Origin of the sequence: Myroides odoratus (assembly GCF_001549985.1) — a bacterium.
GTDB classification, from domain to species: domain Bacteria; phylum Bacteroidota; class Bacteroidia; order Flavobacteriales; family Flavobacteriaceae; genus Flavobacterium; species Flavobacterium odoratum_A.
Map to the genome: position 1 here is coordinate 403,700 of NZ_LROZ01000001.1, position 57,671 is coordinate 461,370.

At 35.9% G+C, this 57,671-nt stretch carries 60 protein-coding genes and 3 tRNA genes (2 of these 63 running past the window's edge); 32 read left to right on the forward strand and 31 right to left on the reverse strand.

Features of this window, described 5'->3' with window-relative positions:
• A protein-coding gene (locus tag AWV75_RS01770; RefSeq protein ID WP_060872729.1) for an ABC transporter permease crosses the window boundary here: on the reverse strand, positions 1-134 show its 5' portion. 1,072 nt of this gene lie to the left of the window's left edge; 134 of the gene's 1,206 nt are visible here — the first part of the coding sequence; it begins with the start codon at positions 132-134; its stop codon lies off the left edge, out of view.
• A 4-nt stretch (positions 135-138) separates the two neighbouring features.
• The gene (gene rbfA / locus AWV75_RS01775; protein ID WP_002989696.1) at positions 139-531 is read right to left on the reverse strand and encodes a 30S ribosome-binding factor RbfA; all 393 of its coding nucleotides are present in this window, start codon (positions 529-531) and stop codon (positions 139-141) included.
• Between the two features lie 721 nt (positions 532-1,252).
• On the opposite strand from rbfA, the gene AWV75_RS01780 reads away from it, so the two are divergent.
• Together AWV75_RS01780 and AWV75_RS01785 are read left to right on the forward strand one after the other, a co-directional pair.
• Positions 1,253-1,326, forward strand: a tRNA-Ile gene (locus tag AWV75_RS01780).
• 23 nt (positions 1,327-1,349) lie between these two features.
• Positions 1,350-1,423: transfer RNA gene (locus tag AWV75_RS01785), tRNA-Ile, on the forward strand.
• Between the two features lie 326 nt (positions 1,424-1,749).
• Here AWV75_RS01785 and AWV75_RS01790 read toward each other — a convergent pair.
• The 7 genes from AWV75_RS01790 to AWV75_RS01820 all read right to left on the reverse strand — a co-directional run bounded on the left by AWV75_RS01790 (position 1,750) and on the right by AWV75_RS01820 (position 7,630).
• The gene (locus AWV75_RS01790) at positions 1,750-2,274 is read right to left on the reverse strand and encodes a hypothetical protein (RefSeq protein ID WP_060872730.1); all 525 of its coding nucleotides are present in this window, start codon (positions 2,272-2,274) and stop codon (positions 1,750-1,752) included.
• Between the two features lie 9 nt (positions 2,275-2,283).
• Entirely contained in the window at positions 2,284-2,712 is a 429-nt protein-coding gene (locus AWV75_RS01795; protein WP_060872731.1) for an STAS-like domain-containing protein, read from the reverse strand.
• Positions 2,696-3,751, reverse strand: a complete 1,056-nt coding sequence (locus AWV75_RS01800; protein ID WP_060872732.1) for an ATP-binding protein — start codon at positions 3,749-3,751, stop codon at positions 2,696-2,698. Before AWV75_RS01800 ends, AWV75_RS01795 begins: the two co-directional genes overlap by 17 nt.
• A 789-nt stretch (positions 3,752-4,540) precedes the next feature.
• Complete coding sequence (locus AWV75_RS01805) at positions 4,541-4,975, reverse strand: hypothetical protein (protein ID WP_060872733.1); 435 nt, start codon at positions 4,973-4,975, stop codon at positions 4,541-4,543.
• An 89-nt stretch (positions 4,976-5,064) separates the two neighbouring features.
• Positions 5,065-6,156 carry a Fic family protein gene (locus AWV75_RS01810; protein WP_060872734.1) on the reverse strand — a complete coding sequence of 364 codons (1,092 nt, stop codon included), beginning with the start codon at positions 6,154-6,156 and terminating at the stop codon, positions 5,065-5,067.
• 205 nt (positions 6,157-6,361) lie between these two features.
• Entirely contained in the window at positions 6,362-7,138 is a 777-nt protein-coding gene (locus tag AWV75_RS01815; protein WP_060872735.1) for a hypothetical protein, read from the reverse strand.
• A 150-nt stretch (positions 7,139-7,288) separates the two neighbouring features.
• The gene (locus AWV75_RS01820; RefSeq protein WP_231737933.1) at positions 7,289-7,630 is read right to left on the reverse strand and encodes a hypothetical protein; all 342 of its coding nucleotides are present in this window, start codon (positions 7,628-7,630) and stop codon (positions 7,289-7,291) included.
• A 594-nt stretch (positions 7,631-8,224) separates the two neighbouring features.
• On the opposite strand from AWV75_RS01820, the gene AWV75_RS01825 reads away from it, so the two are divergent.
• The 3 genes from AWV75_RS01825 to AWV75_RS01835 all read left to right on the forward strand — a co-directional run bounded on the left by AWV75_RS01825 (position 8,225) and on the right by AWV75_RS01835 (position 9,680).
• The gene (locus AWV75_RS01825) at positions 8,225-8,950 is read left to right on the forward strand and encodes a hypothetical protein (RefSeq protein WP_060872737.1); all 726 of its coding nucleotides are present in this window, start codon (positions 8,225-8,227) and stop codon (positions 8,948-8,950) included.
• Positions 8,951-9,196: 246 nt separating this feature from the next.
• The gene (locus tag AWV75_RS01830; RefSeq protein ID WP_060872738.1) at positions 9,197-9,565 is read left to right on the forward strand and encodes a DUF983 domain-containing protein; all 369 of its coding nucleotides are present in this window, start codon (positions 9,197-9,199) and stop codon (positions 9,563-9,565) included.
• A gap of 44 nt (positions 9,566-9,609) precedes the next feature.
• Positions 9,610-9,680 (forward strand) — tRNA-Trp (locus AWV75_RS01835).
• A 32-nt stretch (positions 9,681-9,712) separates the two neighbouring features.
• Here AWV75_RS01835 and AWV75_RS01840 read toward each other — a convergent pair.
• Complete coding sequence (locus AWV75_RS01840; RefSeq protein WP_060872739.1) at positions 9,713-10,588, reverse strand: AraC family transcriptional regulator; 876 nt, start codon at positions 10,586-10,588, stop codon at positions 9,713-9,715.
• A 151-nt stretch (positions 10,589-10,739) separates the two neighbouring features.
• Between AWV75_RS01840 and AWV75_RS01845 the strand changes: the two genes are divergently transcribed.
• The 4 genes from AWV75_RS01845 to AWV75_RS01860 are packed head-to-tail and all read left to right on the forward strand — an operon-like array spanning position 10,740 to position 13,182.
• The gene (locus AWV75_RS01845; protein ID WP_060872740.1) at positions 10,740-11,036 is read left to right on the forward strand and encodes a hypothetical protein; all 297 of its coding nucleotides are present in this window, start codon (positions 10,740-10,742) and stop codon (positions 11,034-11,036) included.
• A gap of 1 nt (position 11,037) precedes the next feature.
• Positions 11,038-11,409 (forward strand): hypothetical protein, encoded by a 372-nt coding sequence (locus AWV75_RS01850; protein ID WP_060872741.1) that lies wholly within the window; start codon positions 11,038-11,040, stop codon positions 11,407-11,409.
• Between the two features lie 9 nt (positions 11,410-11,418).
• A complete protein-coding gene (locus AWV75_RS01855; protein WP_060872742.1) occupies positions 11,419-12,561 on the forward strand; it encodes a glutathionylspermidine synthase family protein in 1,143 nt (380 codons plus the stop codon).
• 48 nt (positions 12,562-12,609) lie between these two features.
• Positions 12,610-13,182, forward strand: a complete 573-nt coding sequence (locus tag AWV75_RS01860) for a pentapeptide repeat-containing protein (RefSeq protein WP_060872743.1) — start codon at positions 12,610-12,612, stop codon at positions 13,180-13,182.
• Between the two features lie 64 nt (positions 13,183-13,246).
• Here the strand turns inward: AWV75_RS01860 and AWV75_RS01865 are convergent, their stop codons facing one another.
• The 3 genes from AWV75_RS01865 to AWV75_RS01875 are packed head-to-tail and all read right to left on the reverse strand — an operon-like array spanning position 13,247 to position 17,325.
• Positions 13,247-13,681, reverse strand: a complete 435-nt coding sequence (locus AWV75_RS01865; RefSeq protein WP_060872744.1) for a DoxX family membrane protein — start codon at positions 13,679-13,681, stop codon at positions 13,247-13,249.
• A gap of 8 nt (positions 13,682-13,689) precedes the next feature.
• Positions 13,690-14,943, reverse strand: a complete 1,254-nt coding sequence (locus AWV75_RS01870) for a hypothetical protein (RefSeq protein WP_060872745.1) — start codon at positions 14,941-14,943, stop codon at positions 13,690-13,692.
• Between the two features lie 12 nt (positions 14,944-14,955).
• Positions 14,956-17,325: a TonB-dependent receptor plug domain-containing protein gene (locus AWV75_RS01875; RefSeq protein ID WP_060872746.1), complete on the reverse strand. Its 2,370-nt coding sequence runs from the start codon at positions 17,323-17,325 to the stop codon at positions 14,956-14,958.
• Between the two features lie 109 nt (positions 17,326-17,434).
• On the opposite strand from AWV75_RS01875, the gene AWV75_RS01880 reads away from it, so the two are divergent.
• The 4 genes from AWV75_RS01880 to AWV75_RS01895 all read left to right on the forward strand — a co-directional run bounded on the left by AWV75_RS01880 (position 17,435) and on the right by AWV75_RS01895 (position 22,294).
• Positions 17,435-18,442 (forward strand): helix-turn-helix transcriptional regulator, encoded by a 1,008-nt coding sequence (locus AWV75_RS01880; protein WP_060872747.1) that lies wholly within the window; start codon positions 17,435-17,437, stop codon positions 18,440-18,442.
• Between the two features lie 106 nt (positions 18,443-18,548).
• Positions 18,549-20,837: a hypothetical protein gene (locus tag AWV75_RS01885; protein WP_060872748.1), complete on the forward strand. Its 2,289-nt coding sequence runs from the start codon at positions 18,549-18,551 to the stop codon at positions 20,835-20,837.
• 11 nt (positions 20,838-20,848) lie between these two features.
• Entirely contained in the window at positions 20,849-21,604 is a 756-nt protein-coding gene (locus AWV75_RS01890) for an SDR family NAD(P)-dependent oxidoreductase (RefSeq protein ID WP_060872990.1), read from the forward strand.
• Positions 21,605-21,631: 27 nt separating this feature from the next.
• Positions 21,632-22,294 (forward strand): WG repeat-containing protein, encoded by a 663-nt coding sequence (locus AWV75_RS01895; protein ID WP_060872749.1) that lies wholly within the window; start codon positions 21,632-21,634, stop codon positions 22,292-22,294.
• A gap of 427 nt (positions 22,295-22,721) precedes the next feature.
• On the opposite strand, the gene AWV75_RS01900 is transcribed toward AWV75_RS01895, so the two are convergent.
• Complete coding sequence (locus tag AWV75_RS01900; RefSeq protein ID WP_060872750.1) at positions 22,722-24,605, reverse strand: TonB-dependent receptor plug domain-containing protein; 1,884 nt, start codon at positions 24,603-24,605, stop codon at positions 22,722-22,724.
• Between the two features lie 210 nt (positions 24,606-24,815).
• Between AWV75_RS01900 and AWV75_RS01905 the strand changes: the two genes are divergently transcribed.
• Entirely contained in the window at positions 24,816-26,408 is a 1,593-nt protein-coding gene (locus tag AWV75_RS01905) for a L,D-transpeptidase family protein (protein ID WP_060872751.1), read from the forward strand.
• Positions 26,409-26,462: 54 nt separating this feature from the next.
• On the opposite strand, the gene AWV75_RS01910 is transcribed toward AWV75_RS01905, so the two are convergent.
• Complete coding sequence (locus tag AWV75_RS01910; RefSeq protein WP_060872752.1) at positions 26,463-26,921, reverse strand: MoaF-related domain-containing protein; 459 nt, start codon at positions 26,919-26,921, stop codon at positions 26,463-26,465.
• Positions 26,922-27,106: 185 nt separating this feature from the next.
• Positions 27,107-27,862, reverse strand: coding sequence for a murein L,D-transpeptidase catalytic domain family protein (locus tag AWV75_RS01915; RefSeq protein ID WP_060872753.1), 756 nt, complete (start codon positions 27,860-27,862; stop codon positions 27,107-27,109).
• A 302-nt stretch (positions 27,863-28,164) separates the two neighbouring features.
• Between AWV75_RS01915 and gpmI the strand changes: the two genes are divergently transcribed.
• The 11 genes from gpmI to AWV75_RS01970 all read left to right on the forward strand — a co-directional run bounded on the left by gpmI (position 28,165) and on the right by AWV75_RS01970 (position 39,681).
• Positions 28,165-29,682: a 2,3-bisphosphoglycerate-independent phosphoglycerate mutase gene (gene gpmI / locus AWV75_RS01920; protein ID WP_060872754.1), complete on the forward strand. Its 1,518-nt coding sequence runs from the start codon at positions 28,165-28,167 to the stop codon at positions 29,680-29,682.
• A 110-nt stretch (positions 29,683-29,792) separates the two neighbouring features.
• A complete protein-coding gene (locus AWV75_RS01925) occupies positions 29,793-30,368 on the forward strand; it encodes a hypothetical protein (RefSeq protein ID WP_156424158.1) in 576 nt (191 codons plus the stop codon).
• A 134-nt stretch (positions 30,369-30,502) separates the two neighbouring features.
• Complete coding sequence (locus AWV75_RS01930; protein WP_060872756.1) at positions 30,503-31,168, forward strand: VOC family protein; 666 nt, start codon at positions 30,503-30,505, stop codon at positions 31,166-31,168.
• A 116-nt stretch (positions 31,169-31,284) separates the two neighbouring features.
• On the forward strand, positions 31,285-32,103 hold the full coding sequence (gene map / locus AWV75_RS01935) for a type I methionyl aminopeptidase (RefSeq protein WP_060872757.1): 819 nt from the start codon (positions 31,285-31,287) through the stop codon (positions 32,101-32,103).
• Between the two features lie 13 nt (positions 32,104-32,116).
• Complete coding sequence (locus AWV75_RS01940; protein ID WP_060872758.1) at positions 32,117-32,887, forward strand: class I SAM-dependent methyltransferase; 771 nt, start codon at positions 32,117-32,119, stop codon at positions 32,885-32,887.
• Positions 32,888-32,956: 69 nt separating this feature from the next.
• A complete protein-coding gene (gene hxpB, locus AWV75_RS01945) occupies positions 32,957-33,622 on the forward strand; it encodes a hexitol phosphatase HxpB (RefSeq protein WP_060872991.1) in 666 nt (221 codons plus the stop codon).
• A 13-nt stretch (positions 33,623-33,635) separates the two neighbouring features.
• The gene (locus tag AWV75_RS01950; RefSeq protein ID WP_060872759.1) at positions 33,636-34,880 is read left to right on the forward strand and encodes a DUF5103 domain-containing protein; all 1,245 of its coding nucleotides are present in this window, start codon (positions 33,636-33,638) and stop codon (positions 34,878-34,880) included.
• Between the two features lie 20 nt (positions 34,881-34,900).
• Positions 34,901-35,287, forward strand: a complete 387-nt coding sequence (gene apaG, locus AWV75_RS01955; RefSeq protein WP_060872760.1) for a Co2+/Mg2+ efflux protein ApaG — start codon at positions 34,901-34,903, stop codon at positions 35,285-35,287.
• Positions 35,288-35,385: 98 nt separating this feature from the next.
• Entirely contained in the window at positions 35,386-37,011 is a 1,626-nt protein-coding gene (pruA, locus tag AWV75_RS01960) for an L-glutamate gamma-semialdehyde dehydrogenase (RefSeq protein WP_060872761.1), read from the forward strand.
• Positions 37,012-37,215: 204 nt separating this feature from the next.
• Positions 37,216-38,802, forward strand: a complete 1,587-nt coding sequence (locus AWV75_RS01965; RefSeq protein WP_060872762.1) for a BCCT family transporter — start codon at positions 37,216-37,218, stop codon at positions 38,800-38,802.
• Positions 38,803-38,808: 6 nt separating this feature from the next.
• Positions 38,809-39,681, forward strand: coding sequence for a universal stress protein (locus AWV75_RS01970; RefSeq protein WP_060872763.1), 873 nt, complete (start codon positions 38,809-38,811; stop codon positions 39,679-39,681).
• A gap of 310 nt (positions 39,682-39,991) precedes the next feature.
• Here AWV75_RS01970 and rsmG read toward each other — a convergent pair whose 3' ends face one another.
• Positions 39,992-40,621, reverse strand: coding sequence for a 16S rRNA (guanine(527)-N(7))-methyltransferase RsmG (gene rsmG / locus AWV75_RS01975; RefSeq protein ID WP_060872764.1), 630 nt, complete (start codon positions 40,619-40,621; stop codon positions 39,992-39,994).
• A gap of 115 nt (positions 40,622-40,736) precedes the next feature.
• Here rsmG and AWV75_RS01980 point away from each other — a divergent pair, with 115 nt between their 5' ends.
• The 4 genes from AWV75_RS01980 to AWV75_RS01995 all read left to right on the forward strand — a co-directional run bounded on the left by AWV75_RS01980 (position 40,737) and on the right by AWV75_RS01995 (position 44,149).
• Positions 40,737-41,927, forward strand: a complete 1,191-nt coding sequence (locus tag AWV75_RS01980; RefSeq protein ID WP_060872765.1) for a pyridoxal phosphate-dependent aminotransferase — start codon at positions 40,737-40,739, stop codon at positions 41,925-41,927.
• 98 nt (positions 41,928-42,025) lie between these two features.
• Positions 42,026-42,604 (forward strand): Crp/Fnr family transcriptional regulator, encoded by a 579-nt coding sequence (locus AWV75_RS01985; RefSeq protein WP_060872766.1) that lies wholly within the window; start codon positions 42,026-42,028, stop codon positions 42,602-42,604.
• 256 nt (positions 42,605-42,860) lie between these two features.
• Complete coding sequence (locus AWV75_RS01990) at positions 42,861-43,592, forward strand: pirin family protein (protein WP_060872767.1); 732 nt, start codon at positions 42,861-42,863, stop codon at positions 43,590-43,592.
• A gap of 26 nt (positions 43,593-43,618) precedes the next feature.
• Entirely contained in the window at positions 43,619-44,149 is a 531-nt protein-coding gene (locus AWV75_RS01995) for a YceI family protein (protein WP_060872768.1), read from the forward strand.
• A gap of 66 nt (positions 44,150-44,215) precedes the next feature.
• Here AWV75_RS01995 and AWV75_RS02000 read toward each other — a convergent pair whose 3' ends face one another.
• The 8 genes from AWV75_RS02000 to AWV75_RS02035 all read right to left on the reverse strand — a co-directional run bounded on the left by AWV75_RS02000 (position 44,216) and on the right by AWV75_RS02035 (position 51,173).
• Positions 44,216-45,151 carry a pseudouridine synthase gene (locus tag AWV75_RS02000; protein ID WP_181816753.1) on the reverse strand — a complete coding sequence of 312 codons (936 nt, stop codon included), beginning with the start codon at positions 45,149-45,151 and terminating at the stop codon, positions 44,216-44,218.
• 70 nt (positions 45,152-45,221) lie between these two features.
• Positions 45,222-46,145, reverse strand: coding sequence for a geranylgeranylglycerol-phosphate geranylgeranyltransferase (locus AWV75_RS02005; RefSeq protein ID WP_060872770.1), 924 nt, complete (start codon positions 46,143-46,145; stop codon positions 45,222-45,224).
• 53 nt (positions 46,146-46,198) lie between these two features.
• Positions 46,199-47,137, reverse strand: coding sequence for a mevalonate kinase family protein (locus AWV75_RS02010; protein ID WP_002989588.1), 939 nt, complete (start codon positions 47,135-47,137; stop codon positions 46,199-46,201).
• 73 nt (positions 47,138-47,210) lie between these two features.
• Positions 47,211-47,564 carry a cysteine-rich CWC family protein gene (locus AWV75_RS02015; protein WP_060872771.1) on the reverse strand — a complete coding sequence of 118 codons (354 nt, stop codon included), beginning with the start codon at positions 47,562-47,564 and terminating at the stop codon, positions 47,211-47,213.
• 5 nt (positions 47,565-47,569) lie between these two features.
• Positions 47,570-48,994 (reverse strand): COG3014 family protein, encoded by a 1,425-nt coding sequence (locus AWV75_RS02020; RefSeq protein ID WP_060872772.1) that lies wholly within the window; start codon positions 48,992-48,994, stop codon positions 47,570-47,572.
• Between the two features lie 11 nt (positions 48,995-49,005).
• Positions 49,006-49,599: a penicillin-binding protein activator LpoB gene (locus tag AWV75_RS02025; protein ID WP_060872992.1), complete on the reverse strand. Its 594-nt coding sequence runs from the start codon at positions 49,597-49,599 to the stop codon at positions 49,006-49,008.
• Between the two features lie 29 nt (positions 49,600-49,628).
• Entirely contained in the window at positions 49,629-50,027 is a 399-nt protein-coding gene (locus AWV75_RS02030; protein WP_060872773.1) for a hypothetical protein, read from the reverse strand.
• Positions 50,028-50,081: 54 nt separating this feature from the next.
• On the reverse strand, positions 50,082-51,173 hold the full coding sequence (locus AWV75_RS02035) for a diphosphomevalonate/mevalonate 3,5-bisphosphate decarboxylase family protein (RefSeq protein WP_060872774.1): 1,092 nt from the start codon (positions 51,171-51,173) through the stop codon (positions 50,082-50,084).
• A gap of 219 nt (positions 51,174-51,392) precedes the next feature.
• On the opposite strand from AWV75_RS02035, the gene AWV75_RS02040 reads away from it, so the two are divergent.
• Positions 51,393-52,013 carry a hypothetical protein gene (locus tag AWV75_RS02040; RefSeq protein ID WP_060872775.1) on the forward strand — a complete coding sequence of 207 codons (621 nt, stop codon included), beginning with the start codon at positions 51,393-51,395 and terminating at the stop codon, positions 52,011-52,013.
• A 197-nt stretch (positions 52,014-52,210) separates the two neighbouring features.
• On the opposite strand, the gene AWV75_RS02045 is transcribed toward AWV75_RS02040, so the two are convergent.
• Together AWV75_RS02045 and AWV75_RS02050 are read right to left on the reverse strand one after the other, a co-directional pair.
• Positions 52,211-52,696, reverse strand: coding sequence for a PH domain-containing protein (locus AWV75_RS02045; RefSeq protein WP_060872776.1), 486 nt, complete (start codon positions 52,694-52,696; stop codon positions 52,211-52,213).
• A gap of 9 nt (positions 52,697-52,705) precedes the next feature.
• Positions 52,706-53,920, reverse strand: a complete 1,215-nt coding sequence (locus tag AWV75_RS02050; protein WP_060872777.1) for an NAD(P)/FAD-dependent oxidoreductase — start codon at positions 53,918-53,920, stop codon at positions 52,706-52,708.
• Positions 53,921-54,040: 120 nt separating this feature from the next.
• Between AWV75_RS02050 and AWV75_RS02055 the strand changes: the two genes are divergently transcribed.
• Positions 54,041-54,616 carry a hypothetical protein gene (locus AWV75_RS02055; protein WP_060872778.1) on the forward strand — a complete coding sequence of 192 codons (576 nt, stop codon included), beginning with the start codon at positions 54,041-54,043 and terminating at the stop codon, positions 54,614-54,616.
• Positions 54,616-55,017, forward strand: coding sequence for a hypothetical protein (locus AWV75_RS02060; RefSeq protein ID WP_060872779.1), 402 nt, complete (start codon positions 54,616-54,618; stop codon positions 55,015-55,017). Before AWV75_RS02055 ends, AWV75_RS02060 begins: the two co-directional genes overlap by 1 nt.
• Positions 55,018-55,030: 13 nt before the next feature.
• Here the strand turns inward: AWV75_RS02060 and AWV75_RS02065 are convergent, their stop codons facing one another.
• The 4 genes from AWV75_RS02065 to AWV75_RS02080 form a co-directional block, all read right to left on the reverse strand.
• Complete coding sequence (locus AWV75_RS02065; RefSeq protein WP_060872780.1) at positions 55,031-55,720, reverse strand: carboxypeptidase-like regulatory domain-containing protein; 690 nt, start codon at positions 55,718-55,720, stop codon at positions 55,031-55,033.
• A gap of 26 nt (positions 55,721-55,746) precedes the next feature.
• Entirely contained in the window at positions 55,747-56,163 is a 417-nt protein-coding gene (locus AWV75_RS02070) for a hypothetical protein (protein ID WP_060872781.1), read from the reverse strand.
• Between the two features lie 11 nt (positions 56,164-56,174).
• On the reverse strand, positions 56,175-56,903 hold the full coding sequence (locus AWV75_RS02075) for a YqjF family protein (protein ID WP_060872782.1): 729 nt from the start codon (positions 56,901-56,903) through the stop codon (positions 56,175-56,177).
• 494 nt (positions 56,904-57,397) lie between these two features.
• A protein-coding gene (locus AWV75_RS02080) for a GYDIA family GHMP kinase (protein WP_060872783.1) crosses the window boundary here: on the reverse strand, positions 57,398-57,671 show its final stretch. 638 nt of this gene lie beyond the right edge of the window; 274 of the gene's 912 nt are visible here — the last part of the coding sequence; its start codon lies off the right edge, out of view; the stop codon is at positions 57,398-57,400.

The following is a 57,671-nucleotide window of genomic DNA, read 5'->3' on the forward strand; positions in this document are numbered from 1 at the left end:
ACAGCTAATACAATTAACATCGCCATAGCACTCACTACGATTCCCATAGAGGCAATCGCCGTAATGACGTTAACTGCTTTGCTCTTGCTTTTACTAAAAGCATAGCGTTTGGCTATGTAAAATGCTATCTTCAACGGTTTACTTTTTCTTTCTCTTCGCTAATAAATCTGGGTTAGCAATTGGATTTTCGTCTCCTTTTAATGCTTTGTCAATTTGATCGATATACTCCAAACTATCATCTACGTAAAACATCAAATCAGGCACTTTACGCATTTGGTTTTTCACGCGTTGCGCTAAGTCGTGCTTAATTAGCGGTGCATTGGATTGAATTGCTTTCAATAATTCTTTTCCACGTTCCGCTGGGAAAATGCTCAAAAACACTTTCGCGATTGATAAATCTGAGGTAATATTTACTTTAGAAACTGAAATAATCAAATTGCTTATTCCGTTCTTGCGCACTTCTCCTTGTAATATATCTACTAGGTCACTTTGTAGAAGTGCTCCCATCTTCTTTTGTCTATTTGTCTCCATGGTGCAAAAATACAATTTTTTGCATCATATTTTTTTATATTTCACGCTTCAATTGCTTCTGTTCGATAAAATTACTTCTTCTCCCTTGAAAAAGAAAAGTTCCTCCGTCTGAATACCTCAACGCTTTGATTTTATCCTAAAGCCAAAACCGCTTTATCCAAAGAGAAAAGCAAAGACTTCATATCCCCTCTGCCCTCTTTGCTCCATCATGGAATTGAAACAATAGAAGCCTGATGAAGTAGTCCAGACCAAATTGGAGGTTGAGTCGAGATTCTTTTGAATCAGCTTGGAGATTCCTTCGAGTTCGCTTGGAGATTCCTTCGACAAAAAGGCCTTTTTTCGAGGCATAGTCCAAGGAAACTCCAAGGAAGGTCGAAGGAACCCTGCAGTATCTCTTTCTGAACAGTAAATCATATAGAAACAATGATCTCTCCTTCACCAAGCTATTGGATACTAAAAACGAAGGAATTACGACTTCCATTCCGGGAATTGTATTCACCTGAAATAAGCCAGATGAAGGGATCAAAAAAATAAAAAAAAGGCAATACGAAAAACAAATAAGTTGAGGGAGTAAAAAAAGGGACTGAGTACAAATTAGTTACCTCAAAACGAGGGAATCAAGGAGTAAATAAGGTTGGGGAAATAATTATTTTTTGGTTGTATTTCTTGCAAAAACCAATAATACGCAGTAATATTGCAACCGCTAATCGTCAATTTGACTGGTCCTATAACTCAGCTGGTTAGAGTAGCTGACTCATAATCAGCAAGTCCCTGGTTCGAGCCCAGGTGGGACCACAAATATTACAGTCAAATAGGCCGGTCCTATAACTCAGCTGGTTAGAGTAGCTGACTCATAATCAGCAAGTCCTTGGTTCGAGCCCAAGTGGGACCACAAAAGAACCCCTCATTACCTTGGTAGTGAGGGGTTTATTTTTTTTAGGGGGTTGGTTAGGGGAAATGATAATTGTACATTATCACAATCAATAAACTACCTTGAGACAACTAAACGAGGTATTATGTAGCACGATGTAGTATCTTATGAAATACAAAATATCATATACATTCACTAGGATACACTTTTCAAAATGCTCTGAAAAACCATCTGTTTTTCAAACTTTTCCTTCTGACCTCGTAGATTTCTTTAAATTAAATTATTAATAGAAGCTTCATAATGATTAATAATTTCATAGAGAAGTGAACTCAAACAGTAGTATTTTACTAATAAAAATTTGTGTTTCGTAATAAAACACCAATAGTTCCAACTAATTCTCTTTCATGTTTTGATATATTATTCACACTTGTTATTTCGTTGAAAGAAAACTCAGCCCCTGAATCAAAACTATTAACAAATTCCTGACTATCAGTAATTGACTGTTCTAAATTAGATAAAAACTCTTCAATACTTGTTATATCAATTTTTTTCTCACTGTCATTAATCAAATTATCATTAAGATCATTAATCAAATATTGAAAATGAGAACTCAAATATTTAATATCTTTCTTTAAACTAACACAAGTTAGTTCGTCGCTTCTATGACAGTTTTTGAAAAAATCAATATACATTTCTTTTACTCTGCGTATCTCTTCAATATAATAATCCTTTAAAGCTCGTTGATTACTTTGCTTATTTTGTAAATTATTAATAACCCAAACTGCTAAAATAAGATTAAAAATAATTGCGAAAATATCAACAATATTTCCAGATTCTAAATTTTGAAAAAACGTTTTAATAAAATTACACATAAGAATCGATTATTCTGAAACTTCTACAATCCACTTTTTTTTCTGAATTTCACCATCAATAAATCTATACCATGGACTATGCGAATTAGTCTTTTTAGGCACCTCACCTTTTATCCTTCTATCTTCCCATTCCTTATAAGTTTTCTTACTAAGCATAGTTATCCAATGCGGTTCATCTTTAGAGATAATTTTAACAAATTTCTCAACATTAACTAGTTCAAAATCATACACAAGATTACCAAAAGCTTCGTCTAAAAATGATGAAGCGTAACCATCAGTATCATCCAAATCAATAATCAATACTTCTCTTTTTTGAATAGCTTCAGCAAATTTATTATTTAAAAGAGTATGATAAAAATCCTCTCCAGACTTTTTACTAATATTACAATGTCTAAGACCTGTAAGTTCAGCATAATCTTCTTTAATCTTCAAATTCATCTTCTAGTTTACTAATATTATTTATACAATTTATATCTAATGTCCATTGAAAAAAAGTTCCTTCAAATTGAACATCATTTTGAAATGACTTACAATTATTTATTTCATCAAAATCTAAAAAAGCATCATTAGTTATAACAATCAAATTATTAATTAAGCCTTTTTCATTATAACTTTTAATCCCTGGTAATCCTTTATTTCTATTCACTTCTTTAGTTGAAGATCCATATTTCTTATTAAATGCATTTAACAAAACCGTATGTCGACTACTAAAAATATCCTTTATTTGTTGAAAAAACTTAATGTATAGTGATTTTAAAATACCTACACCTAAGTCTGTAAAAGTGAATATAACTTCATTGTCTTTAAATTCTAATCCTAAAAACCATAACCTATCGTTAGTTTTTCCATGCTCTATTGAATTACCACAAATCTCCAACAAAATAGTCTTTAATGGTGAAAATGGCTTATAATTTCCTGTTAAATGTTTATTAGCCATTTTAATTTTTTCACTTAATAATCTATTATCATTTATTGTTAATTCCCCTTTACCATATTTAAAAATAAACATATCTGAATCAGTATTTGATATCTTACCAAATTTATTTCCCTTACCATCGAACAAATTATTTAAAAAACCTGAACTAAGAAAAATTTTTTTAACATCATTATTTTCGGGTAAATCTCCATGGATAAAAATGTGTTTTAATCCAAAAGAATCCATAACAGATTTCATAAGGCTTAGTGCTCCATAATCAACTTCCACAACATTTTTATAAGAGATATTGATGTATTTTCGTCCTTTAAATCTACCAAACCTTTTATTTTTTCTAATTCGATTCAAGATTCTTAAAACACCTTCTAAATTAGATTTTATAGTTAAATTTGTGGGCATGTAGAAAATGTTCGGAACAGGAATATTAACGGTTCTTTTAATTTTAATACCATTCTTATTGTATATTTTTTTTTGCCTCTTCCTATTCTTACGAAGAATTTTATTCTGCTTTTTATGAATAAATTTAATCTCATTATATTTCATAAAGTATACATTATCTTTTTTAAATTCGTACTAATTCTATTCGCCCTAAGCTAAATAACAACTCATAAAAAAGGCTAAAATACTTATATTTAAAATAAGTTAAAAAAAATATCGCTATAATGACAAATTAAGACATTTATATTATTTTAAAAATTCCCTACATTTGTATTAGAAAATATTACGAACAAGCGTAATCTATCGTTATTGGTTTATCAGAAATTGCGACCTTCAGATGACAGCCAACATAGCGATAGACTTACGCCCGTGCCTTATATTGGCGTGGGCTGAGTCTGTCTGGCTGTTGGGTTGTCGCAAACCCCTGATAAGAACTAATCTTAGTTCCACACTTTTTATTAAGTACTACCCATTATCAATTACTTCAAGAACAAAGGAGAAAAATTAAACAGAAAAAGGCACCTTAAATAAAAATTTTACATTACAATTGCTTATACTGTAATTGTAGTTTCTCTAGTTAATTTAATTTCGATAGGGAGTAATCATAAAAAATGAATACATCAGGTCATCTAATAGATATTCAATAGGATAATACTTTCAAGCAAAGCAAATACTTTTACTAATGTGTTCATCAATTATTGAGAAGTAAAAAAACCTCTTTAATAGATAAACCTCACAAAGCACAAACCTTACTACTTCTTCCGCAGTTTATGCACTACATGACCCCCTAGTACCACTACAAGCATAAACCCCATCTGTATCAAATTGAGGACGAGGTTGGCTACGAGAGTCACAGCTACAAGGAGTTTATCTAACCACGATTTTTTCATTGTTCTACAAGAAATTAAACAATACAAATACCAGTATAAATATACTAGCAAATAAAAGTATAGCGGAAATCAAAGCCAATCCAACGGCGCGCCATATCGAATAAAAGGCATTATTTTCTTCCTGATGTTTTCGCAGTATATCCCCCTGCTTGACTTCTACAATCCAACTCACTATTCCGGTAAATAGCAGAGGAAAAATAAAATTGGGAATGCGATCTATAACCGTCGTAGGAACTAAAAAAAGTACACCAAAAAAAGCAACTGTTGAAACAAGCCCTAAGACTAGCGCTTGCTTGGCTTTTTTCTCCTCCTGCAAAGCAAGGTAGTTTTCGCGAATCAAATAGCCCGCGATTAAAGGCCCTCCTAAAAAAGTAGCCAACCGAATAGCATTCGGTGTATATAATTTTATATCTTGTGTTGGATTTTCTTGTGCTGTCATGATGTTTATCTTATTCAAGGAAGTATCCGTACTTATTTCCTTTTCGTTTTATTTTTAGAAAGGGGTGATTTTAAATATAGAACTAATATTTATTCTTTCAATACATAATGTGTATTTCGACCAGAACCTAACTTAACTAAAACCCCTTTATCCACTAAATCTGTGATATCGCGTAAAGCTGTATCTGAAGAGGACTTCGTTAATTTCGCCCATTTACTAGTTGTCAAATTACCTTCAAAATGATCGAGCAACTTAGTAAGAATATGATGTTGTCTCTCATTGCTAATATGCGCTCCATGGGTTATCCAAAATTGATGTTTTTGAATAACCTTACCTATCACAACATTTGAAGAATGAATCGCTTTTTTCAAACACTCCAAGAACCAAATAATCCAGGCAGTGATATCCAAATCTCCTCGTTGTGTCAGTTCTAATAATTGATAATAGGACTTTTTTTCTTGTTTAATTTGAGCAGACATGCTGTAAAAACGTTGATTTACTTCATCTGCTTTAGATAATTGCATATCTGTGATTGCTCGAGCAATACGACCATTACCATCACTAAAAGGATGTATAGTAACAAACCACAGATGAGCGATAGCAGCTTTTAATATAGGATCTAATAAATCTATCGCATTAAACCACTGCAAAAACAAGTTCATATCTTTGGATAGACGATCGGCATGAGGTGCTTCAAAATGTATAATTTCTCGACCTAATCCTCCAGAAACGACTTGCATGGGCTCCGTTCGCCATTGCCCAACTTCAATTTTATACCTCCCACTTCTACCCGTCGGAAATAAAGCCGCATGCCATCCAAACAACCGCTCTGCTGTCAATATCTTATCTGAGGTTTGCGTTGCATCTAACATCATGTCCACTACACCTTCAACTTGTCGATCGACCAAATCAACTCCAGATTGATCTAAGCCTAATCGCGTTGCAATAGAAGAACGAACCTGATCAGGATTTAATATTTCACCCTCTATTTCAGAGGATTGAATCACATCTTGGATAAGCATTTCAAGATTGGCTTCATCCTTTAATTTAAAACCCAACAATTCCACACGCCCCATCAATCTACCTTGTAGATTACTCACCTCACTCAATAAGGTGATAAAGTCTTCTTCTTTCCATTGGAAAGAAGGCCATTTACGCTGTTGATGGATATAACTTGACATGATTATTGGGTTTATGCGGGGATTAACTGGATTATTCACCGCAAATTATGCGGTAAATATACAACTTAATCCCCGCAAAATATGCGGTGATTAAACGATTTATTCACCGCATCCTTTTCTATCCCATTAAATATCAGCTAAAAAAAAGCCCAATGAATAATAGATTCATTGAGCTTAACATAATATAGTTTGATTGGTTTTTGTGCTATTTTACAAGTTCTCTTTCGCGTAAAAGCGTTTTTTCGCCATTTTCCACTTTGTATTTTTTAGTCCAAATACAATCACCATCATACTCATAGGCAAATTCTTCTTTTTCCATAACAGGGCGTACGGGTGGTGTTTTATCCTTTTTGCGTCTTTTCTGTTTGGTATAGTTCGGCGCAATGGTTGTACGCGTACTCACTTCACTAACATTCCCACAAGAATCATATTTGTATGTACTTGTGCGAATCTTCTTTTCTCCTTCATCAAAAAATGTAGTCTTTTCCAGGCGAATCGTCCCGCTCTCATTATAGGCACGAACTGTACTGAATCCACGTTCATACTCTTCCGAATATTCTCTAGAAGTAACAATCATGGGCCTTCCTTTTACGATTTTTGTATACGTATGTTCTCCATCATCAATCAACACTCCCTTATCATCATAGGTAAAAGAACTCTCAAAAACCACTTCACGCACTTGACCGCGATCCGCATCATACATCAATACCTCTTGATACACTTGACCTTGATCATTGTAAAACACATCAAATACTTTTCCAAGTTCATCATTATTATAATACAAACGATAGCTTTTAATTCGACCATCTTCTAATTCATATTCGATTCGATCATGAGGATATATACTGGATGCATCACGTTCATAAAAATGGTCATATTGTTTCCATTTTGGATTTGCGTCAATTCGATCTAGTGCCATTTGAGCAAATGCACCAGTACTCATCGTTAACAAAAGTAAAGTAAGAATAGCTGGCTTTTTCATTAATCATTGGAGTTTTTGTTGTACATTTTTCCCTTAGGAGTACGCAAAGTAGAAAAAAAACCAGCCATTACAAAAAATAAAGCCAACGAATACAAAAAATTAACTTAATACACCGCTCTTTTTTAGCAGGATAACATGCCCTTCAGCAAGTTACAATAAGTCCACGTGTAGCTGTTGCTTTTGATAAAGCAGTTCTACTTCAATCAATAAAGGGGCTCGACGCGACTGATCCAACCAAAATACTTGTTTACTTGCATTGGGATACGTAAGTGTTGTCTCAACGTGAAATTCAAGCAGTGCATGGGTATAAACATAGCGCACCACTAACTCTCCTTTTTTGTTGATTTCCTGTAGATACAATTGGGTAACACTCGCAGGTTTTTGGGGGCTATATTCTTCAAAATAACTTTTTACTTCCAAAAAGAGTCCTCCTATTTTAGCGGACTGTACCCGAATAGAATCTACTGTTGTTCCTTGCTGTAGCACTTTCATTTGTTGCTTCGATACCTGACTTCGTACTGGTACACACCAACCCAAAACCAAAAGGGCAAGAAAGATGACTCTCTTTACATCATAATTTTTCCTTAAAATTAAAAAAAGGCACACATCTTGCATATAACAATAATAAGATTAATTATCATAAAAGTTTAGAAAAGTACAACAATCTAAAAAAATAAGAGGAGGGCAACATCTAGAATTCAAAGAAATATTTTCACAAAATGCCACGAATAACAAAACAAAAATGGGGATTTAGCGTTTATTTTAAACAATGAACTTGACTATATCACACAATGAAAGCAGCAAAACAAATAAAAACAAAGATATGCGCTAGGAAAATTAATTTTTTAAAAAAATTTAACTATTTTTAATAAACATATGTTTAATTTTGTAGGTGATAAATAATCTCCTCATAACGAAAAGAAAATAGTAGGTTTAGGCTTCTAAAATAGCCTTGGAGTTGAACCGTTAATCAGAGTGTAATACGAAAAAAAAGCAGCGCTTTATCCTGCTCTTTTTTAGCTACACTTCGAAAGGAAAAAGATTATTTTATATTAAATTTGCAACTGAAAGAAATAAAGAAAAGAAATGAAAAAGATTATCTCACTATCCATTCTACTATTGGCTTTTTCGGTGTCCTATGGGCAAAAAAAACCAGTAATCCAAAGTAGCATTGATGTCATTGTTTATAAAGATATAGAGAACATCCTTCAGCACAAAGCCGAATTGGGATTAAGTCACAAACAAGAAGCTTCTTTTGTCGTAAAAAACGAATACATCAAAAGAGACCTGCAAGCGTTAAACGACAGAACAGATATGTTACCTGTCGAGAAAAAAGAAACGGAAAAAAAAGTAAAAAATTCCTATCAACTATTTATAGAACGCACATTAACCAAAGATCAAATGGCTATTTGGGCACAAAAGAAAGTGGAATTAGACTTAGCTAATATCAAAGATGACGGTTTAAAAGCGGATTTAAAAGCATTGGATGCTGTTTATAAAGCGGATCAAAAAGAGATTTACAGAAAATACGGTATGGATCGTGCAATTTATGGGGCTCAAAAAAATACCCTTCGCAAAAAATATGAGACAGATCGCCTTAGACTAATGGAATATTACAATGCTTCTGGAGAAGAAAGCGAAGTAATGTCTTTAGAGGAAATTGCGAACTTGGTCAAAGAATTTGATGATTACTACAGTGGAGAAGCACCATCTAATCCTTTAAAGTATTTGAACATTAGAGAAACTACAACAAATGAAGGTGAAGAAGCGGTAGAAGAATCAACCTATATCGAAGAACAATCAGCGGAATAATACTACTTTCCCAATCAACAGCAGTAAATCAAGGTTTACTGCTGTTTTTTTTATCCTGACTTTATTGTCCTGTATCAATGTCCTAATGTTTTATATCTTTTTCAAGACAATCAACGCGATAGCGATAAAATAAAACAACAACAAATACGAAAACAGGAACTAAAATGTCTGAATTATACCAAAATACAGCATTTTAAAACCTATACAATTCAGTATTTTTACTTTACTTTGCATAAAAATTATCTTATGTCATACATATCAAGAGTTTTAAGTGGAAAATGCCCAAACTGCGGCAAGGAAGATTTATTCTATGATAAGGGAAATCCCATTACAATGCGCATGCCTAAAATGACGAAAGAGTGTTCTCATTGTCATTATAATTTCCATAGAGAAACAGGTTTTTACTTCGGAGGGATGTATGTAAGCTATGGTCTTACAGTTGCAGAAATGTGTGTGGTAATGGTATTGAGATTAATCATCAATGCACTTTTTGATGTGCATATTACTCTCCTTCAAACCTTTATCGCCATTGTAGTGGTTCTACTTTTATGTTGGACTTTTAACTACCGATTATCCCGCATAATTTGGTTAAACATATTTTATAAAAAAGAATAGTTTCTTTCAAAAAGTTATTTATCTTTGCACCACTTGAAACAAAAACGGGTGTAGTTCAAGGGTAGAATAGCGGTCTCCAAAACCGTTGATGGGGGTTCGAATCCCTCCACCCGTGCAAAAAAGTCCTTACTCGTGTAAGGACTTTTTTTATTGGTATCGTTTAAAGAATTCTTTGGGCGTTTCTCCTTCTCTTTTCTTGAACAACTTAGAGAAATAAGAGTAATCATCATAGCCTAAACTAGACGCAATATCATTGAGCGGATAATCCGTATAAATCATCATGCGTTTTGCCTCTAAAACCACGCGATCTAGGATAACATCTGTCGTTGTTTGATTGACCATTGTTTTACACACGCGATTCAAGTGTTTTTGTGTCATATTCATCCAATTGGCATAAACAGCAGCTGACTTTTCTTCGGCAAAATGTTTTTCGATCAATTCCTCAAACAATTGCAAATGGCTCGCATACAAGTTATTGTTAATCGTTTTAAAGGTTTCTCCTTGCAACAAAATGCGATTGGTTTCAATGTAAAACAACAGCGTCAAGCTCACCAACTGCTGGTTGCGTTTCCACTGTTCTTGTCGAACCTCTTTCACCATGCGATTCAAAACAAAAGCCAATACTTGCGTGTCCGCCTCATCTAAACAGACATGATTGGGATAAAAAGCAGATCGAAATACCGGGTAATCACGTAATGTCTCCTTCAATAAATACAAATCCAAGAAATTCTGTGTATGAAAAAAGATATACCCTTCAATATCTTCTGATAATTCCCAACTGTGCGTTTGCCCAGGAGCTAACATAAAAACTGATCCTGGTTTTACTTCATAGCGATTAAAGTCAATTTCGTGAATGCCCTCCCCTTTGGTAAACAAAACACCTACATAGAAGTTATGCTTGTGAGGTCGTTCAATATGGCTATGATTATCAATAAGATGCTGAGATAGTGTATTTGCATAAAAATCAGTTTGTAAATTATTATGCGTTATATCATTAATTTGTAAAATAGCTATTTCATCCATACCCTCCTCTTTTGTAGCAAAAGTAAAAAGAAATCCCTCGCATCCCAATTTAATTAACTATCTTACAAGAACTTTCATTTTCTAAAATAAGCATTGCATAAGCAAATTTTATTTTCAAACTTTGTTACTCAATCTAAAAATAATTGCTCCAATGAAAAAAGCAATCGGAATAGCGAGTTTTATTGCTCTTTTAGCGACAGCTTGTACGCAACAACAAACAACACAAAATTTAGAATCTCTAGATAAAAAATCAGCCCGAGAGGTTACTTTAAAAACGGTAATTTCAGGTGATAGCATCTACCATATTACAGCGCAAACGATTTGGGTAAATGGTAAAATGGTGCAACAAAAAACAGACACCCTCACCACTGCTAAAAACTTTAGTGATTGGGGGGATAGTCAACCAACTAGTTTAGAAAAAATACCAATTTACGTAACAGTAGAATAATATGAAAAAAAGTAGTAAAGCCGTTTCATTAGTTTTAATCACAGCCACTTTAGCTTCTTGTTCTAAACCTACTGAAACGAAAGAAGAACAACAACGCGTTTTTATGCGTGCAGACAGCAGTGCGCCTTATACGGAAGTAACAGATCAATACCAACAACAACGCAGTAGCGGTGGAGGAATGGGTATGGGGAGTGCTTTATTATGGTATATGGCTTTCCGTCCTATGATGGGAGGAGGAATGGGCTATACTAGCCCTGGTATTTCCCCACAATCAAATGTTGGAACAAACACATCTAAAGCTGACGCTTATAAAAAGCAAACTGCACGTGGTGGTTTTGGCAACACAGCCAAAAACAATACTGTGTCTTCTTAATTGTAAAACATGCAAATAAAATATATCACACCGCAATCCAATTGGCAAGATCGATTGGAACAAAACGGTTTTGGTTATCATACAGACGAGCATAATACCCCGTATTGGGTCGAAGATTATTATTATAGTATCTCCGAATCTTTCGCAGATGAAATCTATGCGGCTACGGCTGATTTATGGGAGATGTGCCTCAAAGCAGTGGATCATGTCATCACCAATAAATTATATGATCAATTTCAAATTCCCCTGTTCTTCCACGAGCACATTGAGCGTTCTTGGGAAAATGATGAATTAAGTATTTACGGTCGTTTTGACTTTGTGTATGACACAGTTGAACGTCAACTAAAAGTACTCGAATTTAATGCTGATACGCCAACTTCTTTATATGAAACAGGCGTAGTACAGTGGCAGTGGATGAATACCTATTTTGGCAACTCAAAAGATCAGTTCAATTCTGTACACGATCGACTGATCGAAACGTGGAAAGAAGCAAAGGCTCATTTGAAAGGGAGTACATTACACTTCTCTTGCATGCGTGAAACCCTAGAGGACCTAACGAATATTGAGTATTTACGCGATTGCGCTATCCAAGCAGGTATTCAAACAAAACTCATCTACATTGATGACATTGGTTGGGATGGTGAAACATTTACCGATTTAGAAGATGAGATGATTACCGATATTTTCAAACTATATCCTTGGGAGTGGTTAATCTATGAACGATTTGCTTTACACATCCCTAATGATATGGCCCAAGCGCAATGGATTGAACCTTCTTGGAAGATGATCCTATCCAACAAGGCGATTCTACCCATTTTATGGGAACTATATCCGAATCATCCCTTGTTGTTAGAATCGTATTTTGACGAACCTAAAGGCATGCAAAACTTCGTTAAGAAACCCTTATTATCTCGCGAAGGAGCCAATGTAACCTTGTATATCAACAATCAGATTGTAGAGGCAACGAAAGGCGATTATGGAGATGAAGGTTATATTTGTCAAGCCTTAGCTAATTTACCTAATGAAGGGAAAGGTTATTTTATCCTAGGTAGTTGGCTTATTGGACAAGAACCTTGCGGAATTACCTTTAGAGAAAGTGATAAGCGAATTACCACAGACAAAAGTAGATTTGTACCCCATATTATTGAATAACATAGAAGCCTAATTCTTTTTCATTAGGCTTTTTAATTTTACTATCCTATGACCCCTGATTTTATATACGACCAAACCTTTGAAAATATTACTTTTGAACCGAATAGTATTTCGTTTAAAGAGTATGAAAATTGTAAGTTTATCAACTGTGATTTTAGGGCGTGTTCCTTTCTTTCGACACTATTTATTGATTGTGATTTCAAAAACTGCAACTTTAGAAATGCAGCCATTAATTACGTAGGATTGCGAAATTGTCATTTTCAAACGTGTAATTTCACACAGGTAAACTTCACCATGATGGATCAAACCATTTTTGAATTTTCATTTACTGATTGCAATTTAGAGCTATCTTTATTCTACGGTTTGAACTTAAAGAAAACAGCTTTTATCAATTGTAGTTTGATTAGTGCGGACTTTATGGAAGCGGATTTATCGCAAGCCATGTTCGACAATTGTAATTTGTATCGCGCTAATTTCACCAAAGCCAAAGCGGAGAAAGCCGATTTTTACACCAGCTACAATTTTGATATTGACCCAGATTCAACCAAGCTGAAAAACGCCATCTTTGCCAAAGAAGCTTTGGATGGATTATTGAAAAAACATCAATTGATTATACGATAAGCATAAAAAAAGAGAACCAATGGTTCTCTTTTTTTATGCTTATCGTAGCTTCGTTTACTCCCTTTTAAATCCACGTTTTCTGTGATTTGAAAAAAGCAGCCTGAATAGCAGCATAATTTTCAACAATGAGATACAGATTAAAAACTAAGACCAACAAGTCAAAATAAATAAAATCAAGTGCATGACTGATGTAAACATGAGTCAAGAACATCCCCACTGAAATAGGAAACAACCAAACTGCGCCAAAGAAATAAGTTCTTCGAAACAAGAGTAATAGTCCTCCAACCAATTGAGCAAAACCAATCACTTCAATAAAGTTTGTTCTTTCCCAAATCAAATAAAAATCCAAGAAATCTCCTCCTAATCCAAAGTCGATATACTCTTGTTGACTAATTGTTTCTGTCAATTTTTCATAGCCATGTGGAATAAATACATAGGCTAGAAAAGCACGAAAGAGATAGCTTATGAATAGGCCAATTCGCTGAACTACTTTTTCCATTATCCTATTTATTTTTTATCCATAATATGGAAGCCCATTAAACGTCCACTTCCTTTTAAACGAAATGTTTCTTTAACTTCTCCTGACTTCGGATTGTATTGATACGCTCCTGCAAAATTTTCTTCTGAATTATTTGAGATGAAGTAGATACTTCCGTTGTGGTAAAATGGATTTTGATACGAATAGAAATTATCCGGTAACATGTCTAAACGAGTTGCTTTTTTTGTATGTACATCAATTTCGTTCCAGTACCAAATATCTTTTCGATACGAAACACCATGTTGACCTCCGCCATAATACGAAGTTGGACGGCTTGAAATTGTTGTATACACCTTGTTGTTGTGTGCAAAAATTCTGTTGAAATCACTCGGATATTGATAATCCGAAATCTTCAATTCAAAAGTAGGGTCGAATTTAATTTCTCCTTTTTTAATACGCAGGATTTTCGATTCTGGTTTTTGAACAGTCATATCACCCACTGCAATCACGTATAAATCTTGTGTAACTTCATCTAAACTCCACAAAACATGGTCTGCAAATAAACCTAAGTTAGTTGCTCCTTCATAAGAAGTAACTCCTTCTATTTTATTTGTAGTCAAATCATATACTGCTATTTCTACTTGTTGAACATTCGGTTTCACTTGCCAAGCGGTACTACGTGTTCCGTGTTGAATATCCACATACAGTTTATTGTCTCGTTTCGCCAAAATCAACTGACCTGCTGCTTCATAAGAACTCCCATCAGAAAGAGAGGAGAAATCTACTTCACCTATACGCTGCATCGTTTGTGGATTAAATTTTTGTACTTTTAATCCTCCAGCTGCTGAATCCCAATAATATCCTTCTGTAGTACTCACAACTAGATAGTTGGTTTCATACGTATTATTTGGTGTACTAATGAATCCATCGGTACTAAATTTATTCCCTTCCATTTTATATTTTGATAGTCCTACTTCACTCGCTAAGGCTCCATCTTTTTTGTACAATACATTATCCACAACACGGCCTCCCGCTGAATATCCCAACTGATAAAAAGGAACTGCAGACAAATCAATCACGCGAGATTTTGCATCATCTAAAGCATAAATACCGCCTGCCCATTTTTCTGTTCCATTGAAGATAACCCATAACTCGTCTTTTGGTAACTCATCTGGATTAACAGGTGGTGTTGGTTCTTGTGAATTGTCATCGTTACTACACGAAAACAGCAAAAAAGTAGCCAAGAAAGCCGCAGCTATCCCGTTGAATGTAAGTTTTTTCATGATTTTGAATTATTAAATGATTTTGTAAACAATTTTAAATTGAACAGCACGTCCAGGTTTTTGTACATTGAAATTATCGTAGCGCTTTACATTTCCTACATTAAGTAGTTCTAAGGCTAGATTAATCTTTCGATGACCAAAGTGATAATACACCCCTATATCATGGGTAAACTGCCCTAATCTCCCATCATTGGGGATAATTAACTTCGAATCCACCATATCCGCTTTTCCAAAAAGACTAGGTTCTTGTTTTTTGGGAATATCAGTCAGATAAAAGCGATGTAAATAGTTGAGATTCCAGTTCACACTCACTTTATCTCGAGTGGAAAATAGGCTGTGAAAGTGACTGGTGAAAAATGCATTTCCAAAAAAGAAAGGAATGTTGGGCACACGAGCGCCTTCATACATCTTAAATTCTGCTCTTTCATTGATGCGTCTAATATCTTGATAGGTCATATTCATCCCCAAGTCAAACTGCTCTTTAATGTGATGGGTTACCTCTACCTCCACTCCCTTAATCGCTACTTGGTGAAAATTAATGTATCGGTTATACGGAATATCAGGTTGAAGAAAAATAGCATCTTTCACACGGCGATAAAAAAGAGTAAGCCCTACTGTACCCTTATGTGTAGATTTCCCATAGGCATAAGCAGCATTTACATTGATATTATGACTCGTCTCCGGAAGTAAATCTAAATTTTCCTTGATCAAAACTCCATCTCCAAACACCTCCATCTCATCGGGTAAACGAGTAGCATATTCATAGGACAACTTGAGTAAATACGGTTTTGCATCCCATTTCAAACCACCGAGATAGCCCCATTGGGTATTGGATTGAGAAGATTGCCAAGCGAAATTGAATTTATCTGTCGTAAATCCTTTCGATTGACTGTTGTACTGTTTTAGTGAAATCATACTTTCTAATTGATCACCCAACCAAAGTGAACGCAGGGCTAAAGCAGTAATACTTTTTTGATACGTTGCAGGAATCGTCAATACATCGACTTGTGCAACAGGAGAAACCGCTCCTAATGGATCACTCCCTTTTCTGCGTTGATAGTAGATCAATTTTCCAAACTCAAGAAAATGATTGGGATTGACTTGAAATGCAGCGTTAATTCTACCTGAAAGTAAATTGTAATGCAACTGCTGTTGACTTCCTCCTTTGTTTATTTCACCTATTACTTGATCGCTCAAGATAATCTCATTGTCCCAATTGTATCGAACTGTAGCTGTATCCGTGAGTTTGGTATTAAAATGGCTCCAGCTTAATACTGCATTTACCTGTAGTCGTTGATCCAAAAAACCTTTCTTATACGATAAAATAGCCGCATAATTTTGCTCGGAGCTATCTGCTTCTCCAAATACCTTTCCCATCTCACTATCATGCTGTATTTCTTTGTAAAAATCGGAAAATACAAATGTAAAACTCAAATCATCCACCCAGCCTTTATCTCGAACCCCAGCAACTAGTTCTCCATAATACGAAGAGGTTCCATCGTGAAATCGACGTACTTTTTTTGTGTATTGTTCTCCGGTAGTTGCATCAACAAAAGGAGCGTCAATCTTATAATTATTGGCAGAAGTATTATACATTGTATTCATTCCAAAATAATACGCTGGATTCTTCCCTACCAAAAACAAATTAGCCGTCGCTCGATGGGTGCGAAAGGACCCCATTTCATACGAGAGTTCGACCAAATTAGATTTGGGTTTTCGCGTTACTAAATTCACCCCACCACCTAGTGCATCTGAAGCTAAGTAAACAGGCATCGCGCCTTTGTAGATTTCAATGCGTTCTAACATATTGGTGGGAAGGGTGCTCAATGAAAAACCATGTCCAAATAACTCTATGGGAACGCCATCTTTAAACAAGCGAATTGCTTTACCTTGTAGTCCACCTAAATTCAACTGAGTTTCAGCCCCTAGACCACCATTAGATCGAACCTTAATTCCCGCTGAGCGATTCAATTGGCTACTGATATCTCCTCCCTTATTATGGACTTGTTTCATATCCAATACCTGAACTGAAAATGGCGTTCGCTCTATTTTTTGTTGTGCCGTTTGGGCATGAATCACGACCTCCTCTAATTGCTCATTCTTCTCCCTTAGTATCAAGGGATAATGTACGAGTTGACAATCAACCTCAACAGATTGGCTGTCAATAGGCCTTCCATTCTCATATACTTGTATGGTATAGGCTCCTGCGGGTAAATCTATACGTTCACTATATCCTTGTTCATTCAATCCATAGGTTTGTTGATTCACTACTAAGGTAAAAGCCGAAAATGATCGGGTTTGATTTCGTTGAACAGAAAAAGATACCTCACAAGCCAAAGCCGTAGAAGAGCAACATAACAAAAAGTATAAATATTTAACCATATTGTTATTTAGAATAGATTTAAATACTGTATTTTTACGCAAAAATAGAGGGAGGACGTGCAATACGCCTTACGAATTTGAGTGTAAGATTTACGTAAAAAGGTTTATTATGAGCTATAGAATGGATATTGTGGACTTTTTAGACCTGGTGGATTATCCATCGACTCACGAAACTAATTTTGCCCCTAAAAAAGAGAAAATTAAAGCCCTCCTACCAGAGAAAATAGCCGTTGAACAGGAAATCATCAACAAGCATTTACGAGTCGTTTCCCTTCAGTACACGACCAAACAAACCATAACCTTAGATTGTTTGGAAAATGATCCTTTTTTAGAACTGCATTTCAATTTATCTCCTCAAGCGATTCAATACAAAAACTCATTTTCTTCTTCCAAAGAAGTTCCTCCTATGACTGGAAATATGATTTATTTAGCTTCTAGTGGAGAGAAATCAGAACTATCTTTCCATCAAGGAGTAGACTATGAAACCTTTGATATCCATTTACCCTTAAGTATGATTAGTCAATATGCAGGAGAAAATCGTCAGTTGGATCATTTTCTCCAACAAATCATCCTTGCTAAAAGTGCTGGATTAACTGAAAATTGCATCTCAATCACTCCTTCTTTATATCATGCAATCCAACAGATTAAACAATGCACTTTTGAAGGATTGATGCGAAAAATCTACTTAGAATCCAAGATTTACGAGATATTAGCCTACTGTTTTGCAGATCAAGTAGCGGCTCAAACCGTTAAATTAACGACAAGAGATATAGAATCCATTCATTTTGTAGCGCATATTATTCAGTCGAATATAGGTCATCCTCTGACCATAGAGGAAATATCCAAAAAAGTAGGCATCAATCAAACCAAACTCAAGATAGGATTTAAGCAACTATATGGCACAACTATTTTCGGTTACTTACAAGAATTGCGAATGAATCAGGCTCAAAAGTACTTGCTGAATACAACCGATTCCATTGAAGAGATTAGTATAAAATGTGGATATATCAATACCTCCAATTTTAGCAATGCCTTTAAGAAACACTTTGGATATGCACCAAGTAGTTGTCGCCAAAACAGTCTGACTCCCCACTCCTATTCAAAACTTAATCCATAGAAAAACAAGTTCTTACCTGATGTAAGACCAAACAAAATTGAAACATCTTTACACAAATAAGTAACTAAAATGGTATCTTTGAGTAAACAGTTTTTAACACCTAACTATGCGATTGAAAAAGAAACATAAAATAATAGGGGGTATTTTCATCCTTATTGTGGTTGTATATTGTTCGGGTCAGTGGATAATCAATTATGTCCTGAATCAGTATTTACCTACAATCATAGCAGAAAAAAACGACTCTCCTTATGATTTAACTTATCAATCCGTTCACTATTCGATTGCCGAGCGAAAGTTAACTATCCAAGACATCGACATTCAACCCAAAGCCACAACTGTAACCGATACCCTGTCCTACCTCAAAGGTAAATTAAAGCAGATTGAAATCCAGCATGTAGCCCTATGGGATTTAATCAAAAGGCATCACCTCGCAGCACAGGGAATTACTATTATTCAACCTGATATTCAACTGTTCCAACACCAAACTGCAAAAGATACAACCCCCACGCCACCCCTTCAGTTTATTCAAGCCATTGATATCAAAACGATTGCGGTAAAACAAGCCCATGTTTTGATCCATGATGTGGAAAAAAATCTTCGTTTACATGAAGTACATAACTTTAGTGCGCAACTGAAAGGCATTCACTTCGGTGTTGAAACTCAAGATAAACCCATTCCCTTTACCTATAAGGATTATATTATTTCTTGTGATTCTGTCCGTAGTTTAGTGTCAGATTCGCAACAGCTAACGATTCATGGAATTCAAGTCAATCCTACTCAAATTAGCACTACGCGCCTTTTACTTCAACCGTTGACAACGGTTAAGGATAAAGCCGATTTACCCCATCGCCTCTTAACCATAGATACCCCTTCCTTGGTGCTAAAAGGAACCGATTGGGGATACAAAAATCAGGAGGATTTCTACTTGCATATTGATCAAATTCAGACACCTGCTGTGGATGTAGTGGTAGAAGAAAATACATTATCTACCCGTAAAAAAGAAATTAAAACTTCCGTCAATCCAAAACTTTTACCTTTTGATTTGACCATAGCAGCCATTGATATGGATAGTATTACTATTAATTCCCTCAATCAATGGTTAATTAAACGAGGAAGTCTACATCTCAAACGCGTAGTAAACAAAGCCAAAGAAGAGTTACACATTGGAGCCATTCAGGTATTACAGCCGGATATTCACTTGCATCAATCCCAACAAAAAGCAAAGCCTAAAACCCAAAAAGTCGACGTGTTTTTTGACGATTTAGTACAAATTGATACCCTATCCCTCCAACAGGGAAGCTTTACATCGACAAAAGGAAAGGATCGTACGGTTGTCTTGCAGACCAAAGGGGTGCAAGCTTCTATTGAGCAAATTCACCTCGATGCACAAACCTTAGCTTATAAGATTCCTGTACGCTACAAAGAAATCTCGTTTTCAGCTGAGGCAATTCAATGGAATACTGGGCGTTTTTACGATATCAAAATTGATAAAATACAAGGACATAATACAACATTAACTTGTAGTAATTTGGAACTAACTCCTAAATATAATCGCAAAACGATGGTGCGCATGTTCACCTATGCGGATGATATTTTTACAGTTAAAACCAAAGCCATTACTCTTTCCAATTATACTTGGGGATTTGACCCTCAAGACGTTCTATTCTTCAAAGCGGATCACGTTCGCTTAGACCATATTAATGCCAATATATTCCGCGATAAAACGCCTACATTTAATATGAGTATAAAACCGTTGTTTAGCAAAAAACTACGCGACATTCCGTTTACATTGGAGCTAAAAAAGGTAGATATTGTCAATTCTACTTTAGAATATGAAGAATACGATCAAAAGGCAGTTGCACCAGGAAAATTGACGTTTGGGAATTTCAATGCTTCCATTCAACATGTATACAGTGGTTATAAACAAACAAAATTACCAACCACCACATTGGCTATTCAGGCTAGTTTTATGAATGCTGCACCATTACAAGTCAATTGGTCTTTTAATGTTTTGAACCGTTCAGACGACTTTCGCATTAGTGGAACCATTAAAAATTTCCCTGCTACAGCCATGCAATCCTTCTTACAACCCTATGTAAAAGCCTCTACCGAGGGGAATTTAGATTTGGTTAAATTCAATTTTACAGGGAATAACAAAGTAGCAACGGGAACTTTTGGTATGAATTATAAGGATTTAAAGGTAACTTTATATCGAAAAAATGGAGAAAAGAAAAGGAAAATACTCTCTAAAATAGGTAATTGGTTCATTCACAAAAACTCAGCAGGGGAGTTCAAAGAAGTTGAGATAAAAAAGGTCAATCGCATAGAAGAAAAGTCTTTTTTCAATTACCTTTGGTTATGTATTTTACAAGGTCTAAAACAAACTATTTTATAACACAATCGCATATGAAAACAGTATTTATCACAGGAGCATCTTCAGGTATTGGACAAGCTACAGCCAAAGCACTAGCGCCCAATCATCGTTTAATACTTTGTGGAAGAAGAAAAGAGCGATTAGAAGCATTAGCCCAAGAATTAAATCAAACCACTGAAACACATATCTTAACCTTTGAAGTTCGTTCTAAAGAAGAAGTTTTTCAGGCTGTTGCTTCCTTACCTGATGCTTGGAAAGACATTGATATCCTTATCAACAATGCTGGAAATGCACATGGTTTATCTTCCTTTCAAGACGCCGCTATCGAAGATTTAGAAGCCATGATTGATATCAATGTAAAAGGGTTAATTTATGTAACTAAAGCTGTTTTACCCTTGCTATTACAACACAATCGAGGGGGACATATTGTAAATTTATCTTCGATTGCAGGTAAAGAGACCTATGCTAATGGATCCGTATATTGCGCTTCAAAAGCCGCTGTTGAGTCCATTTCAAAAGGCTTGCGCATTGATTTAAACACCAAGGGAATCAAAGTTACAAATGTTGCACCAGGTGCTGTTGAAACAGAGTTTTCTATGGTGCGCTTTAAAGGAGATCAAGCAAAAGCAGATCAAGTATACAAAGGATATGATCCATTAAGTGCAGATGATATTGCACAAGCAATTGCATACGCAATCAATCAACCCGATCACGTACAATTAGCAGATATGACCATTTTTCCGAAAGCACAGGCTAGTGGAACAACTTTTTACAGAAAACCTGAATAGGGTAAACGATTTAAAATCAATCATTTTATGAAATACCTTCTTGCAATTAGTCTCTTTGTTGGACTTCATTGCACCTTTAGTTCTCCGCTTCAAGCGAGTGAAGCTAAAAGCACTTGGAAAGAAAACCTTACCCCTTTACTCCAAGCGACTTCGGATACCGTTTTTATTGATTTAAAAAACGATCCTGATTTTAAATTTGCCAACAATTTACGTTGGTTTCAAGACCCAGAATTATCTCTTTTTGGGATTAAAACAAAAACAGGGGAACTGTTTATTGAACCTTTATTTCATCAAATCGAATCTTTTGTTGATAATGTTTCGATTGTAACCTTTGAAGGTTATCAAGGCGCCATCAACGACAAAGGTGAAATTGTAATTCCTTACATCTATGAAGAATTACAAACGAGTAGTGAAGAGCGAATTGCTTACTATGAAGGTGGTTTATGGGGATTCTTCTCCAACACCGGAGATAAAGTAATTCCCGCTTCGTATGAGTTTGTAGGTAATTTTTCAGAAGGCCTTGCTTTGGCCTCTAAAGACAATTTATTTGGCTATATCAATAACCAAGGGAAAGTTATGATTCCCTTTCAATACGAATATGCCAGCAATTTTGAAAATGGACAAGCACAAGTGGAGGTTAAATTCCGCGCTTTTACCATCAATAAAAAAGGAATAAAAATATCGAATTAGAGAGGGTGAGGCGATAAGAAGATGAACAAAAGAGCAAAACCTCACAAAGTACAAATCTCACAAAGCACAAACCTCACAAATAACAAAGCACAAAGAGCAAAGAGCAAAGTACACCCCTCACATCATTACAAACGTTGCGTGACGGATGCGACCCCTCCTTCGTCGGGGTGACATACTGGGGGGATTATGGGAAGGTGATAAGCAAACCTCACAAAAAAGCAAACCTCACAAAAAAGCAAACCTCACAAAAAAGCAAACCTCACAAAAAAACAAACCTCACAAAAAAACAAACCTCACAAAAAACAAATATCCCCCATAAACCTAAATAGAAAATGGGAGAAAGAAATAAGAAAAAAGTAGGACGTACTCTTTTCATATTGCTCTTCTCCCATCTTCAATAAACAACTAACTCAAACATTCGTATAGTTTACAGCCCATCAAACTTTATTCCTAAAGTGAACCATCTACCTGGCATTGGCACAGCGCCAGCCTCAATATAGGTTGTGTCAAATATATTCTGAGCATCTATATAGAACTTTAGCTTATCCAAGGCATAGTTCAGACGAATATCTGTAATCCAATAACTCTTATACGTCAATCGTTCATTGAATCGATTCGCTAAGGTTACACTAAACTTATCATAGGTATAGTTTACAGTTCCCACCACTTGGTGTTTCAAACTTTCTAAGGCATATTTAGAAAGCACCCCTGCATCTGCTGATTTGTTTTCAATAGTTGGAGACAGGTAGGTATATGAAATCCCTAAATTCCACATATTCAACTCATCACCCAAACGATAACGCAAGGCTGTATTGACTCCTTTTGTCTTATTTTTAGACGCATTATACGGTTGGTACGGTTGATTCATATCCACGCGAATCCAATCAACAAAATCATCAATATCGCGGTAGAATACAAAAGCTTCTGCTTGAAAGCGATCTGTTCTATACTTCCCTCCCACCTCAACTTGATAAGCTTTCTCTGGAGTTAAATCAGGATTTCCAATATTACCTGGACGTTGGTCTAAGTATAAATCCGTAAACGAGGGAATTCTACTCGCCGTACCAGCGTTAAAAGTAGCTTGCCAATGCGGATTGAAATTATAACTCGCATCAATTCCAGGAAAAACTTCCCATCCGTATTTTGTGTTATAATTGACATAAGCGCCAATATTCACATCTAACTGCTCCAACCAATTTCTTTGAAAGGCAGCAAAGAATCCGTAATTACTTTTGCTGTGATCGCCAATGTTGGTTGAATTAATTTCTTCGTAACGCATTTCACCGCCAAACGTGAATTTCCCATAATCAGCGGTATACTCTCCATTGACATTTGAGGTAATCGCATGAGTATAATGTCTACTTCTTGCTACATCTAAACGCTGGCGATAATAGCGGTAATCATCAAAATTATAGCGATACGCTACACTAGGCATAAACGTTAAACGATCGGATAAATAATGACGAGAACTCAAATTCAACATCGTCGTACTGACAATTTCTTTCGATTCTTTATCCCCTGGTGCAGCATAATAGCCATTGGCTCCAAAAGAACTATTGGCATGCCCTGCTAAAATCATGATGGTATTTTGATCATTGGGAACAATATTTCCTTGATAAAATACTTTATTGTTATGATAGGCTGTATTATAGCGATATCCATTTCCAGAATCATGACTGGCAAATAGCAAGTGATTATCTTTGGCACGTACTAGTGTTCCTCCTACTTGAACTCCTCGGTTGTTGTAGGTTTCATTGTGATCCTCTTCTTTGTCTTTTTTAAAGCTCGTACCTCCGTACACAGCCGCGAAGACTCCATCCTTCTTTGGATTTTTCGTCACAATATTCACTACCCCAGTCAAACTATTTATTCCATACAAGCGAGCCGAAGGTCCACGTACAATTTCAATGCGCTCTACAGCTTCTAATGGAATGGGAATATTCAGTGAATTATGTCCCGTTTGGGGATCCGAAATCTTTTGACCATTCAACAATAAAACATTCTGCTCAAAACTTCCTCCATCAATACTCAAATCGGCTTGCGTTCCATTAGGACCACGCTGTCTCAAATCCACTCCAGCTACAAAACTCAACAACTCATTAACTGAACTTACAGGTAACTGCTTGATTTGATCCTGCCCAACGACCGTAATATTTCTATTCTTTAAAGTACTTGGAAGCTGTAATCGCTGGTTGTAAATTACAATTTCTTCCATATTATCCTCAACTGTTGTCGTGCTTTTTTCTTGTGCATAACCTGATGCAGTTACAAAGCCACAAAGCGTTAAGGCTACATAAAATTGACGTTTCATAAGTATTCAATATTCATTTGTATGCTGCAAATGTAGGAGAGGATTTTTCTCCGTTTCTAGTCCGGTTTAAAGATAGAAAACAGTCCGGTTTGAAACTTTCTAAAAAAAATATTTTATTTCTTTCATTTTAGGACTTCTACTTAAACTCGCATGATTATCATATCTTAAATGTAAATTATTTTCATTATTTTTGGTCTATAATCTTGCTATATGATTAAGAAATTAGTACTTCCAACCGTATTGCTTACTTGTGTGCTCTCCTCTTGTGGTGAGCGAAGCAAACAAGCCATGCGAGTCGTCTATGGTGAAAATGAAGTGGTTGAGGCTTTGAATGAAGTCCCCAGCATCCAATTTGACTCTTTACAAACTAGTGCGCTTCAAGAAGAAGTTCGCCTTTTTTACAAAACCAATGACTACCATCTAGGCTGGTTCAATGCAGCGAATAGGCAGCAACTCTTAGAAAGTGTTCGCGATCTCCAAAATGATGGAATCAAAATTGCATCAAAAGAATTACACAAACTCATAGCGTTAGATGCTACCTATGAACAACTCCCTGAAGCAGATAAAATTCAAGCGGATTTTTTATTTTCTACAATGTATGTCAATACGTTAGATCATCTATTCAATGGTAGTGTTAGAGCGAAGCGTTTGTATGGAGATTGGGAAATAACGCCCAAACCATTAAATACCAGTGCCACAATGCTTTTGGCTTTAGAGCATGAGAGTATTACATTAAGCTATGACAGTATTCGAACCAAACAACCGGTATACACACAATTAAGAAAAAAGCTATCCTCTTATTATGCCTTAGAAAAAGACAGCCTAAAACCGTTTAAACAAGGTAAAATTAACGATACAATTCCAGAACTTGTTGCCCTCAAAAAGCACTTGATTTTCTTAAATCAATTGGCAGATAGTCTGCAGACAGATGCGATTTACAATCAAGCAACCGCTCAATCCATTAAGGCTTTTCAAAAAGAAAAGAAACTCAATGTTACGGGCTTTACCGATACAAAAACCATTGATGCTATTTTGCGAGATGAAAATGCTTTAAAGGAAAAAATAATTGTCAATTTAGAACGTTGGCGTTGGTTTCCGAGAGAATTTTCATCCCATTATATTTTGGTGAACATTCCCGCTTACAGCTTAGTTTCTGTGTCCAATCAGGATACCATTCGACAACACAAAGTTGTTGTGGGAACAGCAGCGCGTAAAACACCTATTTTAAGCTCGACCTTGACAACCGTTGTATTGAATCCTACTTGGACAGTACCACCAACCATCAAAAAAAATGATTTGGTGCCTAAGGCAAGTAACGATTTGTCTTATTTTTCAAGGTTGAATTTTACTATTTACAATAGTCAAGGAAAAGTGGTTTCCCCAGAAAATTGGGATGCAAGCAAAGGTACTTCCTACCGTTACGTACAAAAAGGAGGACCAGGGAATACGTTGGGACGTGTCAAATTTCTGTTTCAAAACAACCATGCGGTTTATCTACATGATACCCCAAGTCAATGGGGGTTTGCCCGTAACGACAGAAACCTAAGCTCAGGATGTGTACGCGTACAAGATCCTTTTGATTTGACGGCCTATATTTTTGAACTTGCGGCTCCAAATTTAACCAAAGAGGAAGTGGATAAGATTATCGCTTCTCAAGACACCAAAAGTATCAAAGTAAGTGAAAATCCAATTGATGTCCATTTGTTGTACTGGACGGTGCAAGTTGATACGCAAGGAAAATTCACCTATTTCAAAGATATCTATAAGTATGACGAAGAACTTTATAAGCGTTTAAGCAAATAAGAAATCGTAGTTCTACCATAAAAATAGCCTCTGATGCATCAGAGGCTATTTCTTTTATTTCATTAGCTGAAAAGTTCCTTGAATAAAACTTGCACTTCTCTTTCCTTGACTACTTGTTTCATCCGCATAGCTTAAAAAAGCATCGACACTTCCCTTCTGTGTATCAATAACTTGACTAACCGTTAACCCATCGCTTTCAATCCAGTTAATAAAAAACAGGTGATCCCCTATTTTTTTATAATACATGGTTTCCGTTCCTTCAGAAACCACTCCCTCTGCATTCGTGGTTTTCCAATGTAACTGATTTTCTGATACATACTCTACCTCCGCTTTAAAATCAGGATAGGTTAAAATTCCCTTGTGTCCAATTAGTGATTCCTGCTCTTGCGTTGATGCTGTATGAGTAGCTTCGGTTGTTTGATTGATATCTGCTTCTTTTACTGTTGAACCTCCTTGTTTGCAAGCCAAGAACAACAAAGGAGTTGCAAGTAAACATAGACTGATTTTTTTCATTGCTTCATTTTTTAAATTATAAGATTTACCCTACAAAGAATGGCATGGTATTCCAACTTGTATTCCACTTAAAAGTAACAAAAAGTAGGCCTAATTCCATCAAAAAATCATTTTTTTAAATAAAAATGTCCAACGCACCGTTGTACGTTGGACATTTTTAGCAACTACTAGTTGAATCTTATTTTTTAGATTAAATATTTCGATTGTTTTAAATAATCTTGTTGTGTAGAGTAAATAAACAAACAAGACTCCTCTTTAATTAATTCGATTAATTCTCTATTTACTTCATTTGGAACAGCAGGACAACCGTAGCTTCTACCTAAACGTCCTTGTTTTAAGGCTAATACAGGAGATGCATAATCTGCGCCATGTACAACAATCGCACGTGTACGTGCATTGTCATTGATTCCTTTTTCCAATCCATCTAAACGCATAGAAAAACCATTGCTTCCTTGATACGTTTCACCCGTTTTATAGAATCCTAAACTACTCATATGAGAATTGATTCGGTTTGAAAAAGCAGTAGCAAATTCATCCCCTGTTTTTTTCCCATGGGCCACTACAGATTCCAATAGCACCGTATTCTTCTCCATATCAATCACCCATAGGCGTTTTTGTGTAGAAGAAACACTAAAATCAACAATAGTCAATTTATTATTCTTGATTAAACCTTCTTCTTGCATCTTAAAATAGCCTTTCAACGCCATCGTAAATACTTTCTCTGAAGGAGCATTAAACGCTTTTAAATCTAACGTATGAAAAAGTGTATTTGCTTTTAATGCAAAACTTTCTTCTGCGGTTAGTTCTGTTTTTTCTACTTTCTCTGTTATATCAGCATCCAACTGAATGGATGAACTATCAAATTGAATTGAATTCTTGGCAATACCTGCACCAACTAATACCAAAGCCGCCGAAGCCACTATCCACTGCTTATAATTCATTGTAATATCTTTAAAAAAGGGGTTATTTTTAATTACGAAGTCGTAAAAATAAAAAAATATTTTTACCAAACAAATGATAATCACCAAAGTAAGGATATAATTATGTTTTTTTTGTACATTCTTTGCGAATTGAGCATTTTTCGTATCCTAAAATCACAATTTCCTTAAAACCTCAAAAGTCAGAAGCGAAAACTGTCTTTTTTTTAAATAAAGTGCAGGAATATCCCCTCAAAAAGTAGAACTTAGAAATACAATCTGTAAATTTGTCTAAGGAATAATTCAAACGACAAAAACACACAGCAATGAATAAGAAAGTAATTTTAATGATATTAGATGGTTGGGGAAAAACGCAAGATCCCAAAGTTTCAGCCATCGCATATGCTCAGACTCCCTTTATTGACAGCCTATATACACAATACCCGAATACCTATGTATTAACGGACGGATTAAATGTAGGATTGCCAGCAGGTCAAATGGGAAATTCTGAAGTTGGTCATATGAACTTAGGTGCAGGTCGAATTGTGTACCAAGATTTAGTCAAAATCAATATGGCGGTTGAAAACAAAACCATTGCTCATGAACCTGCCTTGCAAGCAGCCTTTGCTTATGCAAAAGAAAACCACAAGAACGTTCACTTTCTAGGTTTACTTTCTGATGGAGGTGTTCATTCACATGAAAAACACTTATATGGCTTACTTGATGCAGCAGTAGATTACGGTTTACAAAATTTATTTGTTCATGCTTTTACAGATGGACGAGACGTAGATCCGAAGTCGGGAGTAAAACACATTGCTAAATTAGAAGAGCACATTGCCTATTCTCCAGTTCAATTGGCTTCTGTTATCGGGCGCTATTACGCTATGGATCGCGACAAACGTTGGGAAAGAATTGCCAAAGCCTATCACTTATTAGTAGAGGGAAAAGGAATTCACTCAACCGATGCAGTAAAAAGCATCGAGGCGAGTTATGCAAATCAAATTACAGATGAATTCATTGATCCTATTGTTATGGTAGATAAAGACAATCATCCTGTTGGTAAAATTGCAGCCGATGATGTAGTGATCTTTTTTAACTTTCGTACCGATCGTGGGCGTGAATTAACCCATGTTCTATCACAAGATAATTTCCCAGAATACGAAATGAAAGCCTTGCCTTTGTATTTTGTAACCTTAACCAACTATGACGATACCTTTAGACGTGTGCATGTTGTATACGACAAAGAGAATTTACATCATACGCTTGGAGAAATTATCGCTCAACACGGAAAAAAACAAATCCGCATTGCCGAAACGGAAAAATATCCACACGTAACCTTTTTCTTTTCAGGTGGAAGAGAATTGCCTTTCGAAGGAGAACAACGCATTTTATGTCCTTCGCCTAAAGTGGCAACCTATGATTTAAAACCAGAAATGAGTGCCTATGATTTAAAAGATGCGTTAATTCCAGAATTGCAAAAAGGAGAAGTTGATTTTGTGTGTTTAAACTTTGCCAATGGAGATATGGTTGGGCACACTGGAGTCATGGAAGCAGCAATTAAAGCCTGTGAAGCAGTAGATCAATGCGTCAAAGAAGTAGTTGAAGCAGCTTTAGCAAATAATTATACCACCATTGTATTAGCCGATCACGGAAACTGTGAAACCATGCTAAACGAAGACGGTAGTCCGAATACCGCTCACACTACGAATCCCGTGCCAATTATTTTGGTTGACAAAGACATCAAAACCATCAATCACGGCGTTTTAGGAGATATTGCCCCAACGATTTTAAAATTAATGGGATTACCTCAACCGGAAGAAATGACGAGACACTCTTTGGTTTAATACTTAAATTAAATCACAACATAAAAACAGCGCTTTGTAAAAATACAAAGCGCTGTTTGTTTTTGATTAATTCGCTATATTCGTTTGGCTTAACACCAACGAACCAACCTATGAAATATAAACTACTTGCATTAGCAGGTCTTGCCCTATTATGCAGTTCTTGTATTCAAATTACTAGACTCACTAGCGATTACAAAAAATTAGACCCCGCATTCCGCCCCTATCTTGCTACTTATGAAGAAGGAAAAGATACCCTACCCAATCGCGTCTATTCCATAACAGGAGAACAGATTCGACACCAAATGGAACAGCATGATAAAATTCTGGTCTACACCTTTACAAATGGCTGTTCAGGACCAACTTGTTATCCCCTAGCAACTTTTAAACGCTGGGCAGAGGAGAATGGATATAAACTTTATTTAGTCACTACAGGATATGATCACTTAGGTCACACACTGAGTCAACAAATAAACCTACCACTTTATGTAATCAACTACAAAGCATACAATACCAATTGGAGAGGTAAATATTACGATCGTTTTCTCTTGGATTTACTTCAAAATGAAGCTAACTCAAAAGCTATCGTCAAAGATTCGTCTATCAATCTTTATACTTTTGAAAAGGGAAAACTCACACAAGTTTCTAGTGATTTACTACAACTTGAACCTAAATTCATTCACTTATAATAAAGAAAAAGAGGCTTTTTATCGCCTCTTTTTTATTGTTTTTATCTATACTTCTATTTTTTTATTCCATCGCAATTGTTTACAAAAAAGCGCAGTTCCACCTACCTTTACTTTAAACAAATACAAAATAGATCATGAAAATAACAACCTTAACCTTAGAAACAGCAAACCTAAATAATATCGTCCATTTTTATCAACATACCTTAGGTTTAACGCTTGTAGAACAAACACAAAACGAAGTTCACGTTCAAGCAGGTGATACCAAATTGATTTTTCAAGAGAAAAAAGACAGCCCTGCTTTTTATCACCTAGCGTTTAATATTGCTACCAATCACCTAGCGCAAGCTATTGCTTGGGCGGAGGCGCATAACCTTGAGCTACTTCCTTCTCCCAAAGCTGAAGTTATTACCTATTTCGATGCTTGGAAAGCACAATCGATTTACTTTTGGGACTTGAATGGTAATTTACTTGAATTCATCGCGAGAGAAGATATCCAAACAGTACTCAATCAACCTTTTTCACCCAAAGAAATGTTGAATATTAGCGAAATCGGTATTGTTACTGCTCAACCGATGCAAACAGCAGAAGGGATTATGCAACAAACGGGATTACAGTATTTCGACAAAGCGCAACCTCTACCAGAATTCTGTGCAATTGGTGATGATGAAGGATTACTTATTTTCGTTACCCCTGAAAGAAACTGGTATCCTACTGCAATAAAAGCCCAACCAGGCAATGCAACAATTCAGTTAGAAGTCAATGCTAACTCTTATACCATTCAGGCTTCAGATTGGAAATAAGCCAATTATTTTGCAGTTCAACAACATAGAACTTCTTTATTTCTAAAATTCCATTTTCATCCATTTTTTAGATTCAAAGGAATACCGTAATTTTGTAGTTCTTAAATCAATAAAGTATGATCATTCCAAAAACTCTAGAACAAATTGAGTTGATGAGACAAAGTGCCCTTTTAGTTTCTAAAACATTAGGGATGCTTGCAACAGAGCTAAAGCCAGGAGTAACGACTTTAGAATTAGATAAAAAAGCAGAAGAATTTATCAGAGATCACGGTGCAGTACCGGGATTCAAAGGATTATATGGATGTCCTTCTACTATTTTGACTAGTGTAAACGAGCAAATTGTACATGGACTACCAACAGATAAACCCATTGTAGAAGGTGATATCGTATCGATTGACTGTGGAACAGTCATGAATGGATACTATGGGGACCACGCCTATACCTTTGAAGTAGGTGAAGTTGCACCTGAAACAAAGCGTTTATTGCAGATCACAAAAGAATCACTTTACGTAGGAATTCGCGAATTCAAATTAGGTAACCGCGTAGAAGATGTAGGAAGTGCTATTCAGCGTTATTGCGAAAAAGAAGGCTATACTGTAGTACGTGAATTAGTAGGTCACGGACTAGGAACAAAAATGCACGAAGCTCCTGAGATGCCAAATTACGGTAAACCAGGAAGAGGGAAGAAATTCGTTGAAGGGATGGTTGTTGCGATTGAACCGATGATTAACTTAGGAACAAGAAACATCAAACAACTGAATGACGGATGGACCATCGTGACGCGTGATGGAAAACCATCGGCACACTTTGAGCACGATGTGGCTTTAGTGAATGGTAAGCCAGAATTGTTATCTACGTTCCAGTACATTTACCAAGCCTTGGGAATCCAAAGCAATGAAGAAGATGAGTTTAGAGCTAAACCTTTAGTTTTATAATTCATTTCCTCTAATGAAGAAACTTTTCAAAACAATACTGAACATTATACCTCGACCGATTTTAATTCGGTTGAGTTATCTTGTTCGACCTATTTTTGCCTGGTACCTCAAAGGAGATCGCTATACCGATCCTATTGATGGCAAAAGTTTTAAGAGTTTTTTACCTTATGGCTATGCTAAACAACGAAATAACGTGCTTTCTCCAAGTACTTTGTCTTTAGAAAGACATCGTTTGTTGTGGCTGTACTTACAAAGAGAAACTGATTTTTTCACGGCTCCTTATCAAGTCCTACACTTTGCTCCTGAACAAGCGTTTTATAAGCGTTTTAAAAAACAGGCTAATTTAACGTATACGACGACAGATTTAGAGTCGCCTTTAGCAGATGTCAAAGCAGATATCTGTAATTTACCTTTTGCGGATAATTCATTTGATATAATCTTGTGCAATCACGTATTGGAACACATTCCTGATGATACCAAAGCCATGCAAGAATTATATCGCATTCTCAAACCTGGTGGAATGGGCATTTTTCAAGTCCCTCAAGACTTGAATAGAGCAACTACTTTTCAAGATGACAGCATCACCGATCCCAAAGAGCGCACCTTGCTATTTGGTCAATATGATCACGTTCGCGTTTATGGAACAGATTATTTCGATAAACTGCGTCACATCGGTTTTACGGTTATTGAAGAGGATTACACCCATCGACTTACTCCAAAAGAAGTGGAAAAATATTGTTTAGCAGCAGGAGAAATTATTCCTGTTTGTTTCAAACCCCTATAAACCTTCCTTTCTCATTCTATCGCTTTTGCGTATCTTCGTACAACTATTATTCGTTTACGTATGTTAACTATGATTACGACCGTACTTTTTGATATGGATGGCGTTTTAATTGATTCTGAAAAATTTTGGCAACAAGCAGAAAGAGAAGTTTTTACTGCTGTAGGTTGCCAATGGAGTGAAGCAATAGCCCATCAAACTACTGGACAAACTACAAGAGCAGTCACTGAACTTTGGTATCGTTTATTCCCTTGGACTGGCCATTCACTCGAAGAAGTAGAACAAGCCGTTATCGACCGCGTAGATGAATTAATTCGCCAAGAAGGGGAAATCAAAAGAGGCGTTTTAGCCACCTTAACCTTTTTACAAGCACAAGGAATCAAAATTGGTTTAGCAACTAACTCTACGCCTTCGTTGATTCAAACGGTTTTAACGCGATTGGACATTCATTCTTTTTTTCAAACTACCGTATCTGCCTTGGATGTTCCTCAGGGTAAACCCGCTCCTGATGTGTATCTACAAGCAGCGCAAAATCTAGACAGCCAACCGGAGCATTGCCTTGTTGTTGAGGATTCTTTTACTGGGGCTACAGCAGGTAAAAATGCAGGAATGACCGTCTTTGTAGTTCCTGAATTGGAGTTTTACGAAGATCCTAAATTTAATTTAGCAGATAGAAAACTATTTAATTTAGAGGAATTTGAAGAAAATTTCTTAGCTTTAAATTGCGTAACCCCCTAATAGACCATTACTCATGTTGAACGTACAATGGCTTTTTATATTCTTTTTTTGCACTTTGCTTACCCAAGCACAGTCCACACAGGATTATACCGCCAATTACATCAAAATGGCTGCTTTCATGAATAATGATCAAGCCGTCACTCCTTTCTTTCCATTAAATGAAAGCTTTGCACTCGAATTTGACGATTTGTATGGAGATGAAGGAAATTACTACTACCGAATACAAGCCTATAATTACGATTGGACACCTTCACAATTGAGACCGATTGAATACATCAAAGGAATGGACAATCAACGTATTCAGCAATATAGTACCTCTTTCAATACGTTGCAAATGTACACCCACTACAAGTTAACAATCCCTAACTCTCAGTATCGCATCACGAAAAGTGGGAACTACATCTTAGAGATTTACGATGAAGACAATCAAGTGGTCATTCGACGCAAATTTGTATTGTATGAAAATACGGTTGCTGTAGGAGCTCAAGTTAAAAGAACAAGAGATTTAACCTATATTGATACGAAACAATCCTTGGAGCTGACGATTAAATTAGGGGATCAAACCTATCAAAATCCAACAACCAATATCAAAGTCGCTTTGTTCCAAAATGGCCGTTGGGATTCTTATATTACCAAGGTTCCACCTCAATATACGATTGGTACAGATTTGATTTACAAATATGACAAAGAAACTAGTTTCTGGGGAGGCAATCAATTTCGCTATTTTGATAACAGCGACTTAAAACAAGCCAACAACATGATTTACTTCAATGGGAAGGAAAATGATATGTATAAAACGACGCTTTACCCAATTACAGGATGGTTAGATAAGAAATATTCGTATTATCCTGATATCAACGGTTCATTTAGAGTGCGCAACATCTATGGAAAAAAAGCGACAATTGAAGCAGAATACAGCTGGGTATACTTCACGTTTCGCCCTGTAGCTGAGGATAAAAACGAAGCTTATTTTGTTACGGGGATGTTTAACAATTATGAATTAACCCCTGAGCATCAGTTGACCTACAATCCGGAAACGGATCGTTTTGAAAAAGCAATTCTCATCAAGCAAGGATTCACCAATTACAATATTACAACCGTGGTAAAAGGTAAAGTTAGCACAGAACACAATCCCGATGGGAATCATGCTTTAACCACAAATAAATATCAAGTTTTAGTATATTATAAAGGAAATACTGATTTATATGATCGTGTTATCGGTTTTGCAGAAGCAAATGCAGAACAGATTACGTACTAAAAATAAAAAGGAACAGCATTATGGTATCAAAACAAACCAAAGGAGTAAATGTAAGAGTAGAAACACTATATGAAGGTTTTTTTCAACGAAGTAATAGCATGCAATTTGCTTTTAGTTATGAAATTACCATCGAAAACCAAAGTGATTCTACCATTCAAATCCACTCGCGTCATTGGGAAATTTACGATTCACTCAATGCCAAAGAAATTGTAGAAGGATTAGGTGTTGTAGGAGAACAACCCCTTATCTTACCCAATGAAACCTACACCTATAGTAGTGGTTGTGTATTGACGTCCACTTCTGGTGCAATGCAAGGCTATTACAATGTCATTCGCACAGAAAATCAAGAAATGATTACAGTTGAAATTCCCTTTTTTAAGCTCGTAGCGCCCTTTATTTTAAATTAGACGCTTTAAGTTAAACTAGTGTGTAATAACCTGTAATTCGAGTAAAATTAATTACCTTTGTAGTTATATATTTTAATAAACCCGAAAAAAAGTACATTATGTCAAAAGGATTCTACAAAGTTCCGAGTGCTATTAATGAGCCTGTAAAATCATACGCGCCTGGGACGCAAGAGAGAGAATTGACTTTGAACTCTTTCAAAGAGCAATATAGCCAATTAGTTGATATTCCATTATTTATTGGTGGAGAAGAAATCAGAACTGGAAATACAAAAGATTTATTCCCACCTTTTGATCACAAACATAAATTAGGTGTTTACCACCAAGCAGACAAAGCTTTAGTTGAAAAAGCAATTTCAACTGCCTTAGAAGCAAAAACAAAATGGGCAGCCATGCCATGGGAACACAGAGCAGCTATCTTCTTAAAAGCGGCTGAATTATTAGCGGGTCCTTACCGTGCTAAAATCAATGCGGCTACAATGATTGCTCAGGCAAAAACGTTACACCAAGCAGAGATTGATGCAGCTTGTGAGTTCATCGACTTCTTGAGATTTAACGTAGAATATATGTCTCAAATTTATTCAGAACAACCACTATCTGTTGATGGTGTTTGGAATAGATTAGAGCACAGACCTTTAGAAGGTTTCGTATACGCAATTACTCCATTTAACTTTACTGCTATTTCTGGAAACTTACCGTCTTCAGTTGCTATGATGGGGAACGTTGTCGTTTGGAAACCATCTGCTACACAAATTTACTCAGCGAGAGTCATTGTTGAAGTATTCAAATTAGCAGGTTTACCTGACGGTGTAATCAACGTAGTATACGGTGATTCTGCCATGATTACAGATACACTTTTAGCTAGTCCTGACTTCGCTGGTATCCACTTTACAGGATCAACAGGCGTTTTCAACAGCATGTGGACAAAAATCGGACAAAACATCAACAACTATAAAACATACCCTAGAATTGTTGGGGAAACAGGAGGAAAAGATTATGTATTAGCACATCCATCTTCTTGTCCAAAAGAAGTTGCTGTTGCCTTAACAAGAGGAGCTTTCGAATACCAAGGACAAAAATGTTCTGCTGCTTCAAGAGCTTATATCCCTGCTTCATTATGGCCAGAAGTAAAAGATTTTATGGCTGCTGATTTAGCAACAATCAAAATGGGTTCTCCTGAAAATCCTTCAAACTTCGTATCTTCTGTAATTTCTGAAAGTTCTTTCGACAAATTGGCGAAAGCAATCGAAGAAGCAAAAGCAGCGAAAGATGCAGAAGTAGTTTTAGGAGGTAAATACGATAAATCTGTTGGATACTTTGTTGAGCCAACTGTTATCTTAACTTCAAATCCAAAATACGATACAATGGAAACAGAATTATTCGGTCCTGTTTTAACTATTTACGTATACGAGGATGCAAAATGGTCTGAAACATTGAAATTAGTAGATGAGACTTCAGCTTATGCCTTAACTGGAGCAATCTTCTCTCAATGTCGTTATGCTATTGCAGAAGCTACTGAAGCGTTAGTAAACTCAGCAGGTAACTTCTACATCAATGACAAACCAACAGGAGCTGTTGTAGGTCAACAACCATTTGGTGGAGCAAGAGCTTCTGGTACAAACGACAAAGCAGGTTCTATCTTGAACTTATTGCGTTGGGTATCGCCAAGAACAATTAAAGAAACCTTTGTTCCTGCAAAAGATTACAGATATCCTTTCTTAGGATAAGAACATACTAAAAGGCGGTTTCAAAGACCGCCTTTTTTCATTCACAATTCAGTGCTTTTTATTGGGATCGTTTCCTCTTTTTTGATCAAACGATTAAGTAAAAATTACTTTTATATTTTGCTTTTATTCTTTTTCAGTAGAAAAAGATCCTTATTTTATTTCTAAAGTACTGGGTTATAATTATTAACAAATAGTATATAACTCATGTTTAAAAAATTACTAGACAAAAGACAATTGGTGATAAATCCACCTGTTTTTACCACCTCAATTTTACTCATCATTTTACTTATTGCCGTCTGTATCCTCTTTCCTAGTAAAGTAGGTGATTGGTTTCACATTGGTCAATTAGCAGTAACAGAAAATTTTGGTTGGTTCTTCATTCTAACTGTCAATATCATTCTCATTTTTGCCCTCTTTTTAGCTTTTGGTAAATATGGAAATATCCGTTTAGGAGGGGATGATGCAGAACCTGAATTCTCTAAACCTTCTTGGTTTGCCATGCTCTTTAGTACAGGAATGGGAATCGGAATCATGTTCTTTAGTATTGGAGAGCCTGTTTCCCACTTCTTTAACCCTCCCCGACCTACCGATAGCGATATTGATTCCGCTATCCAAGCCATGGAATTCACTAGTTTGCACTGGGGACTACACGCTTGGGCTATTTACGCCATCGTTGGATTGGCTTTGGCCTTTTTCAGCTTCAACAAAAAATTACCCATGACCTTCCGGTCTTTATTATATCCTTTTTTAAAGGAAAAGATTCATGGTTGGTGGGGACATACCATTGATATTTTATCCACCTTAGCCACCGTATTTGGTTTATCTACTTCTTTGGGATTGGGGGTAACCCAAATCACAGCGGGACTTGAATACCTTTATGGATGGGAGATTTCTCCCTTAATGCAAGCGGGAATTATTATTGGTGTAATTGGTGTTGCAACCATCTCTGTTTTCTCAGGATTGGATAAAGGAGTAAAACTATTGAGTAATGTCAATATGTATATAGCCTCTGGTTTTATGGTTCTAATCTTCGTTTTGGGTCCTACCTTATTTATTCTCAAAGGGTATGTTCAGAACACCGGTTCTTACTTGGCAAACTTCATTGATATTAGTACGTGGAACGATACGTACAAAGGATCGGGATGGCAAAACGTTTGGACCATATTTTACTGGGCCTGGTGGATTGCTTGGTCTCCTTTTGTGGGTAGTTTTATCGCTCGAATTTCAAAAGGACGAACTATTAAAGAATTTGTATTAGGAGTTTTAATTGTACCTGGTTTGATTACCCTACTTTGGATGAATGTTTTCGGAGGAAGTGCCTTACACACCATCTTACAAGGTGATATGACGATGGTACTCGCAGTTAAGGAAGATATTTCAACGGCACTATTCGTTTTCTTGGAAAACTTCCCGTTCACGAATTTCCTGTCTATTGTAGCCATTATTCTTATTTTTTCGTTCTTTATTACATCTTCAGATTCGGGATCGCTAGTAATTGATAATATTACCTCCGGTAGTGAAGGAGAGTCACCCGTTTGGCAACGTGTATTCTGGTCTTTTGCACAAGGATTTATTGCCATCGTATTGTTGTGGGGTGGAGGTTTAGATGCCCTTCAGACTGCTGTAATTATAACCGGACTTCCGTTCGCGGTTATCTTGTTATTGATGTGTTACAGCTTGCAAAAAGGACTACAAGATGAATTGAACAAAAAAGCGAAACAATTGAAATCGAAACAAGAAAAGAGTTACAAGGATATTATCTCTGATTTAATCGAAGAACAGCAAAAATAACGCATGATGGAAACAAACAAAGCACTCAATATATTAGTTGGCTTAGATCTCTCTGAGATGGATCAATACTTGATTCAATATGCCAAAATACTCGACCATATTCTAAACGTAGAACAAATCACCTTTATTCACAATTTAAAATTAGGTGAACTTCCCAAAGAATTAATTCAAAAAGATCAATTGGCGTTGATTCAAAAAAGAATCACCAAACGTGTAGAAGAACAAATCACCGCCACTGAAATTACCTATAAGTACGAAATTATCATCACCCTTGAAAACTATTCTGAAATTGCTTTTGCTAGCATTTCAAAACAAAAAAATTACGATTTACTCGTATTGGGAAATAAACAACAGTTAACGGGTAACGGCGCTTTGGCAAATAAATTGGTTCGCCTTTTACCTTCTGCCACGCTTCTCGTGCCCGAAACATTCCATATTCCCATTGAAACGGTGATTGATGCAATTGATTTCTCTCGTTATACTAATGCGATTATGCTTTGGGCAGCTCGTTTCAAAAACAATTCCAAAGGACAGCTCATTAAACACTCAGCCGTGCATATTTCTAAATCATACTGGAGCTATTTACCTATGATGACGGATAAAGAACTGGATAAAATATCACGTGAGGACATCAAAGAGAAAGAAGAAAAATGGAATAAACAATATGCTCAATATACCGATATTGACATCGTCCCTGCAAAAAATCAAAATGTTGCTGCTGCCTTAATCCAATATGCCAAAACAAAAAAGGCAGATCTCATGATTCTAGGGGTCAAAGGTTCAGCAGGCATCAAAGAGATTATCTTAGGAAGTGTTGCCAATCATGTGCTACATCGACCTACGGATACCTGTTTGCTGTTTGTCAAGCCGCTTCGTTAACTATTGGAGTGGAGTTATGGGTGATGGGTTATGGGACGTTCATCGAATACTAAAATAAATATAACCCCATGAGATAAATGGGGGATGATCTGAAATCTCATACAAACCTATTATTATCTTGAATCACCTTGTGAAAAATAATTATGATATATAAAAAAGGATGAATTGCAGTTGCAATTCATCCTTTTTTCGTTTTATATGATACTGTTTTTTTATCTTATAGGTTTGATTCTCGTAGTAATTTTAGATACTCATCCATTCATCTCATAACTCATAACTCATAACTCATAACTCATAACCAACAACCCATTTACCCTTTATATTTCAACGGCAAGTACACTACTTTTTTCGTTTCAAAAAATTCATTATCGAAAATATTACTCAAATCAAACTGAACGGCTTTTGGGAAGTCTTGCAATTCTTCTGTCAAATCTCCACCTTTCAAGTACAGAATTCCATTTTCAAATTCATGATTATTTTCCTTCTTCGTCTTATGGCGAATCCATTTCACAAAATCAGGCATATTGGTTACGGCACGACTCACAATGAAATCGAACTTTTCCTCTACGGTTTCTGCTCTTTTTTGTTCTGCAACTACATTGGTTAACCCTAAGGCTTGTACCACCTCATTCACCACGCGTATTTTTTTTGCAATGATATCGATCAAGTAGAATTTTGTTTCTGGATACAGAATAGCTAATGGAATACCCGGAAAACCACCTCCCGTTCCAACATCCATAACACTACTCCCAGGAACAAATTCCATCACTTTAGCAATCCCTAAAGAATGCAGTACATGCTTCACGTACAATTCTTGTATATCTTTTCTAGAAATAACGTTAATTTTCGCATTCCAATCTTGGTATACAACTTCTAATTGTTCAAATTGAGCGATCTGTTCTGGGGTAAGATTAGGGAAATATTTTAAAATTTCTTCCATTTCAAAAGTTTTGACAAAAATAGCTTTTTTTTATCGGTAAATAAATACCCCTTAACTATAATATAGATTTATTATACTTACCTTTGATTGATACTATTTAAAAGAATGAATACCTATGAAAACCCAAGTTCTATCAGATAGAATCAACAATCTTACAACTTCACAGACTTTAGCGATGGCCGCAAAAGCACGCGAGCTAAAAGAACAAGGAATAGACATTATCAGTTTGAGTCTTGGTGAGCCCGATTTTAACACCCCTGACTTTATCAAAGAAGCAGCCATTCAGGCAATCAAAGATAACTATAGTAAATATCCGCCTGTTGAAGGATATGCAGAGCTAAGACAGGCAATTAGCAACAAATTTAAAAGAGATAATAACTTACACTATACAGCAAACCAAATCGTTGTATCTACAGGGGCTAAACAAGCGTTATTCAATGTAGCACAAGCGATGATTAACCCAGGAGATGAGGTAATCATTCCTGCTCCTTTTTGGGTGAGTTATGCTGAAATCGTTAAAATTGCTGAAGGTATTCCAGTAGAAGTTTCCACAACTATTGATACTGATTTCAAAATCACAGCACAACAATTAGAAGACGCTATTACTCCACAAACCAAAATGGTTTGGTTTAGTTCGCCATGTAATCCAAGTGGTTCTGTTTACAGTAAAACAGAATTAGAAGCGATTGCTGCCGTATTAGAGCGATACCCTTCTATTTATATCCTTTCGGATGAAATCTACGAACACATCAACTTCGGTAGTGCTTACTGCAGTATTGGTTCTATTGGAAATCTAATTGATCGTACGATTACCGTAAACGGAATTTCAAAAGCATTTGCGATGACAGGATACCGTATTGGATATATTGGTGCTCCTGAATTTATTGCAAAGGCATGTGCAAAAATGCAAGGACAGGTAACCTCTGGAGCAAATACCATTGCTCAACGTGCAACCATCACAGCAGTTAATGCTGATCCAAGTGTTTTAAAAGACATGGTACACGCATTCAAAAACAGAAGAGACTTAGTCGTAAACTTGTTGAGAGAAATCCCAGGCGTAAAAGTAAACGTACCTGATGGTGCTTTCTACTTATTTCCTGATGTATCTTCTTTTTTCGGTAAAACCCTTCAAGGCGTAACCATCAACAATGCCAATGATTTATCCATGTATTTATTAGATAAAGCCTATGTGGCAACTGTTACAGGAGATGCCTTTGGAAATCCAAATTGCATTCGCCTTTCTTACGCAACAAGCGAAGATCAATTAATCGAAGCTTTAAAACGAATGAAAGAAGCGTTGAAATAAAACGCAACAATATCAATATTAAAAGCGCTCAATACTTCGGTATTAGCGCTTTTTTTGTATGAATAAAAATTGTATTTTTATGAGATAAACTGATTGCTGTGGATATAGTATTAGAAAGCATTGCGAAGCATGTAACTTTAACAGAACTAGAACAAAAAATAGTATTGGATTCTTTTGAATCTCATCGTTATAGTGCGAAAGAGAAACTCTTAGTGGAAGGAGAAATCTGCTATGATTCAACTTTTGTAATCTCAGGTATCTTGAGAAATTATTTTGTAGATGATCAAATTGTTGAGCATACCGTTAGTTTTGCAACCAATGGATGGTGGATTGCAGACATGTATAGTTTTCTTTCCCAAAAGCCAGGAAATTCCTACATCGAAGTTGTAGAAGACGCAATGGTACTAACCATGACTCGTGATCAACAACTCAACCTATTTGACCAGGTTCCAAAAATGGAACGTTATTTCCGCATCTTACTAGAGCGATCACTAATCGCCAATCAACAACGCTTGATGGATAACCTATCACTAACCGCTGAAGAACGCTATGAGCGATTCTGTGAGCGCTTTCCAGAAATCAAACACTGCCTACCACAAAAGCAAATTGCGTCTTATTTAGGTATTACCCCTGAGTTCTTTAGCAAATTGAAAAAGAGAATCCTTACCGCGAAATAAATAGTGGTTAACGGCGGACAGTTGACAGTGAACAGTTGACTGTTAACGGTTGACTGGACGTATGTATTTCACCCTTTTCCCTTTACATTCAGCTTAATGGGCAAATTGCTATTTGCCCCTACGTATCTCATCGCCTCACCCTCTAACCACCTCACCCTCTCTTCGCCTCACCTTCCCACTATGTCATTTCTTAACCTACATTAAGCGACTAAACCTCTGACTATCTGTATCTTTGTATAACAAAATCGATACAACTATGGAAAATTTTATTTTATACAAATCTGATACAAGAGGATATGCTGACCATGGTTGGTTAAAATCCAACCACACCTTCAGCTTTGCTAATTACAGAAACAATGATCGGGTACACTTTGGTGTTTTACGCGTACTCAATGATGATTACGTAGCACCGGGTATGGGATTTGGAACGCATCCACATGAAAATATGGAGATTATCTCAATTCCATTGAAAGGAAGTCTAGCGCATAAAGATAGCATGGGACATGGTGAAACCATTCATGTCAATGAAATTCAAGTAATGAGTGCTGGTACAGGTGTACAACACAGTGAATTCAACCCAAGTGAAACAGAGGCTAGTGAGTTCTTGCAAATCTGGGTATTTCCCAATCAGCTTCATGTGACACCGCGATACCAACAATTGCAATTAGACGTTACTAAACGCCATAACCATTGGGATCAAATCTTATCACCTAATCCTGAAGATGCAGGCGCATGGATTCACCAAAATGCTTGGTTTCATTTAGCCAACTTGGATCAAGGCAAAGAACTAAACTACGAGTTGAAAGATAAAACCAATGGAGTTTATCTCTTTGTATTAGAAGGTAGTATCTCGGTAAATAACCAAACGTTAGATCGCAGAGATGCCATCGGAATTTGGGATATTGATTCACTTCAAGTACAAGCAACAACTGATGCACAGCTTTTATTAATGGAAATTCCAATGGAATTACCAAGCTACTTACAATAATTACTAACAGTAAAAAAATAAACAAGATGAAAACTAAAATTTGGAACATTGACAAAACACACTCTTCAATTGGATTTAAAATTAAACACATGATGTTTACCAATGTAAGAGGGAATTTCGCTGATTATGAAGCAACAATCAACTTATTAAATGATAATCTAGAAGAAAGCACGCTACATTTTGAAACACAAGTTGCTTCAATTGATACCAACAACGCAGACCGTGATAATCACTTAAAAAGTGCAGATTTCTTTGATGCAGAACAATACCCTACTATAACTTTTACCTCAACTAAAATTGAGAAAAAAGGAGAAGCTCATTATGTAGTAGAAGGTACTTTAACCATGCATGGGGTAAGTAAACCTGTAAAATTAAATGCAGAATACAGCGGTATCATTCAAGATCCATGGGGGAATTCAAAGATTGCTTTAGCCCTAAATGGTAAAGTGAATAGAAAAGACTGGGATTTAAACTGGAACACCACACTAGAAACAGGGGGTCTATTGGTAAGTGAGGAAGTAAACTTCGATATCGAAACACAGTTTGTTTTAGCTTAACAGCTGACCGTTAACTGAATACAGTAAAATAAAAAAATGCTCAACTTTTCAGTTGAGCATTTTTTTTTATCCTTGTTGTAAACTGCGAACTTCATCGTCCGTTAAAAATCTCCAGCTTCCTCTTGGTAGATTCCACTTGGTAATATTTCCGTACATCACGCGATCTACTTTCAAAACATTATAATCCATTGATTCAAATAAAGCACGTACTAATTTTACGTTTGATGCTTTTAATTTGATTCCAATTTCAGTTTTCGGTTGATTCTCAACATAAGCGACATCTTCAACAAATACGCGCTTTTCATCAATGTAGATTCCCTTTTGTACACGTTCCAAATCTTCATATTTCAAATTTCGATCTAACGAAACTTGGTACATTTTTGAAGAGCGTTGTTCCGGTGAACTTAACTTCTGAATTAAATTAGTATCATTGGTGAAAATCATAAGTCCCAATGTACTTTTATCCATACGTCCTACAGGTGCTACTGCTGATTTCGTTGCATTTTTAATCAAGCTCAATACATTCTCTTGACTAATAACATCTTCATTAATTGTAGAGAATCCTTTAGGCTTATTTAACAAGATATACACCTTTTTTTCTGGTACTAATACCATACCATCAAAATTTACTACATCTGTTATATTTACTTTGTATCCTAATTCCGTCACTACTTCTCCGTTAACCTTTACGTTACCCGAAGTAATATATAAATCTGCGTCTCTTCTAGAACATACTCCAGAATTACTAATATACTTGTTTAAGCGCATTACTCCATTATCTTCTTTTGGAGTAGCTACTACTTTTGGTTTTTTATCGAATGTTCTAGCAGAAGGATTAGGTTTTTGTGCTCCTTGTCCTTGACTAGCTCGCTTCTGGAAAGGTTTTGCACCTCCAACTTTTGATCCTCCAGCTTTAGATTTACCAGCTTTTGGCCCTCCAGCTTTTGGTTTACCACTGCGATTAGATTGGGGTTTTCTAGAACCTGATTTACCGTTATTCATATTAAATATTTTTGCAAAGATAGACAAACTCCTTCTTTTATTTCAAAATACAAAAAAATATAGCTTTTTATTATAAATTCTCCTCTAAAAGATACTTCCCGCTTGCCAAAACATCGGGTTTAATTAACACAATAGATAGGACCCCCAACAGAATCAAAAGCTTAAGTAAGAAATGCAATTGATGATACTCTTGCGTTGTATTTGATTTCCATAGCCTCAATAAGAAGAATAGCAAAATGACAATACTGAAATAGAAATAGTAAATCATATAGCCGACATCAAAGCGAACCGTCATAAAATAAATAGGAATCAAAGCCAAGACGAAAACGCCTGTAATCACTTCTTTGGCTTTTCGCTCACCAAAACGCACTGGAATAGTCTGGTAATTATTAGCAAAGTCTCCCCGAATATTTTCTAAATCTTTCATGATTTCTCGAATCAAAATAATCAGATACAGGAAAAAGGCATGAACAAAAATAGAAATATGAAATGACCTAAAGTACATGAGAATAGCAAAAAAAGGCAGCATAGCCAACAATGAGGCTAATAAATTCCCAATGATTGGATATTTTTTCAACTTATGAGAATAAAACCACAAGAGGAAAATGTAAATGGCAAAGAAAATAGCCCCGTGTATAGATACAGGCAGTACAATACAAACAGATAGAAAATTGAGAAAGAAATAGACTCTCAATTTTGTTGTTTGACTCACCAAACGATCCAACATTGATTTAGTGGGACGATTGATTAAATCCTTTTCTGCGTCATAAAAATTGTTGATGATGTAGCCTGAAGCGATTGCTAAGGCTGAAGCCAATATAATAAGAAATAACTGCCAATCTAAAATAACATCTAAAGCTCTTTTTTCTGGAGCGAAGATAAAAATGGAAGCTAAATATTGGGCTAAAATAATAACAAAAATGTTATAACCTCTCACCACAGAAAACAGACTGAATATTTTAGCTAAGAGGATTTTATTTTTCCTAGATAACATATTTATTTTTTCTTGTGATTAAAAAAGGTTATAACATTCTCTATATTTCTTGCTTAAAATTGATATACTACTTCTAATTTGTAATCTTTAAGCGTTTCTTTTGCTTTGTCGATATCTGGAGTAAATCCTAAGATATAACCACCTCCACCAGAACCACATAATTTCAAATAGTAATCATTGGTTTCGATTCCCTTTTGCCACACATTGTGAAACTGTTCTGGAATCATGGGTTTAAAGTGATTAAACACCACAGATGAAAGTTCTTTCGTATTGTTAAACAAGGCTTTCAGATCTCCTTTCAAGAAGTTTTCAACACAAGCATCTGTATGCTTAATAAATTCTTCTTTCAATACCTTTCTAAATCCTTGTTCTTTCAATTTCTCCATAAAAATAGTAATCATAGGTGCAGTTTCACCTACAATTCCTGAATCGATTAAAAACACAGCACCTTTTCCGTCTAAACTTTGAGAAGGTATTCCTGTTGGTTCGATATTATCTTTGGAGTTGATTAAAATTGGTAAACTCAAATAGCTATTCAACGGATCTAACCCTGAGCTTGTTCCGTGGAAAAACGCTTCCATTTTACCAAAAATCCCTTTTAATTTCAGTAATTTATCTTTGCTTAGATTCTCTAAAACGGTGATTTTTTCTAGTGCATATTGATCGTAGATTGCAGCAACTAAAGCACCACTACTACCAACACCATATCCTTGTGGAATACTAGAATCAAAGTACAATCCATTTTCAATCTCTGCTTGTAAGCGATCGAGATCAAATTGTACTAAAGCAGGCTCAGCCTCTTGCATATCTTCTAGATACGCAGCGAAGTTTCGTAAGCTTTCGTTTGATTTTTTAGCGAATCCCTCTAGGTTATCTTCCATTTTTAAGGCTCCCTTATAAAAATTATAAGGAATAGATAACCCTTTTGAGTCTTTTATAATTCCATATTCTCCGAATAATAGAATTTTTGAATAAAATAAAGGTCCTTTCATAGCTGATAAAAGTAATTTACCCTGCAAAGGTACGTATAATATTCACGCTTAGGTGATTTTGTTTTATTTTTTTCTATAAGTAACGGTTCTTAAAACCATACACGCAATGTCTACATCCATTTTGACAACATTGTCCTTTCAGAAAGTGATACAATTCAGTAAAAACAAAATAGCCATTCTCCATGTAATAATGCTTTCCTTCTACCATTTCACTTCTTGTGCGTGGAAACTCATTCGTTTGGCCCTCTTGTACCAACTGTTCCATTTTTTCTAGACAGCTTGGACACAAGCATTTATGAAAGGAGCTTCGCAAGAAGTTTCGAGTAGCTGAACTGACCTGAACTTGAGTGCAAGCACATTGATCAATTGCTTCTGGTTGACAATCAATAGGAGTTTTACAGTGTGTACACACTTTATTCTTCGTCATAATTTCTACTTCATGGTAGCAAAATTGTAGAACTTCATGTTTCCCGTTGCTTCAATTTCGACCTGTTGTTTTACCATTTCGCCTTGCGGTCTTTGCAACTCCAAGCTCAACTGATTCTTTCCTTTTGTCAAGGGTACACGAGCATACCTGATCTCAGCAGGCAAGGTTTGCCAGTTACGCGTATCAGCTTTCTCCGAAAACAAATTATACAGCTGCAATCCCAAACCAACACCTTCCAATACTGCATTATTATCATTGGATCTAGCTACAGATTTTACGGCGTATTCAGCCGCTTTCTTTACAGCCAATCGCGTTAAGATTTTTCCTAACTCTTTTCCGGCTCTTTCTTTTAAAGTAGAAACTGCAACAACATCTATATCCTGTACTTTCTCTAAGACAAAAGTTGCTGCACCATTCACTTGCACTTGTGCTTTTACATACGGTACGGGAATACTAATGTACTTAGGGAAAGCGATATTTACACTGTGGACATCACTTAAATCAGTATGGCCTGCAATACCAAAATCCAAAGGAATCATCACTCCTAAAGCGTTGGTAAAAACTAAAGCTCCACTATCTCCTTTAATTAACGAGAAGACAATATTTTCTTCCTCTTTAATTGGGGCAGTTCCATTTTCCCAGAAGACCACTAATTCTCCTCCATCAGCCGTTTGATATGCTTTAAAAGGCATTGAAAATTCCTTCTCGAATTTCTTTAATTCATTCGTAAAGCCCAATTTATTTGCCATATTCATGACATCATATTTCAGGTTTTCAGGAATACTTACTCCATAATACAGACCACCTGTTGCACTTTGATACGTTTCTACGGCATTTCTATATGAAATAAACGCATCGTTGTAATTTCCGGTGGATTCGTAAATAAGTCCTTGTAAATTTAGAGAAAAAGCATCTTTCGAATAACGCGTCGTCTTGTTATTGTATTTATCTCCTTGCTCATAGTTTTGAAGGGAAATACGACGTGCTTCTACTAAAGCTTCTTGAGATTGTCCTAAGTATAAATAGTTTAATGCTTTGTAGTAGTGAATCATGAAAATCTCGAATTCCTCACCCTTATAACTTTGAGACATGGAGTTCAAGAAAAGTCCTACCATTACATCCCCAACTTTCGTCACTTGATCTTCAATTAAAAGATCCGCCTTATTTAAGTATTGATTACTCAAGGCATAGTTCCCTTTAAGGTGTTCCACTCGCCCCTTTTCCATATAGAAGAGAAGTAAGTTTCTTGTTTTTTGTAGTAGTTTATTCTTATCCAAGGCATTATCGGCTCCTGCGTAATCTTGTTGGGTCATACGCTGGTAGTAATCCGTAATCCGATCGTGATAAGTGGCGCATCCAAATACGAAAAACATTAGCGCTAAAGGCACTAATGTTTTTAATATTGAAGATATGGTTCGATTGAAAACCATCAATTATAAATTTAGTTTTTTACGTATTTCGCTATTTTTTTATCACCGATCCAAACAACTTCATTTGTTTGAAGATTCGTTAATTCCAAATTAACTTGATAGTAAACTACTTTTTTCTTTTTGTGTGAATCAACGATAGAGTTGATAGAACCTTGTAACATAAAATCTGCTCCTTGTTCTAATCCAAACTGTTTCATAGAAGAAGCAGAAGCATTTGTTTGTTGATCTGCTCTTTCTCCTCTTAACTCATCGCGTTTTTTACCTCCTTGTACTAAGCGAACACGTCCAGATTGAATGAATGATTGCTCTACGTCTTTTACGAAAGTTTCTGCGTCAATATGCTCATGGCTTTTGTTGTAAACCATTCCGACGATAACTACGGGTTTTTTATTGTTGTTGTCATCCTGAAAATCACCAATCCAAGCACCATCTAATACTTGTCTTGTCATTTGTTGTGCAACTTCTCTTGAATCTGAGTTATTCCATCTACCACTTATGTCGATTGTTTCATCTGTGCTAACACGTGTAACTTGACGACCACATGATGTGATAAATAAACCTGAGGCTGCTAAAATTGCAGCTAATGCTATCTTCTTAATTTGCATACTTTTTTTATTATTCATTAATTTTTTCATTAAATAGAGAACCACCAATTACCTGTTCTAAAACCAATACGAGGTGACCAATTCCAGTTGCTATAATTTCTATAATAACCGTTGTAACCTGAATTGTAGTTATAGCCATAATCCGAATAATAACTACGGCCATATTTTGCACGAGCCATGCGTTCTTCGTGGCGGTATTGTCTTTTTAGCGCTTTGCGTTCTTGCTTGGCTTCATACCAATCAAACGCTTTATAAGTATCTTGTACGGTTTCCCCTAAATGTACTAAAAGTGAATCCTTTTGCATCATGTATTTTTCCATGCTTACACGATAGTTGGGATTCTGATCAAAAATAGGAGTTTGTGCACTAACTTGATATGTTAACAAGCTACATATCACGAGTCCGAATAACTTTATAACATTTTTCATAGCTTGAATTTTAAAAATTAAACACTATTTTTTCTAAGGTAAATATAGCGCTTTTTATTTAATTAATAAAGCTCCTGTTCCCATTTTATCTTCAATAAAATGTTCATTCTGACAGAATTTGCTTAATTCCTCTCGAATAAACGCAAGTACAACTTCTTTATTGCTTTCTGGAAAAAGGACATGTACATTCGCCCCTGCATCTAGCGTAAAACAAACTGGAATTTCTGTTTTAGCTCGAAAGTCCCAAATTTGTTCAATAATTTGAAGTGTATTGGGTTTCATCAAAATAAAATAAGGCATTGACGTCATCATCATCGCGTGTAAGGTCAATGCTTCACTTTCTACCAAAGCCACAAATTGTTTCAAATCTCCCGTTTGTAGTATATTTTTTAATTGACTTAGGTTTTGATGGGCTTGATTAAAACGCTCCTTTGCAAAAGGATGATTGTGCATGAGATCATGTCCTACGGTACTTGATACCTGTTTCTCTCCTTTATCCACTAATAAAATAACGTCTTGGTAGTTTTTAAAATTAGCATGTACATCAAAAGGTGCTTCAATACCAAATAAATCAGAACTACCTGCTACCTCGGCCTGCGCTCCCCAAACGACAATTTCACCTGCAATACTTCGACAAGCACTTCCAGAACCTAAACGCGCTAAGAAAGAAGCTTTTTTCAAGAAATAATCGTGTGTCATAGCAGGATTTAATGCCTGTTCCAATGACATTATATTCATCGACAAAGCTGCCATTCCAGAGGCAGAAGATGCGATTCCTGAACTATGAGGAAACGTATTTGCTGTATCAATTGTAAAGTGATAATGCTCAATATAAGAGCAATAGGGTAAAATACGTTCAAAGAACTTTTGAATTTTTGGCTTGAAATCTTCTTTGGGTTGTCCTTCAAATAACAAATCAAAAATAATGCCGTTACTTTCTTTCTTTCTAAATCCCAATGTGGTAATGGTCTTGCAGTTACTCAACGTAAAACTCAATGATGGGTTTGCGGGAATCTGGTGTTCTTTTTTTCCCCAATACTTCACTAGGGCAATATTACTTGGTGCACTCCATGTAAATGTTCCCTCTTGTACTAGTTCTCCCTTTGTTGCAGTTGCATCGAAAATAAAATCTGTTGCGCTTGTCATTCCTTTCAAAAATTTTGACAAAAATACTACCTTTTTATCACATACCGAGTTTTCTCCTCCACATCCCTAAAAACTGCTTATAACCAAATCTTTCACAGTTTTTACCACACAATCCATACAGTTTTTATGTATTTATTGCAAAAAAAATAGTTGAATATTGGATAATATACAAACATATATTATATTCGCTCTACACCGAACCCACAAACTCATTAAAACATGGTTAAATTACACCTTACAACGACCACTGAAAATAAATTGAAGGGGATCCAATCCATTTCCATTTATTCAGGGACGAATTTGATCAAAGAGCTCGATTGCACCACTTCGTCTAGTATAGCTTTAGATGATCACACGCCAGATCTGTTTATTACCGATGGGCATACCTTACAGCACATTTCTCTCGCAGAAATCAAAGAAGCCAAACAACTAACCGTACAACTAACAGAAAATTTAGCGGTTCAACTACGTGTAAGCAATCCGATTAACCTATTGGATTACACCAATTGGATTTTAGCCTCACTTTCAGGTAGCATTGCCATCGGTTATTCTATTTTTACCAACTCTGATTGGAGAGAATTTTTATTTCTCTTAGGCAGTACGATTATTGTCCTATTTGTTTTCATGTTATTGTACAAACATCCTATTAAGACTAGAAATTACAACATTCGAATGTATGCTACTATTAGTGCGCTTGTGTTGATTTTCATCTTTATTCCCTTTGAGAATTGGTATTTAAAAACATTAGTAGGGTTATCAACCTTAACCGTTATTACGCGATTTATTAAGGCGTATCAACGATCATTGACTGTAGCTTACCCTCCATTTACGAAAGAATAAAAAAAATATGGAAGGGGATACCTTCCATATTTCTATTAGCACTTACAAAATTACATACATCTTTAAATCATACTTGAAGTAGTCTAATTTATTCGTTGTGTGTTTGCCAAAGGAACGTAAAAAACTTGCATACACTACCAAAACAAAATAAACTTATCAACAATGTTATCACCAATTCTCTTTTATTTAAGAAAAGATTAAGAGCTGTAATAATATTGATTAATTTTTTCAATCACTTCCTTTCTACTTTGCACGCTGATATAGTCCTCATCTATTGGAGCACTAAACATAAACATCGGATTTGCAGGAAATTCAGTCGATGTTCGGAACAGCAGGAAGTAACTTTTCCCTGAGCGTCCCGCTTGCATCCATTCTTCTAGTTTATAATAATCTGGAATAGAACGACGTTCTCTGACAACAATTAAAACATCTTTAATCGCTGACCAAGGTAAAAACTTTTCTTTGAACAAGCTTTTATAGCTTACTCCTTTCTCGTCAATAATCACTTTCATGCAACATACTTTGTACAGAAAAACAAAAAACAAGAAAAATAGTAGGATGGCCACAAATTTAACGATACCTGAAGCAACCAATAGGAAAAAAATTCCAATGGATAAAAAAGGACCTAAACACAGCAGCAAGAGTAGTATACGACTACTTGTATTATAATAGTTGAATTTCATATTGTTCTTTTAAAATTTTGAAGCAATTGCTTGAGCGGCTAAGAAACCCGTTGTCCAAGCATTTTGAAAATTAAATCCTCCTGTAATTGCATCAATATTGAGAATTTCACCTGCAAAGTATAAATCTGCTTTGACTTTACTTTCCATTGTTTTGAAATTAACATCGCGCAAATCAATTCCACCAGCTGTTACAAATTCTTCTTTAAATGTACTCTTCCCATTCACTTGAAATTCTCCCTCTTGCAATTGAAGCATAAGGGCTTGTAATTGTTTGTTATTGACATCCGCCCAAGTTTGGGTCGCTTCAATTTGTGCAGCTTGTACGAATCGTTCCCACAGACGCGTTGGAAAATCAAACAATCCTCGTTTCATCACCATTTTCTTGGCATGCTCGCGTTTAAAATCTTTCAATTGTTCCAACAAATCTTCTCGATCTACCGTTGGCAACCAATTGACTATAATGTGGAACTGGTACTTTTTTTCTGCTAGAATTCGAGCTCCCCAAGCAGATAAACGCAAAATACCTGGACCACTCATCCCCCAATGGGTAATTAATAACGGTCCTGTTGCTTCTAGCTTTGTTCCCTTTACTTTAATGGATGCTTCTGTTGAAACTCCCATCAGGTCTTGAATACGTTTATCTTTGATATTAAAAGTGAATAAAGAAGGTACCGGTTCAACTAAACGATGTCCAAGATCCCCCATCAGTTGTCCTATTTTTGGATTACTTCCTGTGGCAAATACCAACTGAGCACAAGTCATACTATCTTTGGTGGTATCGAGTTTCCATCCCTTCTCACTTTGGTAGACCCCTTGTACACTTACCCCTTGTATCACCTCAATCTTGTGTTTAGCCGTTGCTTGAGTAAAACAATCAATAATTGTCTGTGAAGAATCTGTAGTAGGAAACATACGTCCATCCTCTTCGATTTTCAATTCAACCCCATGTTTTTCAAACCACGCAATCGTATCTCCACAACAAAATTGGTGAAAAGGGCCTAGTAATTCCTTAGCTCCTCTAGGGTAAAACTGCACCAATTCACTAGGAACAAAACAAGCATGTGTCACATTGCAACGCCCACCTCCAGATATTTTCACCTTGGACAAGACTTCTTTTCCGCGTTCTACGATAGCAATGCGCAAACCAGGTTTGCGTTCTGCAATATTAATTGCCGTAAAAAAACCAGCTGCTCCCCCTCCTACCAATATAACATCATAATACATACCTTCTGTATTTAACCATTAAGTAAAGATCCTTTTTTTTATTTTACATGAAACATTTATCTTTACAGCCACAAAGATACTTACTTACAATCGCATCCTTATCATTGTAAAATTAAGATTATGAAAAAATTGCCCTTTTTATTCCTGCTTGTTTTATTTGCCATGTGTAAATCTGTTCCACCTGGAAGTAGTTCAAGTAGTAGCAACGCCAACAGTAGTAACGCTTCCAAAGATTTATCTATTGAAGAGCGTTTAGAAGAAATCAAAGAAGAAAACCGATTACCAGAAGCCAAAGACGTAATTGATTTACCTTCTTATGCCCAGGTAAGAGACGATTTCCGCTCAGTCACAGACAAGACAAAAGAGTCCTATTTACAAGGGATGCAAGCAACGGGAGATAAATACAGTGTGGTTATTTTGACTCAAGGATTCAAAGGAGAGAATATTGTTGTTAAAAACAGCAGTAAAACATTCTTCAAAGGAATGACCATGAGTGATTTGTCCAATGGAATTGCAAAATCCATTCGCGTAGACAACACCGATGACTTTACGATTGTTGACACCTACACCAATAGTGAAGTAGTGATTGAAAGCGATCATGCAAAGATGTTTAAGTTTATCTATGTGATGAAAAACAGCAGCAAAGACAATCCTTTCAAAGTAACGTTTAGCAATACGCTACGACCGGTACGTTAATGGAAACACGAGATACAATTTTACGACTCATAGAACAAACGGCTCTTATTTTAAGGGCCTTTTTCAATTCATTGCCTTTGGAAGAGGAGTCGCATGAACAACAAATGGAGAATTTTACGTCCAGCCTCAAAGGCCAAACAGCTGTAGATTTAGACCTACTCCTAACCTTAGAAACACCTCTTCAAGTACAGCATTTTTTCGCCTCACATCCTTCTTTTGACGCTACAAATCAGGAATTGCTCGCCGATCTGCTTGTAACCCTTACAGAACAAACATCGTCAATATCTACAAGTTTAATGTATAAAAAAACAGCTTTAATACTCTATTTAGTAATTAATCAAACCACACAAACACACGATTGGAATCGACAAGAAAAAATAAATAAATTAAGATTAAATTAATCAGTTCGTTTTCTTATTTCATTCTAACTATAGTAGGCTCACCCGCCACCATAATCACAACATCTTCAACCTCTCTAACCTCTTCAACCATCGTTATCTTGAGTAAAGTATCAAAATCCCTAACATTAATAATTTGAGTTGTTAGCCCCATAAATGTAGACTGGATATTTAACTCATTTTCTACAGAATCAGGTATAATAAGTTTAAATTCACCGTTCACATCTGTTTCTACACTTTCCTTTGTATCGAGAATACTTATCACACATCCAGGCAAAGGGAAATTTTCTTCATCTACAATATATCCTTTTAAAATTCTCTTCTTATACAATGTAGCTTCGTCCTTACTTTTATCTTGCTTTTTGTCAACACTAAAATGTTCAGTTCTATTACTTTCTTGTCCATGAATAGTCGTTACAGTAGTCAAAACCAATAAGTTTACAAAGGTTGCTACTAATCCATTGAATCGAAATCCTCTAGAAGTATGCAATCCATCATCTAAAGGAATATTTAAAAACTTTACGGGAATTCGCCCACATAGTTTACCTCCTTTTTTGATTTGTTCAATTAATTCTTGCTCAGTATAACTCGAGAAATCGTAAATTTCTTTTTCACAAACTGCACAATGCCTTCCTTTTTCTAAAGGCGTCATCTGATTCCAATCTTCGGAACAAGGTTTAGGGATGTCTATGATATATTTTGCCATATGGAATACGTTTATAATTAAAGTTTTTATTTTTTATGTTTTACTACCTGTACAATGTCTTTTTCTTTCCTGATATCATAAACACCAAGTTCAACCGTTTCTTCCCGAGATTGCATACACATTCCATCCTGTTGGAGGCGTTGCAAGGTTAGTACTACTTGATTTTTTCCAATAATAGTATAAACTCCAGCCGTAGAAGTAAAGCAATCATTGCCACAAGGAGCAGTATAATAGCACGAGAAGGTTTGGTCTTCTTTAAATTCAATAAAGTTTCCAAATCGTTCTATTTTCGTTGCTTCCGCAGTTAAATTGGCAGGCGTTAACACATACTCATCCATTGCCTCATAGGTAATGAGTTCATTCGTTTTCCATGTTCCGATCCAATCTTGAGCATAGGACAAACTACTCAAAAGAAACCCCATTAATACGGTATATATTTTCATTGCTCTAGATTTTAATCTGCTATTTTTTCCTTACTCCATGCCATGACTTGAATACCATCCGAATAATTGGGAGCAATTACATCATCCTCGGTCAAGTGAATACCAGCTAAAGCATAATCTACTTTCAGTTGATCAAAGGTTATTTCTTTCAACTGCCAAACTTCATGGTGAATTTGATAGCGGTACAAGTTATTATTGACGTATACATACAAACAATAGCGTTCCGTTAACCATACTTGCAAAGGCGTTTTCTGTTGTACTTTTTCTCCAATCGTATAGGTTGCCTCTAATTGAAACTTCTTCTTTGCATTTGAAGAGGTATACACTCCTTCTTTTCGTTTCATGCTCGCCTTTTCATAAGGTAATCCAGATAGTTGCTTGGAAACAAAAACAGAAATCGACTTTCCTCCTTCAATATTTAAAAAGTAAACCCCTGCTTTCCCTTCTTTTTTTACATAGGTGCGCACATTGAGTTCATCAAAATTGGAAATAAAACCAACAGCAGGTAAAAACCGAGGGCGAATTTTCTCCATCGTAAAAGGAACGACTGAAATATAGTATTTTCCATCAAATCCATCTAGTTCTAATGCGGCAGGAACTAAAGCTCGTAAAACATCAAAGGGAACTTCAAAGTGCAAGAAGAGCAATCGATTCCACTCTTGATAATAGCTCCACGATCCAGAGGGTAACACCCAAGGTCTATGCGCAGTATCTGCAATAATGTCTTTGATCTTCTTCATTTCTTCTTTTTATTTAAAGATACTGAAAACCATAATAACAAAAACGAACAAAAGAGGTTTAAAAGAAGAAATTAGAGTTAGAATAGTATGAGATTGATTGATCCGTCCTAAAAACAAAGAGGGTAATCTTTTAGAACACCCTCTTTTCTCAATAGCTTCTTCCTATATTGCTCATACCAAAAGCTATTACTATACAATTGAACACATTCGGAAACTAATAGAGTTATCAACGAATTAAAACATTATAAATATACTAAATTCCACTAAAACTACCTCCTTCTAAGAAAGCAACCCCGTATTTTTCAATAATACCTAGTAAAACAATCAGAAATCAATTAATCTGTTGACCGAATGAAACATCTCATTTGATATCCTTAGCAAAAGGACTGGATTACAAAAAGTTTCTCGTTTTTTGCACTAGACAATCTTGTACTAGACGCTAAAAAGCACAAAAAAAACTCGAAGTTTAACTTCGAGTTTTTTTATTTTATTATTTATATCGCAATCATTTTTGCATACGGGAGTACCGTAGTATATCCTTTTTCCTCAAAATAGCTTGTTGGATCATTCGCAGCAACAGCCATAACAAAATCTCCTCCCCAAGCACCTAAACTTTTAATTGCTCCGTCAAAATCAGCAAATAATTGGTGTTGAATAGGTGGAATACCTAAAATGGTACTGAGTATAGACTCATGTTCAGTCATCAACTGTTGAAATTCTTCTCTTGTCTTTGCAGTTACCAACTGCTGACTAATAGCTGTGATGCGT

What these genes read in the sequence shown, in the direction of transcription:
- AWV75_RS01850 (WP_060872741.1), top strand. Translation starts at nt 11,038, where the DNA reads ATGAAAAAAAGTAGTAAAGCCGTTTCATTAGTTTTAATCACAGCCACT.
- AWV75_RS01895 (WP_060872749.1), top strand. Translation starts at nt 21,632, where the DNA reads ATGAAATACCTTCTTGCAATTAGTCTCTTTGTTGGACTTCATTGCACC.
- AWV75_RS01790 (WP_060872730.1), bottom strand. Translation starts at nt 2,274, where the DNA reads ATGTGTAATTTTATTAAAACGTTTTTTCAAAATTTAGAATCTGGAAAT.
- AWV75_RS01970 (WP_060872763.1), top strand. Translation starts at nt 38,809, where the DNA reads ATGGAAACAAACAAAGCACTCAATATATTAGTTGGCTTAGATCTCTCT.
- AWV75_RS01840 (WP_060872739.1), bottom strand. Translation starts at nt 10,588, where the DNA reads ATGGATGAAATAGCTATTTTACAAATTAATGATATAACGCATAATAAT.
- AWV75_RS02005 (WP_060872770.1), bottom strand. Translation starts at nt 46,145, where the DNA reads ATGTTATCTAGGAAAAATAAAATCCTCTTAGCTAAAATATTCAGTCTG.
- AWV75_RS01865 (WP_060872744.1), bottom strand. Translation starts at nt 13,681, where the DNA reads ATGGAAAAAGTAGTTCAGCGAATTGGCCTATTCATAAGCTATCTCTTT.
- AWV75_RS02030 (WP_060872773.1), bottom strand. Translation starts at nt 50,027, where the DNA reads ATGAAAAATGTTATAAAGTTATTCGGACTCGTGATATGTAGCTTGTTA.
- apaG (WP_060872760.1), top strand. Translation starts at nt 34,901, where the DNA reads ATGGTATCAAAACAAACCAAAGGAGTAAATGTAAGAGTAGAAACACTA.
- pruA (WP_060872761.1), top strand. Translation starts at nt 35,386, where the DNA reads ATGTCAAAAGGATTCTACAAAGTTCCGAGTGCTATTAATGAGCCTGTA.
- AWV75_RS01995 (WP_060872768.1), top strand. Translation starts at nt 43,619, where the DNA reads ATGAAAACTAAAATTTGGAACATTGACAAAACACACTCTTCAATTGGA.
- AWV75_RS02045 (WP_060872776.1), bottom strand. Translation starts at nt 52,696, where the DNA reads ATGAAATTCAACTATTATAATACAAGTAGTCGTATACTACTCTTGCTG.
- rsmG (WP_060872764.1), bottom strand. Translation starts at nt 40,621, where the DNA reads ATGGAAGAAATTTTAAAATATTTCCCTAATCTTACCCCAGAACAGATC.
- AWV75_RS01880 (WP_060872747.1), top strand. Translation starts at nt 17,435, where the DNA reads ATGAGCTATAGAATGGATATTGTGGACTTTTTAGACCTGGTGGATTAT.
- AWV75_RS01910 (WP_060872752.1), bottom strand. Translation starts at nt 26,921, where the DNA reads ATGAAAAAAATCAGTCTATGTTTACTTGCAACTCCTTTGTTGTTCTTG.
- AWV75_RS01885 (WP_060872748.1), top strand. Translation starts at nt 18,549, where the DNA reads ATGCGATTGAAAAAGAAACATAAAATAATAGGGGGTATTTTCATCCTT.
- map (WP_060872757.1), top strand. Translation starts at nt 31,285, where the DNA reads ATGATCATTCCAAAAACTCTAGAACAAATTGAGTTGATGAGACAAAGT.
- AWV75_RS02055 (WP_060872778.1), top strand. Translation starts at nt 54,041, where the DNA reads ATGAAAAAATTGCCCTTTTTATTCCTGCTTGTTTTATTTGCCATGTGT.
- AWV75_RS02065 (WP_060872780.1), bottom strand. Translation starts at nt 55,720, where the DNA reads ATGGCAAAATATATCATAGACATCCCTAAACCTTGTTCCGAAGATTGG.
- AWV75_RS01980 (WP_060872765.1), top strand. Translation starts at nt 40,737, where the DNA reads ATGAAAACCCAAGTTCTATCAGATAGAATCAACAATCTTACAACTTCA.
- AWV75_RS01870 (WP_060872745.1), bottom strand. Translation starts at nt 14,943, where the DNA reads ATGAAAAAACTTACATTCAACGGGATAGCTGCGGCTTTCTTGGCTACT.
- AWV75_RS01795 (WP_060872731.1), bottom strand. Translation starts at nt 2,712, where the DNA reads ATGAATTTGAAGATTAAAGAAGATTATGCTGAACTTACAGGTCTTAGA.
- AWV75_RS01930 (WP_060872756.1), top strand. Translation starts at nt 30,503, where the DNA reads ATGAAAATAACAACCTTAACCTTAGAAACAGCAAACCTAAATAATATC.
- AWV75_RS01805 (WP_060872733.1), bottom strand. Translation starts at nt 4,975, where the DNA reads ATGACAGCACAAGAAAATCCAACACAAGATATAAAATTATATACACCG.
- AWV75_RS02070 (WP_060872781.1), bottom strand. Translation starts at nt 56,163, where the DNA reads ATGAAAATATATACCGTATTAATGGGGTTTCTTTTGAGTAGTTTGTCC.
- gpmI (WP_060872754.1), top strand. Translation starts at nt 28,165, where the DNA reads ATGAATAAGAAAGTAATTTTAATGATATTAGATGGTTGGGGAAAAACG.
- AWV75_RS01830 (WP_060872738.1), top strand. Translation starts at nt 9,197, where the DNA reads ATGTCATACATATCAAGAGTTTTAAGTGGAAAATGCCCAAACTGCGGC.
- AWV75_RS02020 (WP_060872772.1), bottom strand. Translation starts at nt 48,994, where the DNA reads ATGGTTTTCAATCGAACCATATCTTCAATATTAAAAACATTAGTGCCT.
- AWV75_RS01965 (WP_060872762.1), top strand. Translation starts at nt 37,216, where the DNA reads ATGTTTAAAAAATTACTAGACAAAAGACAATTGGTGATAAATCCACCT.
- AWV75_RS01905 (WP_060872751.1), top strand. Translation starts at nt 24,816, where the DNA reads ATGATTAAGAAATTAGTACTTCCAACCGTATTGCTTACTTGTGTGCTC.
- AWV75_RS02075 (WP_060872782.1), bottom strand. Translation starts at nt 56,903, where the DNA reads ATGAAGAAGATCAAAGACATTATTGCAGATACTGCGCATAGACCTTGG.
- AWV75_RS02000 (WP_181816753.1), bottom strand. Translation starts at nt 45,151, where the DNA reads ATGAATAACGGTAAATCAGGTTCTAGAAAACCCCAATCTAATCGCAGT.
- AWV75_RS01890 (WP_060872990.1), top strand. Translation starts at nt 20,849, where the DNA reads ATGAAAACAGTATTTATCACAGGAGCATCTTCAGGTATTGGACAAGCT.
- AWV75_RS01845 (WP_060872740.1), top strand. Translation starts at nt 10,740, where the DNA reads ATGAAAAAAGCAATCGGAATAGCGAGTTTTATTGCTCTTTTAGCGACA.
- AWV75_RS02040 (WP_060872775.1), top strand. Translation starts at nt 51,393, where the DNA reads ATGGTTAAATTACACCTTACAACGACCACTGAAAATAAATTGAAGGGG.
- AWV75_RS01825 (WP_060872737.1), top strand. Translation starts at nt 8,225, where the DNA reads ATGAAAAAGATTATCTCACTATCCATTCTACTATTGGCTTTTTCGGTG.
- AWV75_RS01990 (WP_060872767.1), top strand. Translation starts at nt 42,861, where the DNA reads ATGGAAAATTTTATTTTATACAAATCTGATACAAGAGGATATGCTGAC.
- AWV75_RS01925 (WP_156424158.1), top strand. Translation starts at nt 29,793, where the DNA reads ATGAAATATAAACTACTTGCATTAGCAGGTCTTGCCCTATTATGCAGT.
- AWV75_RS01915 (WP_060872753.1), bottom strand. Translation starts at nt 27,862, where the DNA reads ATGAATTATAAGCAGTGGATAGTGGCTTCGGCGGCTTTGGTATTAGTT.
- AWV75_RS01900 (WP_060872750.1), bottom strand. Translation starts at nt 24,605, where the DNA reads ATGAAACGTCAATTTTATGTAGCCTTAACGCTTTGTGGCTTTGTAACT.
- rbfA (WP_002989696.1), bottom strand. Translation starts at nt 531, where the DNA reads ATGGAGACAAATAGACAAAAGAAGATGGGAGCACTTCTACAAAGTGAC.
- AWV75_RS01820 (WP_231737933.1), bottom strand. Translation starts at nt 7,630, where the DNA reads ATGAAAGTGCTACAGCAAGGAACAACAGTAGATTCTATTCGGGTACAG.
- hxpB (WP_060872991.1), top strand. Translation starts at nt 32,957, where the DNA reads ATGATTACGACCGTACTTTTTGATATGGATGGCGTTTTAATTGATTCT.
- AWV75_RS02025 (WP_060872992.1), bottom strand. Translation starts at nt 49,599, where the DNA reads ATGCAAATTAAGAAGATAGCATTAGCTGCAATTTTAGCAGCCTCAGGT.
- AWV75_RS02050 (WP_060872777.1), bottom strand. Translation starts at nt 53,920, where the DNA reads ATGTATTATGATGTTATATTGGTAGGAGGGGGAGCAGCTGGTTTTTTT.
- AWV75_RS01875 (WP_060872746.1), bottom strand. Translation starts at nt 17,325, where the DNA reads ATGGTTAAATATTTATACTTTTTGTTATGTTGCTCTTCTACGGCTTTG.
- AWV75_RS01860 (WP_060872743.1), top strand. Translation starts at nt 12,610, where the DNA reads ATGACCCCTGATTTTATATACGACCAAACCTTTGAAAATATTACTTTT.
- AWV75_RS02015 (WP_060872771.1), bottom strand. Translation starts at nt 47,564, where the DNA reads ATGACGAAGAATAAAGTGTGTACACACTGTAAAACTCCTATTGATTGT.
- AWV75_RS02060 (WP_060872779.1), top strand. Translation starts at nt 54,616, where the DNA reads ATGGAAACACGAGATACAATTTTACGACTCATAGAACAAACGGCTCTT.
- AWV75_RS01810 (WP_060872734.1), bottom strand. Translation starts at nt 6,156, where the DNA reads ATGTCAAGTTATATCCATCAACAGCGTAAATGGCCTTCTTTCCAATGG.
- AWV75_RS01800 (WP_060872732.1), bottom strand. Translation starts at nt 3,751, where the DNA reads ATGAAATATAATGAGATTAAATTTATTCATAAAAAGCAGAATAAAATT.
- AWV75_RS01950 (WP_060872759.1), top strand. Translation starts at nt 33,636, where the DNA reads ATGTTGAACGTACAATGGCTTTTTATATTCTTTTTTTGCACTTTGCTT.
- AWV75_RS01855 (WP_060872742.1), top strand. Translation starts at nt 11,419, where the DNA reads ATGCAAATAAAATATATCACACCGCAATCCAATTGGCAAGATCGATTG.
- AWV75_RS01940 (WP_060872758.1), top strand. Translation starts at nt 32,117, where the DNA reads ATGAAGAAACTTTTCAAAACAATACTGAACATTATACCTCGACCGATT.
- AWV75_RS01815 (WP_060872735.1), bottom strand. Translation starts at nt 7,138, where the DNA reads ATGAAAAAGCCAGCTATTCTTACTTTACTTTTGTTAACGATGAGTACT.
- AWV75_RS02035 (WP_060872774.1), bottom strand. Translation starts at nt 51,173, where the DNA reads ATGACAAGCGCAACAGATTTTATTTTCGATGCAACTGCAACAAAGGGA.
- AWV75_RS02010 (WP_002989588.1), bottom strand. Translation starts at nt 47,137, where the DNA reads ATGAAAGGACCTTTATTTTATTCAAAAATTCTATTATTCGGAGAATAT.